Here is a 57,671-nt window from a genome sequence, read left to right as displayed (position 1 = left end):
GGCCGGGATGTTGATCGGGTCGCCGGTCTGCGGGTTACGAGCGGTGCGAGCGGCACGGTGGGTGCGCTCGAAGGTCAGGAAGCCGGGGATGGTGACCTTCTCGTCGCCCTTGGCGACGACCTCACCGACGGTCTCGGCGAGAGCGGCCAGCACGGCGTCGGCGTCCTTGCGGGTCACCTCGGCGCGGTCGGCCAGGGCGGCCACCAGCTCACTGCGGTTCATGTTGTTACTCCCGTGTTCTTCTTGCCTGTGAGGCGTGCCACGCGGCGGAAGCCGCGTGATTGGGTACAGCGAAGCCGATGCTGCCAGGGCCTTCGGACAGTCCCCGGACCCGGGTCTAATGACAGACCCTCGCGCCCAAACACGCATCCTGCCCCCACCAGCGGCGGGAACGCCAATCCGGCACCCCCTGGGGTCACACGAAAAGCGCCAGAGCCCCGTGGTGGTGACGTTCTGTCGACTCCGCGAAAACCATGCGGAGCCGAAAAGCCACCCTAAAGGCGGGTTTACGCCTCCGCGAATCGCGACGCGCCGTCAGCGCCCGGTCGCCGCAGGGCTTCCGGCCGCCGCCTTGGCCGCGTTGCGCACGGCTCCGGCGACCGCACCCGCAACCTTGTCGTTGAAGACCGACGGGATGATGTAGTTCGGGTTCAGCTCGTCCTCGGTGACGACGTCGGCGAGGGCCGTGGCGGCCGCCAGCATCATCTCCGTGTTGACGGTACGGGACTGGGCGTCGAGGAGACCGCGGAAGACACCCGGGAAGACCAGCACGTTGTTGATCTGGTTCGGGAAGTCCGAGCGGCCGGTGGCGACGACGGCGGCCGTCTGGCGCGCGGCGGCCGGATCGACCTCCGGGTCGGGGTTCGCGAGCGCGAAGACGATCGCTCCCTCCGCCATCGCGGCGACGTCGTCCGCGCCCAGCAGGTTCGGGGCCGAGACGCCGATGAAGACGTCCGCGCCGACCACGGCCTGCTTGAGAGTGCCGGTGACGCCCTCGGGGTTGGTGTTGTCGGCGATCCAGCGCAGCGGGGTGCCGGGCGCGGCGTCGACGAGGTCCTCGCGGCCCGCGTGCACCACGCCGTGGATGTCGGCGACGACGGCGTGCTTGACGCCCGCGGCGATGAGCAGCTTGAGGATGGCCGTACCGGCGGCGCCCGCACCGGACATGACGACCCGTACGTCGCCGATGCCCTTGTTGACCACGCGGAGCGCGTTGGTCAGGGCGGCGAGGACGACGATGGCGGTGCCGTGCTGGTCGTCGTGGAAGACGGGGATGTCGAGGGCCTCGCGCAGCCGGGCCTCGATCTCGAAGCAGCGGGGCGCGGAGATGTCCTCGAGGTTGATGCCCGCGAAGCCGGGGGCGATGGCCTTGACGATCGCGACGATCTCGTCGGTGTCCTGCGTGTCGAGGCAGATCGGCCAGGCGTCGATGCCGGCGAAGCGCTTGAAGAGGGCGGCCTTGCCCTCCATGACGGGCAGGGAGGCCATCGGGCCGATGTTGCCGAGGCCGAGGACGGCGGAGCCGTCGGTGACGACCGCGACGGAGTTGCGCTTGATGGTGAGGCGGCGGGCGTCCTCGGGGTTCTCGGCGATCGCCATGCACACACGGGCGACGCCCGGGGTGTAGATCATGGAGAGGTCGTCACGGTTGCGGATGGGGTGCTTGGACGCCATCTCGATCTTGCCGCCGAGGTGCATCAGGAACGTACGGTCGGAGACCTTGCCCAGGACGACGCCCTCGATGGTCCGCAGCTGCGCGACGATCTCGTCGGCGTGCGCCGTGGAGGTCGCGGCGATGGTGACGTCGATACGGAGCTTCTCGTGGCCGGAGGCGGTCACGTCGAGGCCGGTGACGGATCCGCCGTGGGACTCCACCGCCGTGGTGAGCTGGGAGACCGCGGTTCCGCTCGCGGGAACCTCCAGCCGGACCGTCATCGAGTACGAGACGCTGGGCGCCGTTGCCATGGCCGAGTTCCTCTGCTTTCCCTGAGCTTCGTTGCTACGCCGCCCCGGCTGGTTGCCCGGCGGCGCCCTCCGATGGTCGCACCTACCTGCCGGTAGCAGGTAATGCGGTCATTTTGTTTTCGGAAAGTAGTTTCCACCATACGAGAAGTGCCCGGGAAACAGAAGAGGTCCCCGTCACCAGGGGTGACAGGGACCTCAACTTCGTACGTACGTCTAAGTGGCACCGACCCGCCATGCTCGCCTCGCGGCAAGTGGTCCCTCTGAGGGACGAAGGTTGGGCCCGGGGGCTTGGATCGAGCCGGTGCCACGACAAGGCTAACAAACCACCCTGGTCGGTGATTCCAGCGCCACAGGTTGACCTGAAATCGGCGTCTCCCGCTCCGTGGAATCAGTCCCTCAGCAGCCGCCCATCAGTCCCTCAGCAGGTCCGGGACCCCCGCCTCGTCCGGCATGTCCGCCGCCGCCGCGACCACCGTGAGCTGCTGCGTCGCGCGGGTCAGGGCCACGTAGAGGACCCGCAGTCCGGCCGGGGACTCGTCCGCGATCTCCGCGGGCGAGACGACGACCGTGGCGTCGTACTCCAGGCCCTTCGCCTCGAGGGAGCCGAGCGCCACCACCCGGTCGCCGAGCTCGGCGAGCCAGCGGGCCGCCTCCTGGCGCCGGTTCATGGCGACGACGACACCGACGGTGCCCTCGACCCGCTCCAGGAGCAGCCGCGCCTCGGACCGAACAGTTTCAGCCAGATCGGGCTTCCCCGCCGTCTCCCCGACCCGTACGAAACGGGGCTCGACGCCCGTCGAGCGGACCGCGCGCGGCGAATCCTTGCCCGGCATGGCGAGGGCGAGCACCTTGGCCGCGAGCTCGGCGATCTCGGCCGGGTTCCGGTAGTTCACGGTCAGCTCGAAGCGGCGCCTCGGCCGGGACCCGAGGGCCTCGTCGCGGGCCGCCGCGGCCTCGTCCGGGTCCGACCAGGAGGACTGCGCCGGGTCGCCGACGACCGTCCAGGTGGCGTGCCGGCCGCGCCGCCCGACCATCCGCCACTGCATGGGCGTGAGGTCCTGCGCCTCGTCGACGATCACGTGCGCGTACTCGGTGCGCTCCGCGGCGAGCCGCTCGGCCCGCTCGCGCTGGGTCTCCTCCCGTACCGGCATGAGCTCCTCCAGGCCCGTGAGCTGGTCGAGCGGGTCGTACTCGCGCTTCTTCCGGGGCCGGGCCGGGGTCCCGACCAGGGTGTGCAGCTCGTCGAGGAGCGCCACGTCGTGCACGGACAGCTCCCTGCGGCGCAGCGAGCGGGCGAGCCGGCGCACCTCGCCCGGGTTGAGGATGCGGCGGGCCCAGCGGCCCAGCCTGCGCTCGTCGGCCATCGCGTCGAGGACCCGGCGCGGGGTGAGTTCGGGCCACCAGGCGTCGAGGAACCCGAGGAAGGAGTCCTCCGTCGACACGTCCTCGTCGAAGGAGGAGCGCAGTTCGGCGGCGAGCTCGGGGTCGCTGTGCCGGCCGACCGCGCCCGACTTGGCGTACAGCGCGTCCAGGAGCAGCCGGCGGGCGCGCGGGCGCAGCAGGTTGACGGGGGCGGTGCCGCCGAGGACGTTGTGCCGGATGCGCCGCAGCTCGTCGGCCTCCAGCTCCAGACGGCGGCCGAAGGCGACGACCCGCAGTCGCGTCGGCGTGCCCGCCGGGACGGGAGCGTCCTCCTCCCCCAGCTCGGGCTGGGTCCTGGGCGGCGGGGTCTCCAGGGCGCCGCGGGCGGCCTTGCGGAGCACGTGGAGCATCCGGGAGGAGCCCTTGATCCGGGCGACGGCCGGGTCGTCGTAGGCGGTGGCCTCGGCACCGTCGACGAGGCTGCCGACCGCGCGGATGGCGACCTGCCCCTCCTCGCCCAGGGAGGGCAGGACCCCCTCGGTGTACGAGACGAGGAGCGGGGTCGGCGAGACGATCAGGATGCCGCCCGCGTACCGCCTGCGGTCCTGGTAGAGCAGGTAGGCGGCCCGGTGCAGGGCCACGGCGGTCTTGCCGGTGCCCGGCCCGCCCTCCACGTACGTGACGGACGCGGCGGGCGCGCGGATGACGAGGTCCTGCTCGGCCTGGATGGAGGACACGATGTCCCGCATGGTGTGGCTGCGGGCCTGCCCGAGGGCGGCCATCAGGGCGCCGTCGCCGATGACGGGCAGCTCGCGCCCGTCCAGGGTGGCCCGGAGCTCGGGACGCATCAGGTCGTCCTCGACACCGAGGACCTGGCGGCCCTTGGAGCGGATGACCCTGCGCCGTACGACCCGGCCCGGATCGACCGGCGTGGACCGGTAGAAGGGCGCGGCGGCGGGTGCGCGCCAGTCGATGACCAGCGGCGCGTAGTCGGAGTCGAGGACGCCGATCCGGCCGATGTGGAGGGTCTCGCCGATCTCGGCGGTGTTGTCGGGCCGTACGGCGTCCTCGGCGGGCTCGACGGAGGTGTAGGCCCCGTCCGGCCCCTTCTTGCCGTCCTTGCCGTACAGCAGATCGATCCGGCCGAAGAGGAAGTCCTCGAACTCGTTGTTGAGCCGGTTGAGGTGGATGCCGGCCCGGAAGACCTGGGCATCGCGCTCGGCGAGCGCGCCGGGCGTGCCGACCTGGCCCCGCTGGGCGGCGTCGTTCATCAGGAACTCCGCCTCGTGGATCTTCTCCTCCAGTCGGCGGTAGACGTGATCCAGATGTTCCTGCTCGACACCGATCTCACGGTCTCTGACCGTGTCCACGGCTTCCTGCGCGGCCACCTAAGGCCCCCTTCTGACGTGCACTGGGCAGCCGTCGAGCGTACGCCACCGGAAGGCACCGTGTCAGGCGAGATCGAGTACGGGGCGGACGGGCCGCCCCGTGAGCGCCCCTCATCGGCAGGGGAGGCTCCCGTTCGCGAGGTCTCCCGCCGCACTGGTACGTGAAGCCTCCCGCCGCACTAGTACGTGAAGCTTCCCTCCGCAGACGACTCGCCGAGCGCGTTCGTCACGACGACGGGCACCGTCCCGAGGATCCCCAGGAGCGGCGGGATCACCACCAGCCTGTGGGGAGAGGCGGGGACGACGCTCAGCGCGTCGACGCCGTTGAAGGTGACCCTGGTCCCCGCGTCGAACCCGGCCCCGTCGATCTCGGCCTTGCCGCCCACCGCGAGCACGCCCAGCGCGGTGTCGGGACTGATCCGGGAGATCACCGGCGGACTCACCCCGATCTCGATGGACAGCTCGTCGAGGACCGGCGCGACGGGGAGGGCCATTCCGACGGCCGCGGTCGGGTTGCCGTTCGCGTCCGTCTGCATGTTGTCCGCCTGGACCAGCAGCCCCACGACCTCGTCGGAGAGGTTGACCACGACGGATCCCGAGTCACCGTGCCACACGAACAGCCCGCCGGGCGGGAAGGTGTCGATCCGGATCCGGGCCTCCCCGACCAGGCCGGGCGGGTCGGGGATGTGGGCCACCACGAAACCGAGGGTGAGACCCGTCGTACGGCCGCGCTTTCTGACGGGGGTCCCCACGGTCACGGGGGACGAGCCCCGGAGCGGTCCGACGTCCACCACCGAGCAGGCGGGAACGCCCCGTCCCGGGTCCGTGACGAGCAGGGCGGCGTCCCAGTCCGTCCCCTGGGACTCGACGGTGCCGAGGAGCGCGGTCTGCGCGGTCTGCGGGTGCGGCTGGAACATCTGGATTCCGGGGGCGGGGGTGACGTGGTTGGCCGTGAGCAGCCGTCTCGCCCCGTCGCCGCGCCGCTGCGCCACGCAGCCCAGCGTTCCGACGTGCACCTCGAAGGGGTCTTCCCAACCGATGTCGAGGCCGCCCCGCGGCGGGTCGACGAAGCTCGTGTCGTTGACGAGCGCCACCGGCTCGGGGCGGCTCTCGACCACGTCCGTCGCGTACCCCTCCCAGTGCGCCGGGACCACCGCGTCGGACGGGAGCCGGTCGGCCGGGAGCTTCTCGGGGAGATAGACGATCAGGGAGGGCTCGACGACGTAGCCGTCGCCGATCCTCTTCAGCCCGACACCGAAGGCCGCTTCGGCGGGGAGCAGTCGGGCGTAGGCGGCCCGCAGGGATTCGAGTGCGTCGTACGCGTCGGCCGGAATGGCAACGGGTTCTCCGGGATGGACCATCCGGATCCCTCCTCTGGTCGGTCCGGGAGGGTCACCACTCTCCAGTGTGATCCTCCCGTGTCCGCGGCGCGCCCCGGCCTCGCTCCGCCCCCGCCCTCCCGGGATCGGACACCGGATCGGACGTCCCCGGACACCGATCGCCGTACGCGCCGATGCCGATCGCCGTACCACCGGACGCCGATCGCCCCGCCCGACGCCAACCGCCCTACCCGTCGTCGTACTTGGCCTCGGCCACCGGGTCGAGCGCCAGCCGGTACCCGCGCTTGACGACGGTCTGGATCAGCTTCGGCGTGCCCAGGGCCGCCCGCAGGCGCGCCATCGCCGTCTCCACCGCGTGCTCGTCCCGGCCCGCGCCCGGCAGCGCGCGCAGCAGGTCCGCGCGGGAGACCACCCAGCCGGGCCGGCGGGCGAGGAGCCCGAGGAGGGCCATTCCGGCGGGCGGGACGGGCCGCAGGAGGCCGTCGACGAGGACGGCGTGCCCGCGGACCTCCACCCGGTGGCCCGCCACGGGCAGGACCCGCGAGCGGGCCGGCAGCTCCCTGCAGAGCAGCTGGACGAGCGGCCCGAGCCGGAACCGCTCCGGCGCGTACGTGTCGATGCCCTCGGCCTGGAGCGGGAGCGCCGTCACGGGCCCCACGCACACCGCGAGGACGTCGTGCCTGAGCGCGGCGACGAGTTCGGCCCGTACGCCCTTCTCCGCGGCCCTCGACAGCAGCGACACCGCGGCGGGCGCGCTGGTGAAGGTGACCGCGTCCAGGCCCCCGGACAGGACCCCGTCGAGGAGCCGGTCGAGCGGTCCGATGTCCTCCGGCGGCATCCAGCGGTAGACGGGGACGCCGACGACCTCCGCGCCGCCGGCCGTGAGCGCCTCCACGAAGCCGGGCAGCGGCTCCCCGTGCAGCTGGAGCGCGATCCGCCGGCCCGCCACCCCCTCGCCGAGGAGCCGGTCGAGGACCTCGGCCATGGACTCCGAGCCGGGCGACCAGGACTCGGTGAGCCCGGCGGCGCGTACGGCTCCCTTGACCTTGGGTCCCCGGGCGAGCAGCTCGACGTCGCGCAGCACGGCGAGGAGCTCCTCCCCGCATCCCCAGCCCTCCGCCGCCTCGACCCAGCCCCGGAAGCCGATCGCCGTCGTGGCGACGACGATGTCCGGGGCGTGGCCGATGAGTTCCTTGGTGGCGGCGAGGAGTTCGGTGTCGTCCGCGAGGGGCACGATCCGCAGGGCGGGTCCGTGGACGACGGCCGCGCCCCGCCGGCGCAGCAGCGCGATGAGTTCGTCCGCGCGCCGCGCCGCGGTGACGCCGACCGTGAAGCCGGCGAGGGGCCCGGCGGGGCCGTGTTCTTGCTGCTCGTCCATGGGGTCAGAGCCTGACGGGGACGCGTGACGGTCTCGGTTCGCCCGTATTTCCTGATCGTTACGGTCCGCGCCGGGCACCGGACATCACACCTTCGCGTAGCCGGGCCGGGGCTCCGGCTCGGTGACGTCCCCGGCGTCCTCCGGGACCGTGGAGGGGACCGCGGCCGGAGCGCGAAGGTATACCGCCCAGGTGACGACCATGCAGGCCCCGTAGAAGGCCAGGAAGGCGACGAAGGCCGCCGTGCCGGTGCCGGAGGTCTGGAAGGACTGGCGGAAGGCCAGGTTGATGGCGAGGCCGCCGAGCGCGCCGACGGCCCCGATGAGGCCCATCGCCGCACCGGAGAGCCGCCGCCCGTAGGCCTCGGCGACCTCTCCGGCGAGGCCCTTGCGGTGCCCCTGGGCGAGGAAGATCGCCGGGATCATCTTGTACGTGGAGCCGTTGCCGAGGCCGCTGAGGACGAAGAGTCCGATGAAGCCGACGAGGAAGACGGCGAGGGACTCGATCACCGAGGCGTAGATGACCACACCGGTCGCGAGGGCCATCGCCGCGAAGGTCCCCAGGGTGATGCGGGCGCCGCCGTGCCGGTCGGCGAGGGAGCCGCCGACCGGCCGGATGAGCGAACCGAGCAGCGGGCCGATGAAGGTGAGCGAGGCGGCCTGGAGCGGGGTGCGGCCGAACTGGGTCTGGAGGACCAGGCCGAAGGCGAAGCTGTAGCCGATGAAGGAACCGAAGGTGCCGATGTACAGGAAGGCCATGATCCAGGTGTGGCGGGCCCGGACGGCCTCCTTCGCGGCGCCGGTGTCGTTCTTCACGGGGGCGAGGTTGTCCATGAAGAGCGCGGCGCAGACGGCGGCGATGACGATCAGGGGCAGATAGACGCCGAGCACGATCCTCGGGTGCATCGCGCCCGCCGTACCGATGACGAGGAGGCCGACGAGCTGGACGACGGGGACGCCGATGTTGCCGCCGCCGGCGTTGAGCCCGAGCGCCCAGCCCTTCTTCCGCAGCGGGAAGAAGGCGTTGATGTTGGTCATCGAGGAGGCGAAGTTGCCGCCTCCGACGCCGGTGAGCGCCGCCACCAGGACGAAGGTGGTGTACGAGGTGCCGGGCTCCATCACCGCGAACGCGAAGCCGGTGGGCACCAGGAGCAACAGGGCGCTGAAGACCGTCCAGTTGCGGCCGCCGAAGCGGGCGACGGCGAAGGTGTACGGGATGCGGATCAGCGCGCCGACGAAGGTCGCGGTCCCGATCAGGAAGAACTTGCCGGCCGGGTCGACGCCGTACTGCGGCCCCATGAAGAGCACCATGACCGACCACAGGCTCCAGATGGAGAACCCGATGTGCTCGGAGATGACGGAGTAGAGCAGGTTCCGCCGCGCGATCCGCTCCCCCTTCTCGCGCCAGAAGGTCTCGTCCTCCGGCTCCCACTGCTCGATCCACCGGCCGCCCATGTCGTACCTCCGCGGGTGTCGGGTCCTGGGGCGTCCACAGCCCCGGTCCACCTGCCCCCGACGCTAGGGAGGCCGCGTTTCGGCGCGGTGCCGCGAGGTGACGTCAACGGAACCTTGCTCTCACCCGGAGCGCGTAGCCCCTGTGAGCGCCCCCCCTTTCTCCGGGCTCGGCTCGCCTCCGGGGCGCTGAAGCCGGGGGAACAGGGCCGCCCGTGCTCGCCTCCCTCGTTCCTCGGGAGGCTCCGCGCGCTCGGCCCTGTCCCCCCGGCGCGCCCCTTCGGCTCACTCGCCGGGTCCTACCAGTGGACCTGGCCGGGTCCCGATGCGTGCCGCCCCGGGCAGCCGCCCTCAGGCACCCGGCAGCCCCGGTTCCCCCTCCGGCAGCCAGGACCCGGCCGGGCGGGCGTGCCAGCCCTCCCTGGCGCCGATCTCGGCGGCCGCGGTCCGCAGGGCGTCGAGACCGGGATGGCGCAGCCCCTTGCGCCACACCAGGCTCACGGGTGACAGGGGTACGGGGTCGACGAGCGGTCGCAGCACACAGCCCGGCATGGGCGGGAAGTCGACGACGGCGAGCACCGGGTTGCGGTGCTTGGCCATGATGCGGCGGAACTCCTCCTTGCCGACGGCGAGCGGCGCGGGCGGGGCGATCTCGATGCCGCGTCCGGCGAAGAGCCGGGCGGCGAGGTCGGTCCACTCGGGCGTGCGGTCGTTCCCCGCGCCCGCGTAGATCCGTTCCCCGGCGAGAGCGGCGAGCGGCACCTCGGTCAGGTCGGCGAGCGGGTGGTCGTCGGGGAGGATCACGGCCATCCGCTCGTACCGCACGAACTGGGAGTCGAGCCGGGCCCGCAGTCCGGAGTCGAGCCCGCCGTACCGTCCGAAGGAGGTGTCGAGCCGACCGGCGAGCATCTCCCGTACGGCACCGGTGAGTCCGCTCTCGTAGCGGGCCATCAGTTCTTGGTCCGGGGCGAGTTCGCGGGCTCTGCGCAGCACGTCCTCGGGGGCGAGGCCGGGGCTGTTGAGGTCGACGAGGAGCGGCCGGGGCGCGGCCCGGAAGGCCTCGGTCAGCTCGTCGTGCGCGGCCAACACCCGGAGCGCGTACGGGAGGAGACGCTGGCCTTCCGGGGTGAGGGAGACCTGCCGGGTGGTCCGTACGAAGAGCTCGGCGCCCACTTCGCGCTCCAGGCGCCGGATGTCACGGCTGAGGGCCTGCTGGGCGACGTAGCGGCGGGCGGCGGCGCGGGTGAAGTGCAGTTCCTCGGCGACGGCGGTGAAGGCGCGCAGGAGGCGGGGATCGATGTCACGCGGCACGGCGGGCGCCGGGGACACCGGAGACGCCGACGCGGCGGACACCGACGCGGCGGGCACCGGCATGGGGGACGCCGGCATGGGGGAAGGCGCCGGGGAGGACATCGGGGAAGGCATCGCCGCATTTAACAACACAGCTGCGTGAATGGCCACCGAACAGGTGTTGGACCCGTCCGGCCCCCTCCCGCGAGCCTTGATCCATGCCGCAACCGGAGCTCACCCTCACGCCGGCGGGCCCGGCCCTCGCCCCCCGCTACCGCGACCAACCCACCGCCACCCTCAGCCGCCCCGCCGACACTCACAGCCCCGCCCACAGCCCCACCCCCATCCCCGCCCAAACCCAAACCCCCCGCAACTCCTACCTCCACCTCTTCACCGTCCCCGGTGCCCGCGGCTTCATCGTCGGCAATCTGATCGCCCGGCTGCCCATGGGCATGTTCGGCGTCAGCGCCGTGATCATGATCGCGGCGGCCTACGACTCGTACGCCCTCGCGGGCGGGGTGACCGCCACCGGCATGGCCGCCGGGGCCCTCACCGCCCCCTGGATCGCCCGGCTCGTCGACCGGTACGGCCAGGCGCGGATCGCGGTCCCCGCCACCGCCTACGCCGTCCTGGGCCATCTGACGCTGCTGCTCTGCGTCCACGAGAAGGCGCCCGTCTGGGCCCTGTTCGCCACCACCGCGCTCACCGCCACCTCACCCAACACGGGTGGCATGTCCCGGGCCCGCTGGGCCCACCTCCTCAAGGGCGACCGGGACGCCCTCCACACCGCCAACGCCTTCGAGCAGGCCACCGACGAGCTCTGCTTCATGCTCGGCCCGGTCGTCGCGGCGCTGCTCTGCTCCACGCTCTTCCCCGAGGCCGGCACCCTCGTCGGCGCCGCCCTGTTCCTCGGCGGCGTCCTGATCTTCGCCGCCCAGCGCTCCACCGAGCCGCCGGTCTCCCCCCGTACCGCCGCGGGCTCCCCGCTGCGGGTCCCCGGCATGGCCCCGCTCCTGGCGGTCTTCCTCGCCACCGGCGCGGTCTTCGGCTCCATGGAGGTGGTGACCGTGGCGTACGTGGACGGCCCCGTCGCCGGTCCGGTGCTGGCCCTCCAGGCGGCGGGCTCCTGCGCGGCGGGCCTCCTCTACGGCCGCGCCCACCGCACCGTCCGGCTCGGCACCTGCCTGGCCGCGATGGCCGTCCTGATGACGATGCCGCTGCTCGCCGCCTCGACCGGCTCGCTGCCCGCCCTCGCCGCCGGGCTCCTCGTGGCGGGCATGGCGACGGCACCGACGATGGTGACGGGCATGGGCCTGGTGCAGCGTCTGACGCCGGCGTCCCAGCTCAACGAGGGCATGACGCTGGCCGTGACCGCCCTGCTCGGCGGCATCGCGGCCGGCTCCGCCACCGGCGGCTGGGCGGCCGACCACGCCCCGTTCGCCTCGTTCGGCTTCCTGGTGCCGGCCACCGCGGCCGCCACGGCCCTGGCGCTCTGCGCGGCGACCAGAGTGGGCGGCCGGGCATGACGAAGGCCCGGCAGTCGGATGACTGCCGGGCCTTCGCCCACATGGGATGAGGTGTCCGAGGAGGCGAACCTCTCGGACGCTCGGTGGAGATGGCGGGAATCGAACCCGCGTCCAACGGTACGGAAACAGGGCTTCTCCGTGCGCAGTCCGCTACGAGTTTCTCAGCCCCGGAGATCACACGGACAAGTCTCCGACGGGCTCAGTCACTGTTTGATTTCCCCCTCACCCCCGTGACCGGGGTGAGAGGTTTAGATCCCTAAATGACGCCAGGATCCGGGTCGGGACCACCCCCGGGCTGACGCTCCTCACAGAGGCTTCTTGTCGTTACCTAAAATTAGGCAGCGAGGGCGAAGCGGGAGTTATCGCTCTTGGAGTTGGCGATTATTGGTTGCGACATATGGTTTACGAGATCATTGCCGCTTCCTCGACACGCTTCCCCTGCATCGGTATCCGCTGTCGAAACCGATCATCCCCATGTTCATTTTTCAATGTGCGCACCCTTGCGGGGTGTGCACGGCCCATCGTACGTGACCGACGGGCGCTGTCGCCAGCGTATTAACCGTGGCCGCGCCGCTCCGCAGAACCGCGCCGCGCCGCTACGCGATCTTGGCCGCCCGCTGCCTGCGCTTGGCCGCCGCGATGGCCCGGTTCGTCTCGCGGGTGTCCTGCTGCTCGCGCAGGGTCTGGCGCTTGTCGAACTCCTTCTTGCCCTTGGCGAGCGCGATCTCGACCTTGACCCGGCCGTTCAGGAAGTACAGCGCGAGGGGCACGATCGTGTGACCCGTCTCCTGCGACTTCGCCTCCAGCTTGTCGATCTCCTCGCGGTGCAGCAGCAGCTTGCGCTTCCGCTTCGCCGAGTGGTTGGTCCAGCTGCCCTGCATGTACTCGGGCACATGGATGTTGTGCAACCACGCCTCGTGCCGGTCGATCTGCACGAAGCCGTCGACCAGCGAGGCGCGGCCCATCCGCAGCGACTTCACCTCGGTGCCCATGAGCACCAGACCGCACTCGTAGGTGTCGACGATGTGGTAGTCGTGGCGCGCCTTCTTGTTCTGCGCGATGATCTTGCGCTCGGGCGCCTTGTCCTGGTTCTTCTTCGCAGGCTTGCCCTGCACGTTCACGAGTCCCTTTGCCATAGTGCGGCCATTTTCGCACTACGAGCCCCCTCCGAGGCCACTCAATACCGTCTTCGCCCGTTCCTCCGCCCGTTCCCCCGCGGACAGGTCGGGGGTGATGCCCCGGCCGTCGACGGCGTGACCGGCCGGGGTGCGGTAGTGACCGACGGTCAGCTCGGCCACGGAGCCGTCCGGCAGGGCGCTCGGCATCTGGACCGAACCCTTGCCGAAGGTGCGCGAGCCGACCGTCACGGCCCGGCCCCGGTCCTGGAGGGCGCCGGTGAGCAGCTCGGCCGCGCTCATCGTGCCGCCGTCGATCAGGGCCACCAGGGGCCTCCCGGTGTCGCCGCCGCCCTCCGCGTACACGGCGCGCTGCTCGCCCTCCACGTCGTACGTGGCGACCAGACCGCCGTCGAGGAACGCGGAGGCAGCCACGGCGGCCTCGGCGACCAGGCCGCCGGAGTTGCCCCGCAGGTCCAGGAGGACGCCGGCGCCGGCCGGGGCGGCCCGTACCGCGTCCCGCACGCGCGTGCCCGCGCCCTTGGTGAAGGCGGCGACCCGGATCAGCAGGGTCCCGTCGTCGAGGCGGCGGACGGTGACCGGGTCCGTGGCGAGCCTGGCCCGGTGCAGGGTCTGGGTCCAGGCCGCGCGGCCGCGCGCGACCCGGAGGGCGACGGTGGAGCCGGGTACGCCCTCGCCGCGCAGGAGCGCGACGACCTCGGAGACCGAGAGCCCGTCGACCGGGCGGCCGTCGACGGAGACGAGCCGGTCGCCGGTGCGGAGCCCGGCCCGCTCGGCGGGGCCGCCGCGCTGCACCCGGGTCACCCGGACCCCGCCCTCGCCTGCCCGGCCGGCGGAGAGCCCCACGCCGGTGTAGGTGCCGTCCAGGGCCTGCTCGAACTCGGCGTACTCCCTCTTGTCGTACACCGCGCCCCAGCGGTCTCCGCTGCGGCTGACGAACTCCTCGGCCGCCTGCTTGCCCGACTTGCCGTCCGCCATCGCGTCGGCCGCGGCCCGGTTCAGGGCGGCGCTGTCGACCGTCGCGGAGTCCCGGGACCCCTCACCCGCGCGCAGGGTCGCCCCCGTGCGCCCGGCGGCGGTCTCCTGCCGGGGCAGCGAGCCGGTGGCGGCGGCGGTGGCCAGGACCCCGGTGAAGACCAACGTCAGAACGGCCCCACGGAGCACTCCGCGGGGCCGGATACAGAGATGGTCGGTGCCGGCCGGCATGGCGCCCACTCTAGGACAAGGCAAGGGCGCCGCACGGGCTTTGCCCGTACGACGCCCTTCACCGTCAGTGGTGTCTTCTCACACCTTCAGGTACTTGCGCAGCGCGATGAAGGCGGCCACGGCGGGCATCAGGAGCCCGATGGCGATCACCAGCGGCAGCTTGGCGAGGACGGCGTCCCAGCCGATGAAGTTGACGAGCTGCATCTTCTCCGCGAGCGCGATGCCGTGGTCGATGAGGAAGTACCGGCCGACCAGCAGCAGGACACAGGCGACCGCGCCGCCGAGGAGTCCGGCGAACGCCGCCTCCATGATGAACGGCATCTGGATGTAGAAGCTGGACGCGCCGACGAGCCGCATGATCCCGGTCTCGCGGCGGCGGCTGAAGGCCGAGACGCGGACCGTGTTGACGATCAGCATCAGCGCGATGACCAGCATCAGCCCCATGACGCCGAGGGCGGCGATGTTCATGCCGTTCATCAGGTCGAAGAGGTTCTGCAGGATGCCCCGCTGGTCCGCGACCGACTCGACGCCGTCCCGTCCGGCGAAGGCGGTGGCGACCACCTTGTACTTCTCCGGGTCCTTGAGCTTGACCCGGAACGACTCCTGCATCTGGTCCGGCGTCACGACGGAGGCGATGGCGGTGTCGCCGTACTGCTCCTTGTACCGCTTGAACGCCTCGTCGGCCGTCTCGTGCATGACGGTGTCGACGATGGTCATCTTCTTCAGATCGGCCTCGATCTGCTCCTTCTGCTGCGCCGTGACCGCACCCTTGGCGCACTTGGCCGCCGAGGCCGCGTCGGCCTTGTTGCAGAGGAAGATGGAGACGTTGACCTTGTCGTACCAGTAGTCCTTCATCGTGCTGACCTGCTCACGCATGAGCAGCGCACCGCCGAACAGGGCGAGCGAGAGGGCCACGGAGACGATGACGGCGAACGTCATCGTGAGATTGCGCCGGAGACCGACGCCGATCTCGGAGAGCACGAACTGAGCGCGCATGGTGTGTTGAGTCCCCTACCTGCTCAGTGCTGGTAACCGTAGACGCCGCGGGCCTGGTCGCGGACGAGGCGGCCCTTCTCCAGCTCGATGACGCGCTTGCGCATCTGGTCGACGATGTTCTGGTCGTGGGTCGCCATGACGACGGTGGTCCCTGTCCTGTTGATGCGGTCGAGCAGCTTCATGATGCCGACCGAGGTCTGCGGGTCGAGGTTGCCGGTGGGCTCGTCGGCGATCAGCAGCATCGGGCGGTTGACGAAGGCCCGGGCGATGGCGACGCGCTGCTGCTCACCGCCGGAGAGCTCGCCCGGCATCCGGTCCTCCTTGCCGCCGAGCCCGACCAGGTCGAGCACCTGCGGCACGGCCTTGCGGATCTCGCCGCGCGGCTTGCCGATGACCTCCTGGGCGAAGGCCACGTTCTCGGCGACGGTCTTGTTGGGAAGGAGGCGGAAGTCCTGGAAGACGGTGCCGAGCTGACGCCGCATGTGCGGCACCTTCCAGTTGGAGAGCCGGGCCAGGTCCTTGCCGAGGACGTGCACCTGGCCTTGACTGGCGCGCTCCTCACGGAGGAGCAGCCGCAGGAAAGTCGACTTTCCGGAGCCGGACGAACCGACGAGGAAGACGAACTCCCCCTTCTCGATCTCCAGGGATACATCCCGGAGCGCGGGGCGGTTCTGCTTCGGATAGGACTTGGAGACGTTGTCGAATCGGATCACGGATGCACCACGGTCGGCCGGGAGTAGGTGTGCGTGACCTTACGCGACCGGGGAAGACCCGCGCAGTCGCGGTTCCGGCTTGCGACGTTTATCCTTTTCGCCCTCGCGGACGAATCGGTCGCGATCCGGTGGGGCGCGCCGAAACGCCGTCGAGCTGGCAGAGTGGTAGGGGGAACGTCCGGACACCGTCGGACGTTGTCCCGGTGAAGCCCGGTGCGGGAGGAGGAGAGCGTATGACCTACGACCGACTGGTGTGCGCCAACTGCGCGGCCCCGGTCGCCGAGGGCCGCTGCCCCGTCTGCCGCGCGAACCGGGAGCGACTGACCCCGCAGGGTGGTCTCTCGCCCGCGATGCTGCTGACACTGGCGATCGCCCTGCTGGCTGCGATCGCCCTGCTCGCGGCGGTCCGTACGGTCTAGCGGGACCGTGCGGCGTCCACACGAGCCGGAGCCATGAGGAAGGGCCGGGGAGCATCTCCCCGGCCCTTCCTCATGCTCTGTACGTCATACGCCGTACGGATCCACACACACGGTGGGATCAGACGGCGGCGCGGCCACCGCCGACGAGACGCGGCAGCATGCGGAAGCCGATGCCACCGGCGATCATGGTCGCGGCGCCGATGATCAGGAACGAGGTCTCGGCCGCACCGGTCTCGGCGAGCTCCTCCTTCGCCTGACCCTGCTGCACGGGCTGCGAGCCGGCGTTGTTGGTGTCGGTGTTGCTGTTGCCGCTGTCCACGCACTCGGCGCCGTCGAGGTCGACGGTGCAGGTGCCGGCGTCACCGTTGTCGGTGTTGTCGTCACCCGGGGTGGTCGGCGCCTCGGTCTGGCCCGGACCGTCCGTGTCGCCCGGCTCCGGCTCGGTCGGCGGCTCGGTGACCGGCGGCTCCGTCGTCGGCGGCTCGGTGACCGGCGGCTTGGTGGTGGGCGGCTCCGTGGTCGGGGGCTCCGTGGTCGGAGGCTCCGTCGTGGGCGGCTCGGTGGTCGGAGGCTCCGTGGTCGGAGGCTCGGTGGTGGGCGGCTCCGTGGTCGGAGGCTCCGTGGTCGGAGGCTCCGTCGTGGGCGGCTCGGTGGTCGGAGGAGTCGTCACCTCGCACCCGGCAGTTCCCGGGATGCAGGTGGGCGTCGGGTCCGGCTCACCGAACATGTCCACGGCCTGCGCCGCACCCGCCGCCGTCAGCGACGCACCGGCCGCGATCACCGCACCGGCGGCGATGCGCGCGATACGGACGCGTATCTGCTTGGTCATCTGGCTGCTACCCCCAGTAGCTCATCTCGTCATGGGGCAGCGCTCGGGGCACGCGACAGAGGCGGCTCACTGCTGGGCCCGCCCCCGTTCGCACGCGCCCCAGAAATGCGCATGCCAGTACGCCACCCTTCCGAGTTTCCGATGAAGCGTCAAGGTCGTTGCGCGTGCGATGCCCGAAAGATCACCACGTGTCCCACATACGACGATGCAACTGTGACGTAAACCCAGAACTCCAGGCCCCACGCGGCCAGTTCCCTTGTCGACAAAGCTCCCCGAAGGCCCTGTTTCCGCTTGCGTCAGCGAATCCGCTGACCGGACGGAGGCCACCGCCCACAACGACGACGGGCCCCGCACCATGACGGTGCGGGGCCCGAACGTGCCGTGTTCCGGGGTTACTTCTCCTGCTGCTTGCGCCAGCGGATGCCCGCCTCGAGGAAGCCGTCGATCTCGCCGTCCAGGACGGACTGCGGGTTGCCGACCTCGAACTCCGTACGGAGGTCCTTGACCATCTGGTACGGGTGCAGGACGTACGAGCGCATCTGGTTGCCCCAGGAGCTGCCGCTGTCCTTCAGGGCGTCCATCTTGGCCCGCTCCTCCTGGCGCTGACGCTCGAGGAGCTTGGCCTGGAGGACGTTCATGGCGCTCGCCTTGTTCTGGATCTGCGAGCGCTCGTTCTGGCAGGAGACGACGATGCCGGTCGGGAGGTGCGTGATGCGCACCGCCGAGTCGGTCGTGTTGACGCCCTGACCGCCGGGGCCCGAGGCGCGGTAGACGTCGACGCGCAGCTCGGACTCGTCGATCTCGACGTGGTCCGAGGACTCGACGACCGGCAGGATCTCGACACCGGCGAAGGAGGTCTGACGGCGCCCCTGGTTGTCGAAGGGCGAGATGCGGACCAGACGGTGGGTGCCCTGCTCGACGGAGAGCGTGCCGTAGGCGTACGGCGCCTTCACCACGAAGGTGGTCGACTTGATGCCGGCCTCCTCCGCGTACGAGGTCTCGTAGATCTCGGTCGAGTAGCCGTGGCGCTCCGCCCAGCGCAGGTACATGCGCTGGAGCCGCTCGGCGAAGTCGGAGGCGTCGACGCCACCGGCCTCGGCGCGGATGTTGACCAGGGCCTCGCGCTCGTCGTACTCGCCGGAGAGGAGGGTGCGGACCTCCATCTCGTCGAGGGCCTTGCGGACGGAGGTGAGCTCCGTCTCGGCCTCGGCGAGGGTGTCCGGGTCGTCCATCTCCTCGGCGAGCTCGAAGAGCACCGCGAGGTCGTCGATGCGCCCGCGCAGGGTCTCGGCCTTGCGGACCTCGGCCTGCAGGTGCGAAAGCTTGCTCGTGATCTTCTGCGCCGCCTCCGGGTCGTCCCACAGGGACGGGGCCGCGGCCTGCTCTTCGAGCACGGCGATGTCGGCCCTCAGCTTCTCGAGGTCCAGGACGGCCTCGATCGACCCCATGGTCGAGGAGAGGGACTTCAGCTCTTCGGATACATCGACGACTGCCACGCGTCCAGCGTAACGGCTCGCCGCCGGTGTTACGGCAGTGAGGACTGCTTGGAGTCCTGCGGCGGGGTGTCGGCGTCCCCTGATGCCGCCAGGTAGCCGCCCGCGCCGAGGGCTCCGGCGACCACCACCGCCGCGATGGTCAGGGTGATCCGGCGCTTGCGGACCGCCTCGGCCTTGTGCCGGGCCGAGCCGGGTCTGCGGGCCCCCGCGGGGCGCGGGGCGCGGGCCGTGCCCAGGGGACCGCCGGAGAGCTCGTCGGGGGCCGGGACCCGCATGGAGGTATGGGTGTCGCGGTTGGAGTCGGCGGAGGCGCCGGGGACGAGCGGGACGGCGGCCCGGCGCGGGCCGGGCTCCCCCGCGCCCGTACCGGCCGGGTACGTGTCCTCCTCGTACGGCTCCGGCGCCGGCTCCGCGTCCGGCTCGTCCACGTCGAGCGGCGGGATGCCCTTGAGCAGCGGGAGGACGTCCTTGAGGCGGCTGGCGAGCTCGGAGGCGCGCAGCCGGGAGGCCGGGGCCTTGGCCAGGCACTGCACGATCAGCTGCCACAGCTCCTCGGGGATGCCGGGCAGCGGGACGACGGTCTCGGTGACGTGGCGGCGCAGCACGGCGCCGGGGTGGCCGCCGCCGAAGGGGGTGAAGCCGGCGAGCAGCTCGTACAGGACGGTCGCGAGGGCGTAGATGTCGACGGCGGCGCGCGGCGGGAGGCCCTCGACGATCTCGGGGGCGAGGTAGTCGGGGGTGCCGATGATCCGGGTGGCCTTGGTGCGGCCCGGAGTATCGATCAGCTTGGCCACGCCGAAGTCGGTGAGCAGGGCGGGGTGCGCGCCGCCGGGCCCGAGCGGTCCCTCCATGTCGAGCAGGATGTTCTCCGGCTTGACGTCCCGGTGGACGATCCCGGCGGCGTGCGCGGCCGCGAGGGCGTCGGCGACGTCGGCGACGATCGCGACGGCGGCCTCGGGGGCGAGCCTGCGTTCCCGGTCGAGCCGGGTGCGCAGGTCGGTGCCGCGCACGAGGTCCATGACGAGGGCCAGGTCGTTGCCGTCGACGACGAGGTCGCGGACCTTGACCACGCGGGGGTGGTCGAGCCCGAGCAGGGCGGTCCGCTCCTGGACGAAGCGGCCGACGAGCTCCTGGTCGGAGGCCAGGTCCTCGCGCAGCAGTTTGACGGCGACGGGACCCTCGGGCCCCTCGCCGAGCCACACCGTCCCTGCACTGCCCCGCCCCAGGATCTGGTGGGTGGTGTAGCGGCTGCCGATGTTCCGTGCCAAGACTGCTCCCTCAGCGGCTGCGGTTCGCGTGCAAAGTTACGCGTCCGCAGCCGCCGGACGTCACTTCCGAGGGGAAATCACCCCTCGGAAGTCGATAAATCGGCAGTATTACGTGGTCCCGGGCCGTCACTGCCCGGTCGTACCGCCGGTAGCACCGGTGGAGTCGGTGGCCTCGCCGATCTTGGAGAACCAGTCGGTCACCTTCGAGATGCCGTCACCGATGGCCTCCCAGTAGCCCTTGCCCTCGGCGATCCAGTCCTGGAGCGGGGTCAGCTCCCAGACGAGCCAGCCGGCGACCACGAACAGCACGATCATGACCAGGCAGCCCTTGAGGCAGCCGAGGCCGGGGATCCGCACCGGGTTGGCACTGCGCTGACGCGGCGGACGCGGCTCGCGCGGGGCCGGGGCCTGGGGCGGCGGCTGCGGCGGGGTGTACTGCTGCTGGGGCGGCGCGTACTGCTGCGGGGCGGGCGGCGGCGCGTACTGCTGCGGCTGGTGCTGCTGCTGATGCTGCGGCGGGTACGGCTGCTGCGGCCGCTGCTGCGCGGGACGCTGCTGCTGGTACGGCTGAGGCGGCTGCTGCCCGTACCGGCCCTGCTGCCCCGGCTGGCCCTGCTGCCCGTACTGGCCGGGCCGCTGGTCCTGCGGGGGCTGCTGCCGCTGCGGACGGCGGCGCAGCGGGTCCTGGCTCGGGTCCAGGTACTGCACCTGCGTCTGCTCGTTGCGGTCGCGGGCCGCGCGGAGCTGGCTCTGCCAGGGGTGCGGCTCCTCGGACTGCGCGCCCTGCCCGGACTGCGGCGGCTGCGGCGGTACGGGGGGCATGACGGCCGTCGGGTCGGCGGCGCCCGCCGTGCCGCTGGTCGGCATGACGCTGGTCGCGCCGGCGGGGTCGTACTGCGGCGGCATCCCGGCACCGCTGGGCAGCACCTGGGTGGGGTCGGCGGCCCCCGCGTCGGGGGTCTGCGGGACCGGCGCGGGCGCCGGGTCCGGGGCGAGCAGCGCGCCGACGCCCTCGGCCGCCTCGATCTGGGCGGGCGTGGAGTGCACGCCGATGCCGGCGGCGACCGCGCGCAGACCGCGCGCGAGGTTCACCGCGCTCGGCCGCCGCTCCGGGTCCTTGCTGAGGCAGCGCTCTATGACCGTCCACAGCGGCCCGGGCACGGTCGAGGGCCTGCGGGGCTCCTCGCTGAGATGCCGGTGGAGGACCTCCAGGGCGGTGCCGCCCGCGAACGGGGGACGGCCGGTGACCAGCTCGTAGAGCAGGATGCCCGCGCCGTAGATGTCGACGGCGGAGGTCTGCGGACGGCCCTCGGCGGACTCCGGCGCCACGTACGCGGGGGTGCCGACGAATTCGTGGGTGCGGGTCAGGCCCGGGGAGTCCGCGAGGCGCGCGATGCCGAAGTCGGTGAGCATCGGGTGCATCTGGCCGCCCTGCTCGGCGAGCAGGACGTTGGCCGGCTTCAGGTCGCGGTGGACGACGCCGTCGGCGTGGCTGGCGGCGAGCGCGTCGGCGATCTGGGCGGTCAGGAGGGCGGCGGCGACCGGGGTGAGCGGGCCGCTGTCCCGGATGTACCGGTGCAAGTCGGGGCCCTCGACGAGGTCCATGACGAGCGCGAGGACATCGCCCTCGACGACCAGGTCGCGGGTGCGCACGATGTTGGGGTGGGTGAGCCGGAGCAGCACGGACCGCTCGCGCAGGAAGCGCATCACGATGTCCGCGTCGTTGGCCAGTTCCTCCTTGAGGACCTTGATCGCGACGGTCTCGCCGGGCTGGCCGGGCACGGCCGCCTCGGCGCCCGCCGTCTCCCGCTGGCGGGCTCGCCAGACGGTGCCCGTGGCGCCGCGGCCGAGCGGCTCCTCGAGCAGGTACTTGCTGCCGATAGGCCGCACGTCACGCGCTCCCTGCTGATCGTGGTCCTGGGGTGATCCGGTGATGCTCCCGGGGTCCCTGTTCTCTGTTGTGACCCGTCCGGGTGTCCGACCCACTTTAGTGCCGCCGAACGGGGTACCGACCGGTCGTCCACAGCCCGATTCCGATTCCGGTGACCCGCCGGCGGACCGCCGGGGGCGGGCCGGTGCCGTGCCGGCGCCGGCGCCGACGTGCGCCGTCGCCGGGCCGGGCCCCGGTGGGTCCGGTCTGTCCGAAAGAAGACGCTTCCGGAGGCGAGACGGTTGCCGGGCATGTTCCGAAGGCATGCTCAACCAGGCACTTTTGCGTCCACAGCCGACCATTCAAGATCACTTCCGGCCGCCCCGGGGGCGGGTTGTCGGTGGCAGGTGCGAGGATGCCTCCAGCACGTCGCATCGGTGGGGTCGGGAGCCCCCGCGCCGTGCCGACCTGTACCGGGCGACGCGTCCGTGCCGGGTGGGGGGAGTCACAGGGCGGTTCCCCTGCCGGGCATCACGCAGAAGGGACCGCTGACGGCGATGCAGATCCGGCTGACCGTCCTCGCGCCGTACGCCGGCCACGGCGCCGGACGTACCTGCGACGTGCTCGTCACGGCCCCCGCCGGGACGGCCCTGGCCGCCGTGGCCTCGAACCTCGCCGCCGCCGTCACCGGCCCCGACACCTCCGCCTCGGGCACCACCGTGCTCTACGCGGGCGCGGAGCGGCTCGACGGCCGCCGCTGCGTGCTCGGCGAACCCCCGCTGGTCGACGGCGCGGTCCTCTCCCTCCAGGTCCCCGGCCCCGAAGACCGCGTCGGCGAGGCCGCCGCGGCCCGGCTGCACGTGGTGGCGGGCCCGGACGCGGGCGGAGTGCACCTGCTGCACGGCGGAGCGATCAGAATCGGCCGTTCCGTGGACGCCGACGTACCGCTCGACGACCCGGACGTCTCCCGCGCGCACTGCACGGTGACCGTCGGCGAGGACGGCCGGGTCACGGTCGCCGACCGGGGCTCGACGAACGGCACGACCCTCGACGGCGCACCGGTCGGCGACCGCCCGGTCGCCTTCCGGCCGGGCGCGCTGCTGCGCATCGGCGAGTCCGCCCTCCGGCTGACCGGCCCCGGCGACGACCTCGGCAGCACGGGGACGAGGGAGACGGCCCCGGACGGCGAGGGCCACCTGCGCGTGGCACCGCCCGGAGGCGAAGGACGGCCTCCGGCGGCGGGCGACCGGCCCGCCCACGCGGGCGTGCCCCGCCCCGCGGTCGGCGGCCCGGTGGACGACACCACCCACGGCGGGGCGCGCGGCGTCCCGCTCGGCGGAGCCCCCCGGAGCGCGTACGCCGACCCGTACGGCCCGGCCGGCGCCCATGATCGCGGTACGGACTCCCCCGGAGCGGGCCACGCCCGCGCGGGCGACCACCCCGGCGGCGTCGACGGACCGGACGGCGGTGGCGAGGCCCACAGCAGGAACCGCCCGTCCCGCGGCGACGCTCCCCCGGCCGGCTCCCCGCGCGCGGGTGGCGGCGGCAAGCGGGGCCTCGGCGCCTGGGCCCGGCGTCTGGCCGGCGGACGCGAGGAACTCCCGGCGCCCGCGGCCGACCCCCGTACGGCACCGGACACCCACGCGGGCGCCCGCCTCGGCGCCGCGGCCCGGGACGGCTCCCCCGCCCCCGCGCCGATGGCCGACACCTGGCCCGACCCGGCCACGGTCCTGCTCACCGCCCTCGGTCCCGGCCCCCGGCTCTGGGAGCGCGGCCAGGACCACCCCGAATCCCTGGTGGTCCGGCTGGGCACCACGGACCGCGCCGACCTCTCCGGCGTCCCGGTCACCGTGGCGCTGCGCGAGGCGGGTTCGCTGGGCCTCGCCGGCCCCGCCGACCGGCTCGCCGGTCTCGCCCGCTCGGTCGTCGCCCAGCTCGCCGCCCTGCACTCCCCCTCCGACCTGGAGATCGTGCTGATCAGCGCCGACCGGAACCGCTCCCTCGAGGAGCGGCGCAGGTCCTGGGGCTGGCTCGGCTGGCTCCCGCACGTCCGGTCGGCCCACGGCCAGGACTGCCGGCTGCTCCTGGCGTACGACCGCGAGCAGGCCCAGGCCCGTACGGCGGAACTGACCCGGCGGCTCGACGACGGCCCGCTCGGCCCCGGCTGGCCCAGCGCCGACCGCGCGTCCGTCGCCGAGGCGGCCGCCCGTCACGAAGGGCCGACGACGGTCGTGGTCGTCGACGGCGACCCCGGTTCGGCGGCCCTGCGCGAGACGGTCGCACGGCTGGCCGGAGCCGGAGCGGCGGCCGGGATCCACCTCCTGTGCCTCGCCGAGGCACCCTCGGCGTCCCCGGTCTCCCCGGTGGCCGCCACCTACGAGACGGCGTGCGCCGCGTCCCTCGCGTTCCGCGAGTGCGGGGCCGCGGCGCTCCTCAGCGGTGACGTGGCGACGGCCCTGCGGCTGCTCAGGACCTCCGGCGGACGGGCCGCCGGGCACGGCACGGTCGGTGTGGTCGACGCGGTCTCCGTCGCCTGGGCCGAGCGGTTCGGCCGCGCGCTCGCCCCCTTGCGCACGGACACGGCGGCGGCGCCCGGCGCCCGTGCCGCCGCGCTGCCCCCCTCGTCCCGCCTCCTCGACGAGCTCGGGCTCGCCCGTGCCACCCCCGCCTCCCTGATGGCCCGCTGGGCCTCCGCCGGGGACGGCACGGCCGTCCTGGGCGCGGGTCCGCGCGGACCGCTGGCCGTGGACCTCACCCGCGAGGGCCCGCACCTGCTGATCGAGGGACCCGCGGGAAGCGGGCGGACGGAGCTGCTCCGTTCGATCGCCGCCTCGCTCGCGGCCGGCGGCCGCCCCGACCGGCTCGGCCTGCTCCTGGTCGACGGGGCGGGCGGCGACCGCGGCGAAGGACTCGCGGTCTGTACGGAGCTGCCGCACGTCACGGAGCACCTGGTCGCCTCGGACCCGGTGCGGATGCGGGAGTTCGCGCAGGCCCTGGGCGCGGAGCTGAAGCGCCGGGCGGAGCTGCTCGGCGACGGCCACTTCGCCGACCGCCGGGGGACGCGCGCGGCGACCGCCGCCGACCGGCTGATCGGCCAGCGCGCCCCGAGCGCGGCGGAGTCCGTGCCCCAGGGCGCCCGCGCGACCGTCCGCCTCCAGGACTCCGGCGACCTCGCGGACCGCCCGAGCGGCCGCACCCTGCGCACGGGCGACGGCTCGATCGGCGCCCTGCCGAGCGCGCGGGGCGGCCGCACGGACGGCCCGTACCCCCCGTCGGACGACCTCGGCGGCCGCCCGAGCGGCCGGATCACCTACACGGGCGATCTCGACGGCCGGCCGAGCGGGCGGAGCGCGTACCCGGGCGATGTCGAGGGCCGGCCGAGCACGCGGAGCGCGTACCCCGGGGACCTCGACGGCCGGCCGAGCGGCCGGATGGCGTACCCCGGGTCAGAGGACCCTGCCGGGCGCCCCAGCAGCCGCACCCTGCGCACGGGCGACGACGACCTCACCGACCACCCGAGCGGCCGCGTGGCCCGCGCGGGTGCGGAGGACCTGGGCGGCCACGGCAGCGGTCGCGTGGCACGCGGCGGGGCCGAGGACCTCGGTGGTCACGGCAGCGGACGGGTGCCCCGTCCCGGGACGGACGACCGCGGCGGACCCGGCGGGCGTGCACCCCGCCCCGGCGACGGTTCGCTCGACGAGCGGTCCGGTGCCCGGACCCGGCCCGGCGCCGACTCCTTCCTGACCGATACGCCCAGCGGGCGGCTGCCGCGCCGGGACGGCGACGACCGCTCCGGCGGCCGCACCCTCCGCACCGGCGACGGCGACCTGACGGACCGCCCGAGCGGGCGGGTGTCCCGCACCGGGGCGGAGGACCTCGTCGGCCACGGCAGCGGGCGCGTGCCCCGGCCCGGGGACGGCGACCTCGGCGGATACCCGAGCGGCCGGGTGTCCCGGCCCGGCGAAGGCGATCTCGGCGACCGCTCCGGCGGCCGTGCGTCCCGCCCCTCCGGCGAGGAGACGGCCGGCCGGATCCCCCGGCCCGCCGGCGAGCAGGGGTCCGGGCGCGCCTCGGGCGGACCCGTCCACCTCCCCCGGCTGATCGTTCTCGTCGACGACTTCGACGCCCTCGTCGCGCCCGCGCTCGGCGCCTCCGGGCGGCCCGCCGCCGGGTCCGTCGTGCGGGCCCTGGAGGCCGTCGCGCGGAACGGCGAGCGGCTCGGCGTGCACCTCGTCGCGACCTCCGCGCGTCCCGACAGGACCGCCGACACGGAGCTGGCCCACGGGGCCCGGCTGCGGATCGTGCTCGACGCGCCCCCGGTGACGGCGGGACCGGACGTACCGGCGGCCGGGCGCGGCCGCCTCGGCCATCCGGACGGCCGGGTGACACCCTTCCAGGCGGGCCGCGTCACCGGCCGGATCCCCCGGACGGCGACGCTCCGCCCCACCGTCGTGCCACTGGAGTGGGAGCGGATGGGTGATCCGCCGACCCGCCGTCCGGTGCGCGAGCTGGGCAACGGGCCGACGGATCTGGCGCTCCTCGCGAGCGCCCTCGACCGTGCCGCGCGCTCGGTCGAGGCGACGCCCGTGGCTCCGCTGACCCCCGCGACCCACGGCTGACGGCAGGTCACGCGGACGTCAGGACCACCCGCCTGGCCTGTCGGCCGGGTGAGCGTTCGTCAGGACCGCCCGCTTGGCCGGCCGGCCGGGTGAGCGGACGTCAGGACCGCCCGCTTGGCCGGTCGGTCGGGCGCCGGGAGGGCCCGGACTGACCGGTGGGTCGATCGGGCGTCAGGACATCCCGCCCGACCGGTCGGCGGTGATCCCTCCGGCGGTCTTCCGCGCCCTCAGGCCTTGAGCGCCGCCACCGCCGACCGCGCCAGATCGTCCACGTACCCCGCGGGCAGGGGCGTACGGACCACGACGAGGCGCCAGTAGAGCGGCCCGACGACCAGGTCGAGGGCGCGGCCCGGGTCGGTGCCCTCGGGGAGTTCGCCGCGCGCGACCGCCTCGCGGACCACCTGGCTCACGACGCCGCGCTGGCCGTCGAGCAGCGCGGCCGTGACGGCCTCGGCGATCTCGGGCTGCCGGGCCGCCTCGACGAGCAGGTCCGGGATGACCTGCGAGGCGACGGGGTGGCGCAGTGCGTGCGAGGCCACCTGGAGGAGCGCGCGCACGTCCCCGAGGAGGGAGCCGGTGGCGGGCGCCGGCAGGCCCTGGGCGGCGAAGGCCCCGACGAGGTCGAGGACGAGGGCGAGCTTGGACTTCCAGCGCCGGTAGACGGCGGTCTTGCCGACTCCCGCGCGGCGCGCGATGCCCTCGATGGACATCCGGGCGAAGCCGACGGCCGCGAGCTCCTCGAAGACGGCGGCGCGGATGGCCTCGGTCACGTCCTCGCGGAGTACGGCTGCTCCGGCGGGCGCGCGGCGGGGGGTCGGATCGGTCATGAACCGCATCCTAACCAACTGCGACAACCCGATGCCGTCACGACGATACGGTTGCGTTCCGACGTCGGAGCACCCTAATCTCCCCGTAGCGACGATACGGACCCGTTCCATCGCCGAGGATGCCCGCACCCTTCGTCGAAAGCGCCCACCCGTGACCACTCAGACGCTCCCCCCGCCCCAGCAGAAGCCCCCTCCCCACGAGGCCCCTCTCCCCGGGGCCTCGCTCACCGGGGCCTCCGGCGAGGACCTGCGCGCGCTCGCCCTGCGCCACGGCCTCACCGTCTGCGGCGCGCGCCCCTCCCTGCCCGCCTACGCCCGGCAGATCTGGTCCCGCCGCGACTTCATCACCGCCTTCGCGACCGCCCGGCTGACCGCCCAGTACAGCCAGGCGCGGCTCGGCCAGGTCTGGCAGGTGATGACCCCGCTGCTCAACGCCGCCGTCTACTACCTGATCTTCGGCGTCCTCATGGACGCCAAGGACGGCGTCGCCGACTACGTGCCCTTCCTGATCACCGGCATCTTCGTGTGGACGTTCACCTCGAACACGATCCTGGCCGGCACCCGGGCGATCAGCGGCAACCTGGGCCTCGTCCGCGCCCTGCACTTCCCCCGTGCGAGCCTGCCGATCTCACTCTCGCTCCAGCAGCTCCAGCAGCTGCTGCTCTCGCTCGCCGCGCTGGCCATGATCCTGCTCGGGCTCGGCGAGTTCCCCACCTGGAGCTGGTTCCTCGCCGTCCCCGCACTGCTCTGCCAGGCGCTGTTCAACACGGGGGTGGCACTCGTCCTCGCCCGTCTCGCGGCCCGCACCCCGGACATCTCCCAGCTGATGCCGTTCGTGCTCCGCACCTGGATGTACGCCTCGGGCGCGATGTGGTCGATCCAGAACCTGGCGGCGAGCGGACGCTTCCCCGACGGCGTGGTGCTCGCCCTCCAGTGCAACCCGGCGGCGGTCTACATCGACCTGATGCGCTTCGCGCTCATCGAGAGCTACACCTCGGCGCAGCTGCCGCCGCACGTCTGGGCGCTCGCCGCCGGCTGGGCCCTGCTGGCCTTCGGCGGCGGTTTCATCTGGTTCTGGAAGGCAGAGGAGACGTACGGCCGTGGCTGACCCGCAGAACACCCCCACCCGCACCTCCCCCCTCCTCACCCCCACCGTCGTGGCCGACGGAGTCCACATCACCTACACGGTGAACGGCGGCGCCACCGGCGGCCGGGGCGCCGCGACGGCCGCGCTGAGCCGCATGCTCCGACGCGGCGAGAAGCGGCCGACCGGCCGCCGGGTGCACGCCGTGAAGGGCGTCAGCTTCGTCGCGTACCGGGGCGAGGCAATTGGCCTGATCGGTTCGAACGGATCTGGGAAATCCACCCTCCTGAAGGCCATCGCGGGCCTCCAGCCCGTCGAACGGGGTCAGGTGTACACCGACGGACAGCCCTCGCTCCTCGGCGTCAACGCGGCCCTCATGAACGACCTCACCGGCGAGCGGAACGTGATCCTGGGCGGTCTCGCGATGGGCATGAGCCGCACGGAGGTCCGCGAACGGTACGCCGAGATCGTGGACTTCTCGGGCATCAACGAGAAGGACGACGCCATCTCCCGCCCCATGGGGACGTACTCCTCCGGCATGGGGGCGCGGCTGCGCTTCTCCATCGCCGCCGCGAAGAGCCATGACGTCCTGCTCATCGACGAGGCCCTGTCCACCGGAGACGCGCGCTTCCGCCGCCGGAGCCAGCGGCGGATCGACGAACTGCGGGCGCAGGCCGGGACGGTCTTCCTGGTCAGCCACTCGAACTCGACGATCACGGAGACCTGCGAGCGGGCCCTGTGGCTGGAGGCGGGCACGCTGCGGATGGACGGCCCGGCGAAGGAGGTGGTGGCGGCATACGAGGAGTTCACCGCGACAGAAGCCGGAACAGGGGCCAAGGAAACCGGCAAATAAGACATTAAGGGCTACAGTGCGGAAGGATGACGAACGATCACCCCCAGCCGCCGGCAGGGACCCGCGCCGAGCCCCCCGGCCTCACCGGGTCCCCCTTCGACTCGGACACCTTCACCTCCGCCACCTTCGTCACGGTCGGCCGCGGCCCCTACCTCGCCGTCGCCGCCGTCTGGCTGGTCACCCGCGTCGGCATGGTGCTGCTGCTCCTCCGCGACACCCTCGGCATCGGCGGCGTCCGCCGCGAGGTGGACCTCTACCGGTACTGGTACGGGCAGTTCGCACAGGGCACCTTCCCGCCCGGCGACGTCACCTGGCAGTACCCGCCCGGCGCGGGGCTCGTCATCATGTCGCCGGGCATCCTGCCCTGGCTGACGTACGTCCAGGCGTTCGTCGCGCTCACCCTCATCGCCGACGCGGTCGTCACCGCCGCACTCGCCCGCGCCGACAGCGCCCGGCTCACCCACGGCACCTGGATCTGGGTCTGCGGACTGCCGTTGCTCCTGCACCTGCCGCTCGCCCGGTACGACGTCCAGACCACCGCCCTCGCCGTCCTCGCGCTGCTCGCGCTCACCGCCCGCTCGACCGCCGCCCACCAGCTCGGCGGGGCGCTCGCGGGCATCGGCGCGATGGTGAAGGTCTGGCCCGCGCTCGCCCTGATCGGCACCCCCCGGGGCCGTACCACCCGCGAGGCATGGACCGCCGCGGTCGTCGCGGCCCTCGCCCTGCTCGCCACCCTCGCGCTGTTCTTCTCCGACTCCCTCGGCTTCCTGCGCCAGCAGGGCAGCCGCGGCATCCAGATCGAGTCGCTCGGCGGCACGGCCCTCGCACTGGCCGAGGCCGGCGGCATCTGGCCGGGCCGGGTCGCATTCCGCTACGGGGCCTTCGAGTACGTCGGCCCGTACGTCTCCAGCCTCGGCCACCTCGCCCTGCTGCTCACCGTCATCGCCTTCGGCTGGCTGCTCCTGTGGCGCGTCCGGGCCCACCGCTGGACCGCCGCCACCCCGCTCGACGCGGCCCTCACCGCCGTCCTGCTGTTCACCGTCACCAGCCGGGTGATCAGCCCCCAGTACATGATCTGGCTGCTCGGCCTCGCCGCCGTCTGTCTGACCTCGCGCAGCACCGTGATGCGCCCGGTGGCGCTGCTGCTGCTCCCGGCGGCCGCCCTCAGCTCCCTCGCCTACCCCGTCCTGTACGACCACGTCGTCGCCGGCACCACCCAGGGGCTGACCGTCATGGTCCTCCGCAACGGCCTGCTGCTCGCCGCGACCCTGCTCGCCGCCCGCCGCCTGTGGACGTCGACGGTCACCGGACCGCCCGAGGAATCCGCGTAGCACGGACGACGGACAGGAGAAGGGCCCCACCGGAAGACCGGTGGGGCCCTTCTCACGCCACTGCCTCAGCGGCTAGCTGTGCGTACGCAGCAGCGTGCGCATCGTCCGCATCGCCACCGACAGGTTCGCCAGGTCGAAGGTGTCCGAGCCCTGGATCTCCTCCAGGGTCGTCCGCGCGCGGCCCAGGATCGCCGCGTTCTTCTCCTCCCAGTCCTTGAACCGCTGCTCCGGGCTCGACGCGCCGTCCCCGGCCGCCAGGACGTCCGCGGTCAGCGCCGAGTGCGCCGCGAACAGGTCCTCACGGATCGACGCACGGGCCATCGACTGCCACCGGTCGTCGCGCGGCAGCTCGATGATCCGGTCCATCAGGTCGGTGATCCGCAGCCGGTCGGCGAGGTCGTAGTAGACCTCGGCCACCGCCAGCGGGTCCTTGTCCGTGCGGTCCGCGATCGCCACGATGTCGAGGATCGGGAAGGCGGAGGAGAAGCCGGCCACCCGCAGCGCGAGCTCCTCCGGCACGCCGACCTCGGTCAGCTCCTCCACGATCGACTGGTACCATTCCAGGTCCGCGCCGCGCAGCAGGTTCGGCAGCTGCGCCCAGACCTGCTCGACGCGCTCGGCGAAGAACTCGATGGTCTCGGTGAGCTGGAGCGGCTGCGGCCGGTTGTTGAGCAGCCAGCGCGTGCCGCGCTCGACGAGCCGGCGGGAGTGCAGCCGCATCCGGGTCTGGACGTCGGCCGGCACCTGGTTGTCGAGGGCCTCGACGGCGTCCCAGACCTGGCCGAGGCGGAAGACGAACCGGGCCGCGGTCTGCGCCCGGACGATCTCCTCGATCGACGCGCCCGTCTCCTCGCGGAGGCGGTGCAGGAAGGTCGAGCCACCGGCGTTGACGGTGTCGTTGACCAGGACGGTGGTGATGATCTCGCGGCGCAGCGGGTGGCCGTCGACGGCCTCGGTGAACTTCTCGCGCAGCAGCGTCGGGAAGTACGCGTGGAGCAGCCCGCGCAGGTACGGGTCGTCCGGCAGCTCCGTACCGATGAGCTCGTCGGCCACCGTGATCTTGGTGTACGCGAGGAGGACGGCGAGCTCCGGCTGGCTCAGACCGCGGCCGTTGTTGAGCAGGTCGCGGATCTGGCGGTCGTTGGGCAGGAACTCCAGGGACCGGTCGAGGGCCCCGTCGCGGCCCAGTCGGCGCATGAAGCGCTGGTGGGCGTGGAGCAGGGACGGCGACTGGGCGACGGCGTTGGCCAGGGCCGTGTTCTGCGCGTAGTTGTTGCGCAGGACGAGCTTGCCGACCTCGTCCGTCATCTCCGCGAGGATCTTGTTGCGCTGCTTGACGGTCATGTCGCCCTCGGCGACGAGCCCGTTGAGCAGGATCTTGATGTTGACCTCGTGGTCGGAGGTGTCGACGCCTGCGCTGTTGTCGATGGCGTCGGTGTTGACCTTGCCGCCCTGGCCCTCGGGGCCGCCGGTGCGGGCGAACTCGATGCGGCCCAGCTGGGTCGCGCCGAGGTTGCCGCCCTCGCCGATGACCTGGGCGCGGACGTCCTGGCCGTCGACGCGGATGGCGTCGTTGGCCTTGTCGCCGACGTCGGCGTTCGACTCGGCCGAGGACTTGACGTACGTGCCGATGCCGCCGTTCCACAGCAGGTCGACGGGCGCGTGCAGCACGGCCTTCATCAGCTCGGCCGGGGTCATCTTGGTGATGCCGTCCTCGATGCCGAGGGCGGCCCTGACCTGCGCGTTGACCGGGATCGACTTGGCGCTGCGGGGGTGGATGCCACCGCCCGCGGAGAGCAGCGAGGTGTCGTAGTCGGCCCAGGACGAGCGGGGCAGCTCGAAGAGCCGGCGGCGCTCGGCGTACGAGACGGCCGCGTCCGGGTTCGGGTCGATGAAGATGTGCCGGTGGTCGAACGCGGCGACGAGCCTGATGTGCTCGCTCAGCAGCATGCCGTTGCCGAAGACGTCGCCGGACATGTCGCCGACGCCGACGACCGTGAAGTCCTCGGTCTGGGTGTCGTGGCCCAGTTCGCGGAAGTGCCGCTTGACGGACTCCCAGGCGCCGCGGGCGGTGATGCCCATGCCCTTGTGGTCGTATCCGGCGGAACCGCCGGAGGCGAACGCGTCACCGAGCCAGAAGCCGTACGACTCGGCGACCCCGTTGGCGATGTCGGAGAAGGTCGCGGTGCCCTTGTCGGCGGCGACCACCAGGTAGGTGTCGTCCTCGTCGTGGCGGACCACGTCGAGCGGCGGCACGACCTCGCCCGCGACCAGGTTGTCGGTGATGTCGAGCAGCGCCGAGATGAAGGTCTTGTACGAGGCGATGCCCTCGGCCAGCCAGGCGTCACGGTCCACGGACGGGTCCGGGAGCTGCTTGGCGACGAAGCCGCCCTTGGCGCCGACCGGCACGATGACGGTGTTCTTCACCATCTGCGCCTTGACCAGGCCGAGGATCTCCGTACGGAAGTCCTCACGGCGGTCGGACCAGCGCAGGCCGCCTCGGGCGACCTTGCCGAAGCGCAGGTGGACGCCCTCGACGCGCGGGGAGTACACCCAGATCTCGAAGGCCGGGCGGGGCGCCGGCAGGTCCGGGATGGCCTGCGGGTCGAACTTCATCGACACGTACGAGTGCGGCGCGCCGTCCGCCGTCAGCTGGAAGAAGTTCGTCCGCAGCGTGGCCTTGATGACGGTCAGGAAGGACCGCAGGATCCGGTCCTCGTCCAGGCTCGCGACCTGGTCGAGGGCGGCGTCCAGCTCCTCCAGGAGCGCGTCGATCAGCTCCGTGCCGGCGCGCTGGCGCTCCGGGGCCATCCGGGCCTCGAAGAGGTTCACGAGCAGCCGGGTGGTGTGGACGTTGTTCCGGAGGGTGTCCTCCATGTAGTCCTGGCTGAACGTCGCACCGGCCTGGCGCAGGTACTTGGCGTAGGCGCGCAGCACCATCGCCTCGCGCCAGTTGAGCCCGGCGGAGAGGACGAGCGAGTTGAAGTTGTCGTTCTCGGCCTCGCCGGTCCAGGTGGCGGCGAAGGCCTCCTGGAAGCGCTCGCGGGCGTCGTCGCCGAGGTAGTCGCCGCCGTTGCCGGTCGCGAGGGGCATCCGCAGACCGAAGTCGTACACCCAGGCGTGCGTACGGTCGGCGCAGCGCAGCTCGTACGGCCGCTCGTCGGTCACCTCGACGCCGAGCCGGTTGAGCACCGGGAGCACGGCGGAGAGGGAGATCGGGTCGCCCGTCTTGTAGATCTTGAAGCGGCGCTCGCCGGGGCCCGCGCCGACCGGCTCGTAGAGGGAGAGCGCGAAGTCCTTGCCGCCGCCGGCCCGGGCGAGGGCCTCCAGGTGCACCAGGTCGGCCACGGCCGCGCGCGGCGAGTGGTCGGCCTTGTAGCCCTCGGGGAAGGCGTTGCCGTAGCGGCGGAGCAGCTCCGCCGCGCGCTCCTCGCCGCACTCGGCGTTGAGCGCCTCGGCGAAGCCGTCGGACCAGGAGCGGGCGGCCTCGACGAGCCGGGCCTCGATGCGGTCGACGTCGGCGTCGGTGAGCTTCGCCAGCTCGGTGCCGGGCTGGACGCGGACGACGAAGTGCAGCCGGGACAGGATCGACTCGGTGTTCCAGGCGGTGAAGTCGACGCTGGTGCCGTCGAGCTCCTCCTTGAGGATGTCGATGATCCGCAGCCGGACACGGGTCGTGTAGCGGTCGCGCGGCAGGTACACGAGGGCCGAGTAGTAGCGGCCGTACTCGTCCTGGCGCAGGTACAGGCGCAGCCGGCGCCGCTCCTGCAGGTACAGGACGCTGGTGACGACGGACCGGAGCTGGTCGGCGGGGGTCTGGAAGAGCTCGTCGCGCGGGTACGTCTCCAGGATCTGGAGCAGGTCGCGGCCGTCGTGGCTGTTCGGCGAGAAGCCTGCGCCCTCCAGGACCTCCTGGACCTTGCGCTTGACGACGGGAACGCGGCGCACGGACTCGGTGTAGGCGGCCGAGGAGAACAGGCCGAGGAAGCGGCGCTCACCGATGACGTTGCCGTCGGCGTCGAACTTCTTCACACCGACGTAGTCGAGGTACGAGGGGCGGTGCACGGTCGAGCGGCTGTTGGCCTTCGTCAGGATCAGCAGCTTGTGCTCGCGCGCCTTGGCGCGGACGTCCTCGGGCAGCCGGCTGAAGGACGGCGAGACGGGGTGGGCGTGGTGGCCCTCGTCGTCGCCCGCGTGCTGCGGGTCGGAGCGCAGGATGCCGAGTCCTGTGCCGGGCACGGCGGACAGGGCGTCACCGTTGACCAGCTGGTACTCGCGGTAGCCGAGGAAGGTGAAGTGGTCGTCGGCGAGCCAGCGCAGCAGCTCGCGGGCCTCCTCCACCTCGGTCGGGCGCAGGTCGGAGGCGGTGGGCTCGTCCGGGAGGCCCTCGGCGATCCGCAGAGCGGCGTCGCGCATCTTCTCCCAGTCCTCGACCGTCTCACGGACGTCGGACAGGACGCGCAGCAGATCGGCGGTGATCTGCTTGAGGTCGGCGCGGTCGGTCTCCCGGTCGATCTCGACGTGGATCCAGGACTCGGTGAGCGCGTCGTGCGGCAGCTCGCCCTGGATCTGCGCCGACAGGACCTCGATGAGCTTGCCCGTGAGGTCGCGGCGGACGAGGACCTGCGGGTGGATCACGACATGGATGCCGCGGCCCTGGCGCGAGAGCTCGTTGGTGACCGAGTCCACCAGGAAGGGCATGTCGTCGGTGACGACCTCGACGACCGAGTGGCTGCTGGTCCAGCCGTTCTCCTCGACCGTCGGCGTGTGGACGCGCACGTTCGCCGTGCCCTGCGGACGGTTCTCCGCGAGGCGGTAGTGAGAGAGCGCCGCACCGAACACGTCGACCGGGTCCCGGTCGCCGAGGTCCTCCGGCGCGGTGTGCAGGTAGTAGCGCTGGAGGTACTCGAGCACGGTGTCCCGGTCCGGGCGCTCCCCGGCACCCTCCGGGCCCGTCGGAAGTCGCCCCCCGACCGGGCTGTGCTCAGCTACCCGAGCGGCCCTTTCGAGCAGCTCGGCCTTGGCTTCGTCCAGCTTGGTCTGCATGTCCTCTGACTCCTGTCGCGCGCCGTTGCGTGACGTCGGTGGAAGAAAGGACACAACGACGCCTCGACGCGGTGATTCCGGTCGAAGACGACGTTATGCCCGAATGAGAGATGCCCGGGTCGTTATCGGCCACGGAGAGCGGCGCGCCCGGACGGAGAGGATCGGCGAACGCACTGTCGGCCCGGCCGCTGTCGCGGGTCGGGCGGCAGCCGGGGGCTTCACTGCCCCCACGGCGTATCGCGCTGATCACGGCAAAAGCCTATCGCCCTCGCCCCCCGAACCGTCATGGTCCGTATGTGTACAAAAGACGGGGTGGAAGTTTGACGTTCTGGACAGCGACACATGTCCTCTTGGCAAAGCGCCCCGACGCGGGCAGCGTGTACGCGAGCATGGGCGCAGCACGGCAGACCGACCATCTGTGATCTGGGAGAGCCATGGCGAAGATCCTGATCGTGACCGGGGACGCGGCGGAGTCGCTGGAGGTGATGTACCCCTACCAGCGGCTACTGGAAGAGGGCTACGAGGTCGACATCGCCGCCCCGGCCCGCAAGCAGCTGCGCTTCGTCGTCCATGACTTCGAGCCGGGCTTCGACACGTACACCGAGAAGCCGGGCTACACCTGGCCCGCCGACCTGGCCTTCTCGGAGGTCGACCCGGGCGCGTACGCGGCGGTGGTGATCCCGGGCGGACGGGCGCCGGAGTACCTGCGCAACGACCCGGAGCTCCGCAAGATCCTCAAGGCCTTCTTCGACGCGGACAAGCCGGTGGCCCAGATCTGTCACGGCCCGCTCCTGACGGCGGCCGTCGGCGGCCTGGAGGGCCGCCGGGTCACGGCCTACCCCGCCCTGGAACTGGACATGCAGGCGGCCGGCGCGACCTTCCAGGACAGCGCGGCGGTGGTGGACGGCCTCCTGGTCTCCTCCAGGGCCTGGCCGGACCACCCGACCTGGATGCGCGAATTCCTGAAGGTCCTCCGGGCGAAGGCCTGACCCGAAGGCCTGACCCGAGGGACCGCGTGCGTGACCGCGGGCGGCACCGCCGCCGGTGGTCGCGGGCATACGTTCGACGGGGCACCGGCCGGTGGGTGAGCGGTACCACGCACCCACCGGCAGGCCCCGAGCCCACCGCACGTCACCGGACGGACCCGTCAGACCAGCTCCTCCGCCACGGCGACCGCTTCCGCGAGCGAGTCCACGACAGGGACGCCCACCCGCTCCAGCGAGGCCCGGCTGTGGGACCCGCCGGTGTACAGCACCGCCTTCGCCCCCACGTGCCGCGCGGCGATCGCGTCGTCCGCCGCGTCGCCGATGACGACGACCCGCTCGGCGAGCACCCCTTCCAGCGCGGCCAGATGCCGCACCATGTGCCCGGACTTCCCGTCCGTGGAGGCGTCGACCCGCCCGTCCATCCGTACGAACCGCTCGGCGATCCCGTGCCTCCGCACCAGCGGTATCAGCTCGGCATGCGGCGCGAGCGACAGCAGTGACTGCGTGAACCCGGACGCCTGCCGCGCCGCGAGCAGCTCCGCGGCCCCCGAGGTCAGCCCGCAGGCCTCGGCCCGCTCCCAGTAGTGCCGGTGGAAGGCGCCGTCCATGACGGACCACTCGGCGTCGGTGGGCAACCGCCCCATGAGCCGCTCGTAGAACTTGGGCACGGGCACCGTGTAGAGCTCCCGGTACCGCTCCAGAGTGATCGCTTCGAGCCCCAGCTCGGCGAACGCCGCGTTGGTCGCCCCGATGACCGCGCTGATGTCGTCGAGCAGTGTGCCGTTCCAGTCCCAGACCAGATGCTTGCCGCGCAAGCCGTCGTGCTTCCCCATGGAAAGACGGTACCCGGCCCCACCGACAGACATCCAAGCCGGGCGACCCGGCCCCGGGACCCGGCGGTGTCAGCCCAGCAGCCCGGGAATCTCCTGCACCCCGAACCACAGCAGCTCGTGGTCCTCGGCCCCGTCGACGACGAACTGCGCGTCGTCGTCGCCCTGGTCCGCCGCGCCCAGCGCGTCCGCCGCCGCCGTCACGTCCGCCTCCGCGTCGTCCGCGTCCGCGTGCACGGCCGCCGCCTTCGCGAGCCGTACGGGCCCGGCGATCCGGACCTCGCCGATGGAGCTCACGGTCAGCGCCCCGTCGGGGTCCGTGGCCGCGTCCTCGTCGGCGACGTCGACGGCGAGGACGATCCGGCGCCGGGGCGCCTCGGGGTCCCCGGCGAGCAGCCGCAGGGAGGCGGACGCGGCCCGGTTGAGCGCCGCGTACTCCAGCTCCTCGATGTCGTCGGAGACGTACCACTCGCGCAGGGCGGGGGTGACGGCGTAGGCGGTCAGCGGACCGGGACCCAGCTCGCCCGCCTTGTGCGCCTGTGCGAGACCGGGGAGGGTCAGGGGGACGTACACGCGCATGGCTGGCCGCTTTCGTAGACGGAGAGGCCCTCAGGATACGTGCGGAGTCCCCCTTCGGGGTGGCCGGCCGGAGTCGGCGTACGTCCACTCCGGGAGGCCCCTCGCAGGACCCGCGGGAGCCGATTTTCTTCCGCGTCACCCGGATAGGTGATTCGGTTTTCGAGCCGTCGAGCGGCGGTGGACTCCTTGCGGCCCCTCCGAGCCCACCCGTACAAGATCCCCAACGGAAAGTTACCGATCGGTATCTCTCGGTGACACGACGGCAGGGGCAGGCCACCATGACCACCACCACCCTCACCTCGACCGGCACCCCGCGCCCCCGCAGGGCGCCCGGCGGCCCCGCGGGCACCCGGCCCCGCGGCCCGGCGGGCACCCACCCCCGCGTCGGCCACCCGCGCACGAGCCGGCCCCGCGCCCTCCCCCCGCACACCGTCTTCGCCGAACGCCTCCTCGCCGTGCTCAGCGGCGAACGCCCGGTCCACTGGATGCTCGGCCACACCGTCGGCGAGGCGTACGAACAGCTCGTCCGGATCGCCCCGGCGACGCCCCTGCGCTCCCTCGGCCCCCGCCCGGTCCTGCGCCGCTGCTCGGTCCAGGTGGACGAGGACCGGACGGCCGTCGAGGCCTTCGCGACGATCGCCGTCGGCGCCCGCGTCCGGGCCATGGCGTTCCGCCTGGAGCGCGGCGAGGACCAGCGCTGGCGCTGCGCCGCGGTGGAGCTCGACGGCCTGAGCGCGGCGACCCGCCCCGTACCCCGCCCGGCATGACGGAGGGGCCGGCCGCCCACCCGGGCGACCGACCCCTCCGCGAAGGACCCGGCGCGACGAACTCACCGCGCCGGCGGCCTCACGTCACTTCTTGCGACGACGCCCGCCGCCACCCGCGTTCTTCTGCGCCTTGCGGCGCTCCGCCCGCGTCATCCCGTCACCGGCGTCGACGTCGTCCGAGGCGAAGTCGCCCTCGACGACACCGCCGTCGCCGTCCACCGTCGGCGCGGAGAAGTGCAGCCGGTCCGGCCGCTGCGGGGCGTCGAGCCCCTTGGCGCGGATCTCCGGACGCCCGGCACCGGCCGGCACCGCGTCCTCCTTGTCGAGCGACGGACCGCTCGCCTGCACCGGGACCTCCTCGACCTGCTGCTCGACCTGGACCTCCAGGTTGAACAGGTAGCCGACGGACTCCTCCTTGATGCCCTCCATCATGGCGGTGAACATGTCGAAGCCCTCGCGCTGGTACTCGACCAGCGGGTCCTTCTGCGCCATGGCGCGCAGGCCGATGCCCTCCTGGAGGTAGTCCATCTCGTAGAGGTGCTCGCGCCACTTGCGGTCCAGGACGGACAGGACCACGCGGCGCTCCAGCTCACGCATGATCTCCGAGCCGAGCTGCTTCTCCCGCGTCTCGTACTGCTCGTGGATGTCGTCCTTGATGGACTCGGCGATGAACTCGGCGGTGATGCCCGCCCGGTCCCCGGCCGCGTCCTCCAGCTCTTCCACGGTCACCTTCACCGGGTAGAGCTGCTTGAAGGCGTTCCACAGACGGTCGAGGTCCCACTCCTCCGCGAAGCCCTCGGCGGTCTCCTGGCGGATGTAGTCGTCGATCGTGTCGTCCATGAAGTGCTGGATCTGCTCGTGCAGGTCCTCGCCCTCCAGGACGCGGCGGCGCTCGCCGTAGATGACCTGACGCTGCCGGTTGAGGACGTCGTCGTACTTCAGGACGTTCTTGCGCGTCTCGAAGTTCTGGGTCTCGACCTGCGACTGGGCGGAGGCGATCGCCCGGGTGACCATCTTGTTCTCGATCGGCACGTCGTCCGGCACGTTGGCCATGGCCATCACGCGCTCGACCATCTGCGCCTTGAACAGACGCATCAGGTCGTCGCCGAGCGAGAGGTAGAACCGGGACTCGCCCGGGTCGCCCTGACGGCCGGAACGACCGCGGAGCTGGTTGTCGATACGACGGGACTCGTGGCGCTCGGTACCGAGCACGTACAGCCCGCCGAGGTCCTTGACCTCCTCGAACTCCGCCTTCACGGCCTTCGCGGCACGCTCCAGGGCGGCGGGGAGGGCCGCGGCCCACTCCTCGACGTGGTCGACCGGGTCGAGACCCGCCTGGCGCAGCTCGGCCTCGGCGAGGTCGTCCGGGTTGCCGCCGAGCTTGATGTCCGTACCGCGACCGGCCATGTTCGTGGCGACGGTGACGGCGCCGCGGCGACCGGCCTGCGCGACGATGCTCGCCTCGCGGTCGTGGTGCTTGGCGTTGAGGACCTCGTGCTGGACACCGCGCTTGGAGAGCTGCTGCGAGAGGTACTCGGACTTCTCGACGGAGGTCGTGCCGACGAGGATCGGCTGACCCTTCTCGTGCTTCTCCGCGATGTCGTCGACGACGGCGGCGAACTTGGCGACCTCGGTCCGGTAGATCAGGTCGGACTGGTCCTTGCGGATCATCGGCCTGTTCGTCGGGATCGGGACGACGCCCAGCTTGTAGATCTGGTGGAACTCGGCGGCCTCGGTCATGGCCGTACCGGTCATGCCGGAGAGCTTCGAGTACAGGAGGAAGAAGTTCTGCAGGGTGATCGTGGCGAGGGTCTGGTTCTCGTCCTTGATCGCCACCCCTTCCTTCGCCTCGATCGCCTGGTGCATGCCCTCGTTGTAACGGCGGCCGGCGAGGATACGGCCGGTGTGCTCGTCGACGATCATGACTTCGCCGTCCATGACGACGTAGTCCTTGTCCTTCTTGAACAGTTCCTTCGCCTTGATGGCGTTGTTCAAGTAGCCCACGAGCGGGGTGTTCACCGACTCGTAGAGGTTGTCGATGCCGAGCCAGTCCTCGACCTTGGCGACACCGGCCTCGTGGATGGCGACGGTGCGCTTCTTCTCGTCGACCTCGTAGTCGCCGGTCTCCTCGATGCCCTTGAGCTGGTTGCCGGGCTCGCCCTTGGAGAGGCGGGTGACGAGCTTGGCGAAGTCGCCGTACCACTTCGTCGCCTGGTCGGCCGGACCGGAGATGATCAGCGGCGTACGGGCCTCGTCGACGAGGATGGAGTCGACCTCGTCGACACAGGCGAAGTTGTGGCCGCGCTGGACGAGCTCGTCCTGGGACCACGCCATGTTGTCGCGGAGGTAGTCGAAGCCGAACTCGTTGTTCGTGCCGTACGTGATGTCGCAGTTGTACTGCTCACGGCGCTGGGCCGGCGTCATGTTGGCGAGGATGCACCCGATGGACAGACCCAGGAAGCGGTGCACCCGGCCCATGAGCTCGGAGTCTCGCTCGGCCAGGTAGTCGTTGACCGTGATCAGGTGCACGCCCTTGCCGGAGAGCGCGTTGAGGTACGCCGGGAGGGTACCCACGAGGGTCTTGCCCTCACCGGTCTTCATCTCGGCGACATAGCCGAGGTGGAGCGCGGCGCCACCCATCAGCTGGACGTCGTAGTGGCGCTGACCGAGAACGCGCTTGGCGGCCTCACGGACCGTCGCGAAGGCTTCGGGCATCAGGTCGTCGAGGCTCTCGCCGTCGGCGTACCGCTGCTTGTACTCATCGGTGAGCGCCCGCAACTCGGCGTCGGAGAGGTTGACGAAGTCCTCTTCGATGGAGTTGACCTGGTCCGCGATGCGGTGCAGTTTGCGCAGGATCTTTCCTTCGCCTGCACGCATGAGCTTGTTGAAGACGGACACTGAGGCTGGTCTCCTTGCCGGTCGGGCCTGGCACTGGGTCTTGTCATGGACGCGAGCGCGGGCACGGCAGGTGGTCCCCACCGCAACGGCCATCGTAAGCGAGACCGCCCTCGCGAAGGGAGGCCCACAGTGCCGGAGCCGTACGTCCGCCCGGAAAGAGAACGCACGAGGTGGGCGGAAGGTGCCGCCCCACCCGAAAAGTGTTCGCTTCCGGCCCGGCGGCTCACCACAATCCCGGCATGGATCCGATCACCCTCACCACCGACCGCCTGCGCCTGCGGAACTTCGTCCCCGAGGACTCCGACGCGGTGTACGCCATCTGTCAGGACCCGGACATCCGTCGCTGGACCGTCGTCCCCGACCCCTATACGCGGCAGGACGCCGAACTCTTCCTGAACCGCCTCGTGCCCGACGGCTGGCGCGAGGACACCGAGTACGCCTTCGCCGTCGAGCCGCTGGCCGGCGGCCCGCTGCTCGCCGCCGTCTCCCTGACCAGTCGCGGCATGGGCGTCTGGGAGGTCGGCTACTGGCTGGCCGGCGAGCACCGCGGCAGCGGCTACATGACGGAGACCGTCCGGGCCGTCGCCCACTGGGCCTTCACCGGCCTCGGCTGCACCCGCCTGGTCTGGCGCGCCGAGGTCGGGAACACCGGCTCGCGCGCGGTGGCCGAGCGGGTCGGCTTCGTCGTCGAGGGAGCCCAACGCGCCGGACTCACCAACAAGGGCACGCTCCGGGACAGCTGGATCGCCGCCCTGCTCCCCTCCGACTTCGGCCTTCCGAGCCCGCTGCCCTACCTCCCGGCCCGCGACCTGCCGGCCCCCTCCTGAGCCCCGGCCCCCCGCGTCCACCGGGGGAGAGTGTCAGTGCCGGGGCCTAGGGTGCGGTCCATGACGACTGTGCCGCGCCCCGCCGCCGAACTGTCCGCCGACGACGCCCGCCGGATCGCGCTGCGAGCCCAGGGCTTCCTGGGTGCGCCCGACCGCCGCGCCGGGGTGCGCGGCGTGCTGCGCGGGCTCGGCCAGGTCCAGCTCGACACGATCTCCGTCCTCGCCCGCTCGCACGAGCTCATTCCGTACGCGCGCCTGGGCGCCGTCGGCCGTACGGCGGTCGAGGACGCCTACTGGACCGCGCGGCCCGACGGCGGGGCTCCGGCACGACCCCACGCCTTCGAGTACTGGTCGCACGCGGCCTGCGTGCTGCCCATCGAGGAGTGGCCGCACTTCGCCTTCCGCAGGCGCTCCTACCGCGACCGTCCGCACTGGGGCCACGAGCTGTCCGCCGGGGCGTACGGCAAGGTGATCGACCAGCTGCGCGCCGAGGGGCCGCGGACGGCGACCGAGCTGGGCGGCGCGAAGAACAAGGGCGAGTGGTGGGACTGGTCGGACGGCAAGATCGCCGTCGAGCGGGCGCTGATGTACGGCGAGGTGGTGGTGGTCGAGCGGCGCGGCTGGAAGCGGGTGTACGACCTGGCGGAGCGGGCGATCCCGCAGACGCTGCTCCACGACGACCTGGACGACACCGAGTGCGTGCGGCGGCTCGTCCGGCAGGCCGGTGAGGCGCTGGGCGTGGGCACGCGCGCGGACATCGCCGACTACCACCGGCTCAAGGGGGAGCAGTTCGACGCGGTGGTCGAGGCGGCGGGCCTGGTGCCGGTGACGGTGGCGGGCTGGGGGAAGCCCGCCTGGGCGGACCCGGCGGCGCTGGCCACGGAGCCGCGCGGTCGCCACCGTACGACCCTGCTGTCGCCGTTCGACTCGTTGATCTGGGAGCGGCCCCGCACGGAGCGGATCTTCGGCTTCACACACCGCCTGGAGGCGTACGTGCCGAAGCAGAAGCGGATCCACGGCTACTTCGCGATGCCGGTCCTGGCCGGCGGCCGTCTGGTCGGCCGGGTGGACCCCGCGCGCGAGGGCGGGACGCTCGTCGCCCGCCAGGTGACGCTCGACGGCCCGAAGGCCGTGCCCGCGGTGGCGCGGGCGCTGCGCGAGGCGGCGGAATGGGTCGGCTGCGACGCGGTGAGGGTGGAGCGGGTGGACACCCCGGGCCTGGCGAAGGACCTGGTGGCGGCGCTGGGCTAGCCGGCCGGCGAGCGGAGCGGAACCCCTGCGCCCGGCCGGCTAGCGGATCTCGAGGATCTTCTCCCGCATCGCGTAGACCACGGCCTCCATCCGGGAGTGCAGCTGCAGCTTCTCCAGGATGTTCCGGACGTGGTTCTTCACCGTGTTCTCCGAGATGAACAACTCCTTGGCGATGTCCCGGTTGTTCATCCCGGTCGCGACGAGCTTGAGGACCTCCAGCTCGCGGTCGGTCAGCCGGGGCGCGGGCACGAGCCTGCGCTCGTCGGTGCGCTGGATCATCGACTTGAACTCGGTGAGGAGCTTCGACGCCATCGAGGGGCTGATCTGCGACTGCCCGTCGGCGACCGCGCGGATCGCCGTCGCGACCTCGTCGGTGGAGATCTCCTTGAGGAGGTAGCCGGTGGCCCCCGCCTTGATCGCGTCGTAGAGGTCGGCCTCCTCGTCGCTGATCGTCAGCATGATGATCTTCGCGCTGGGGGCCACCTCCTTGATGGAGGTGCACGCCTCGATGCCGCCGCGCCGGGGCATCCGTACGTCCATCAGGACGATGTCCGGCAGCAGATCGGCCGCCTTGTCGACGGCCTCCGCCCCGTCACCGGCCTCCCCGACGACCTGGATGTCCTCCTCCTGCGCGAGGACGATCTCGAGTCCGCGGCGGAAGAGGGCATGGTCGTCCACGACGAGGACTCGGATCGGCTCCTTGCGGAATGAGCCGCTGTCCGATTCCGATCCCTCGGGGACCGCACCACCGTGCTCGCGCCCGCTGAGCACCGGCCCGAAGCTGTCCGCCATCGTTCCTCCCCCTGAAGGCCGTGGCCTGAATTCGTTTCCGGTCCTCCAACCGCTACTCAGGGAGCACCGGTTGGCGTGCACGCCATGCTTTCATGCTCCGGCGGCAACGGGGTGATCCGCGGGCGCACGGGGGTGCCCCTGGGGGCGCGAAGGGCGCTCCAGGGGCACCGTGAGGGGCAATTGGGGTGTGGGGGGCGCGAGACGGCGGTCAGCCGCCGAGCGCACCACCGGCGCCGCCACCCTCGGCGAGCGGGTCGCTCTCCACATGGATGACGCCGTAGTCGTACGCGTGCCGGCGGTAGACGACACTCGGCTGCTTCGTGTCGGAGTCGACGAAGAGGTAGAAGTCGTGTCCGACCAGCTCCATCTCGTAGAGAGCCTGGTCGAGCGTCATCGGTGCGGCCCGGTGGGTCTTCTCGCGGACCACCAGCGGGCCTTCGCCCTGGACTTCGATCGAGCCCATCATCGTGGTGGGCACCTTGTCGGACTCGTCGGCGACGAGCTGGCCGTCTCCGTTGAGCTGGGCGGCGCCGGGCACCACGTCCCCGACCTCCGCCGCCGAAAGCCTGCCGTTTCCACGGCGGGTGTACCGCTTGTCGTGCTGCTTGCGCAGTCGTGCCTCGAGCTTGTCGCTGGCGAGGTCGAGGGCCGCGTACGGGTCCGCCGCCGCGGCTTCCGCCCGGATCACCGGGCCTCGGGAGTGGAGGGTGATCTCCACGCGGTCCGACCTGTCGGCCTGCCGCGGGTTGTGTTCCTTGGACACCTCGACGTCGAGGCTGATCACCTTGCCGTCGAGCTTCTGGATCTTCTCCAGCTTCAGCTTCTCGGCCACGTGCTTGCGGAACCGCTCGGGCACCTCGGTCTTGCGGCCCTTGACGACGATGTCCACGCAGAACTCCGTTCCCGGATCGCCCTGGTCGGCTCTCTCGGCCGCAGGGCTTCTCCCTTTGCACCAGACTCCGGTGGTTACCGGAGCTCGGACTTGGCGAGTTTCACCTCTCCTCCCCAGTCGACAAGATCCCCACCCCATCGACAAGAGGTTAATTCGCCCTGAACTCCTGTCCTGTAGGCGCAACCATGTATTCGGCTAGGCGATGGCTTTCGCCATTCCTCACAACCGAACATAGCCCCTTCGGACGGGTGTCGGCACCCGCTACCGCGACATACCTCCGTTCGGGTGCCTTCACCGCTCACCACCTGCAACGTTCCAAGTTCCTTGCGAGTTCCGGTTTATTTCGAACGAAGCGGGAGAGGATGCGATCACAGCCGCCGCCCGCTGTTCTAATCCGCGCTGCGCCGAACCGACCGGTAAGCCGTGCGGTATTCCAGGAATGAACGGAAGGTGTACGCCTCCGAGGGCGCGCGCCGCCTCCGCCAGTGAGGCGCCCGTGGTCATCAGATCGTCGACGAGCACCACCTCTCCCGCCCGGAGCAGCCGCCCGCCGCCGGGCACCACCTCCAGCGCGCCGGACAGGTTCGCGAGCCGACCGCGCGCCCCGAGACCCGCCTGGTCCGCCACGTACCGCCGCTGCCGCAGCACCGGCACGACCCGCGCCTGCCGTCCGGCGCCCCGCAGCCGGGCCGCGGCGGCCAGCGCGATCCGGCGCGTCGGATCGTGGCCACGTGCCCGCACGGAGCGCCGCGAGGAGGGCACCGGTACGAGGAGCAGCGGTCGCGCCGCCAGGCCCTCGGTGCCCCCGGCAGCGGCCTCCACGGCGACGGCGAGGGCGCCGCCCAGGGGACGGGCCAGGGCGAGCGCCCCGCGTTCCTTGTGGGCGATGAGCAGTTCGCGTACGGCGTCGGCGTACGGCGCGACGGCATGGACGACCGGCAGCCCGGCAGGCTCGGGCGACGGCCGCACCCTGCGCGGCCCCTCCCCCGCCCCGGTCAGCGCCGCCGCGCACGACGGGCACAGCTCGGTGCGCTGCCTGCCGCAGCCTCCGCAGGCGACCGGCAGCACCAGCCCGGCGATCTCGCGCCACCACCCCCGCATGGCTCCACTGTGCGCCTTCCCGGGCACCTCGGCCACCCCTGTGGAAAACCCGCCGCGGGTGCCCCCGGAGTACGTCAGGTACCCGGACACGGACGGCGTCGGCCGTCACCCGTCCGAGGTCCCGGGGAGCCCGCTACCCGGGATAGACGGGCGAGGTCCCGGTCTTGACCACGGGCTGCCAGTTCGTGCCCGGCAGGAGCCGCACGATCCCGTCGTTGCCGGAGTCCGCGACCAGCGGCACGGAGCCCTTGTACGGCGCCGCCACCGAGGTCACCCCGTTCAGACCGGGGAGCACCGAGGTCGCCGAGGTCGAGCCGTCGGTCTGGAGGTAGCGGATCTGCTGGACGCCGCCCGCCTCCTTGCCGACCACGACGAGCCGGCTCGGCCCGGCCCAGGAGACGGCCGTGACCGACTCCATCCGGGGCGCGGCGGGCTGGAGGTCGTCCACGGAGACGACCGGCTCGTCGCCCGACGTCTGCCGCTGGACCCGGCCGATCTGCAGGGTCGTGTCCCCGCCCCGGGTGACCACGAGCGCGATCCGGACCCCGTCGGCGGAGAGCCGCAGCGACTCGATCCTCGCGTCGTCCGCCAGCCACGGCGTCCGCACCTTGACGGGCTCACCGGTGCCGCCGGGCACCATCCACAGCTGGGGCGCGGCGGGGTCGCGGTCGGCGATCCACAGATTGCCCCGGCCGTCCCAGCTGGGCGCGGACAGCCGGTCGGTGGGCTTGGCGGCCTTGCTGCGCAGGATCGCCGGGGCCGCCTCCTCCTCGGTGGTGATGGAGGAGACGAACAGCTCGCGGCCGCTCTCCCCGACCCCGGCGGCCCGCGTCTCGCCCCGGTCGACGGCGACCGACCCGAGCCGCAGCGTGCCCTTGCCGAGCGGGCCGGGCACCTCGAGGGGAGTGTTGGACTCCTTGCCCGCGCCGACCAGCATCATCAGCTTGCGGTGCTCGTCGACGAAGTACGGGTTCTCTTCCCGGTCCGTGTTCCGCACGGGGGCGAACTCGTCGGTCGCCTGTCCCTTGCCCAGACGGCACAGCGCCTGGCCCCTCGACCCCTGGAGCTCCACCTGCTCGGCGTTCACGGAGGTCAGGTCGCGCAGCGTGAACAGCAGCTGCGCCGCCATCCGCCGGCACGGCTCGCCGCCCACCAGGTCCGCCTTCCCGTTCAGCGGCACCTTGAGGGTGGACTGGTCGTCGGGCGTGAGCGTGGTGACGCCCTTCCGCAGCTCCGTACCGGAGGGGAAGCTGGAGTCGACGGCCGGCTTCAGCCAGTCCGTGGGGCCTTCGAGAAGCGCCCTGACCGTCTGCGTCACCGGGTCCATCCGGGTGACGGGGTCCTGGCGCTGCCGGATGTAGACCGGGTCGGCGACGACCCAGTCCTCCCCCGAGGCGAAGTAGTACTTGTTGACCGACCGGTAGTTGCGCAGGAAATCGGCCTCGCCGAGCACCAGGCCCGGCGGCAGGCTGTCGATGCGCCACTCCTTGCCCTTGCCGCCGGCCGAGGGCTGCTGCACGACGTGGATCGACTGGAGGTACGCGGCGGGGCTGTACGGCTGGTAGGCGTGCCGGTCGTCCACGGTCGCGATCCTGCGGCCGGAGAGCGGGTAGGAACGGCCCTGGTTGTCGGGGTCGGCGTTGCGGTCGGCCAGATCGCGGTTCGGCGCGGTGGTGAGCACGGTGATGCTCTCCTCCGGCTTCCAGCTCCGCGCCGCCTGGTTCGTCAGGTACTTCCGGGCCGTGGCGAAGCCGGGGTCGTCACTGGTCATGGCCTCGAGGAAGCCGTCGACGATCTCGTCCGGGTCCGCGTTCTCCCGGGGCGCCACCGCGTAGACCCGCACCTGCGAGTCGCCCTGGTTGGCCCCCTTGACCGGCTGGACGTCGCCGCTGTCGGGCATGGTCGCGCAGCCGGTCACCAGAAGCCCGCCGCACGCGGCGAGCACCACCGCCCGCGCACCGCGGCCCTGCCCCAGGACCTGGTCAGGGCCCTGTCCCGGCTGGAGGTCCGGACCGGCGTGGCCCGTGCGGAAGCCCGGGAAGCCCCACACCAGGTGCCCCCTTCGGAAGCCCCGCCCCGCGTGCCCCTGTGAGGAGTCAGCGCCCACGTGTCCCGTCCTCCCGCTCCGCGTTCCCTTGTGCGTCGGCCGTGGCCGACCCCGCCCCGGCACCGTCGTTCTCCGCCGCCGCACGCGCCACGACCCGGGCGCCGTTGCCGGGCAGGGCCGTCGGGTCGACGGTCGCCCGCGACGGCGCGGGCAGCCTCGGCGGTACGGGGAGCTTCGGCCGGTCGCCGGCGGGCTGCACCGGCACCGCCGTGAGGCGGGCGTTGTCCTGGGCGCGGCCGGCGGCCGCCTGCTCGCGGTTGCGCCGCGAGTCCTCGGGCTCCAGGGGTATCGGGGAGCCCCGCAGCGGCTCGTCCGCGGTCCGCGGCAGGGTGAGCCGGAACTGCGAACCTCCGCCGGGCTCGCCCCAGGCCTGGAGCCAGCCGCCGTGCAGCCGGGCGTCCTCCACCGCGATCGACAGGCCGAGGCCGGTGCCGCCGGTGGTCCGCGCGCGGGCCGGGTCGGCGCGCCAGAAGCGGTTGAAGACCCGGGTCGCCTCGCCCGGCTTGAGTCCGACGCCGTAGTCGCGGACCGCGACGGCGACGGCCCCGCCCGCGGCGGCCAGCTTCACCACCACGTCCCGGCCCTCGCCGTGCTCGACGGCGTTGACGACGAGGTTGCGCAGCACCCGCTCGACCCGGCGGGCGTCCGCCTCGGCCACCACGGGCTGCTTGTCGCCGACGACCACGATCCGGGTGCCCTTGCGTTCGGCGAGGGGCTCGGCACCGCCGATGACCCGGCGCACGACCTGCCGCAGGTCTATCGGCTCGGCCTCCAGGGCGGCCGCTCCCGCGTCGAAGCGGCTGATCTCCAGAAGGTCGGAGAGCAGCGACTCGAAGCGGTCGAGCTGGTCGCCGAGGAGTTCGGCGGAACGGGCGGTGATCGGGTCGAAGTCCACCCGGGCCTCGTGGATGACGTCGGCGGCCATCCGGACCGTGGTGAGCGGCGTACGCAGCTCGTGCGAGACGTCGGAGACGAACCGCCGCTGCATCCGCGACAGCTCCTCCAGCTGCTGGATCTTGAGCTGGAGGTTCTGGGCCATCTTGTTGAAGGCCTCGCCCAACCGGGCGATGTCGTCCTCGCCGGTGACCTTCATGCGTTCCTGGAGGCGGCCGGCCGAGAGCCGCTCGGCGATCCCGGCGGCCATCCGCACGGGGGTGACGACCTGGCGCACCATGAGCCAGGCGATGGCACCGAGCAGCACCATCACGAAGAGCCCGGCGGTCGCGAGGGTGCCCTTGACCAGGGTGAGGGAGTCCTCCTCCTGGGTGAGCGGGAAGAGGTAGTACAGCTCGTACTGGGTGCCCTCGGCGTCGTTCAGCCGCTGGCCGATCACCAGACCCGCCTCGGACGGCTTCCCGCTGGTGTAGTGGATGCGGGTGAACTTCTGGAAGGTGTCCGTGCCCTGGGCCACCGAGTGCCGCAGTTCCGCGGGGATGCTGGTGGTCGGGTCGACCTCCCCGGAGGCACGGGCGCCGCGGCTCGCGGCATCACCGGTGTCGAGGGAGAGCGCGACGACGTTGAAGGCGCTCTGCCCACCACTGGCGAGCTGCTCGACCAGGGTGGAGCGCCAGTTCACGGAGGCACCGGCCCGTGCACCGTCCTGCTGCCCGGGCGCCGAAGCGGTCGTCGCCGCCCGGTCCTGTGCGGCGGAGAACCCGCCGGCGGCCTGGCTCTGGGCGGCCCTCTCCTTGGCGTCGAGCAGTCCGTTGCGGACCTGGCCGATCACGACCAGGCCGAGCAGCAGCACCACGCCGAGCGACATCAGCAGAGTGCCCGCGACGATCCGCAGCTGGATGTTGCGCCGCCACAGCCGCACAGCGGGCAGCAACGGCCGGCGCACCCAGCGCGCGAAGAGCCGGAGGACGGGTCCGCCCGGCGTCCCGTCCCGGAACAGCCGTCCGCCCCGCGGCGGACGGCCGGAACGCGAGCCCCCCCGCCCCGGTCCGGCAGCCCGCCCCGTACGGTCTCCCGGGTCCCCGGGCTTCGGAGCAGCACTGCCTGTACTCATGTCAGCTCGGTCCCGCCTTGTATCCGACGCCTCGTACGGTCACCACGATCTCCGGCCGCTCGGGGTCCTTCTCGACCTTCGAGCGCAGCCGCTGGACATGCACGTTCACCAGCCGGGTGTCGGCCGCGTGGCGGTAGCCCCAGACCTGCTCGAGGAGCACCTCACGGGTGAACACCTGCCACGGCTTGCGCGCCAGCGCGACGAGCAGGTCGAACTCCAGCGGCGTCAGGGCGATGGACTGCCCGTCCCGCTTCACGGAGTGCCCTGCCACGTCGATGACCAGGTCACCGATGGTGAGCTGCTCGGGTGCCGGCTCCTCGGACCTCCGCAGCCGCGCCCGGATACGGGCCACGAGCTCCTTCGGCTTGAACGGCTTGACGATGTAGTCGTCGGCCCCGGACTCCAGACCCACGACCACGTCGACCGTGTCGCTCTTCGCGGTGAGCATGACGATCGGCACACCCGACTCGGCCCTGATCAGGCGGCACACCTCGATGCCGTCCCTCCCGGGCAGCATCAGGTCGAGCAGCACCAGGTCAGGCTTGGCCTCCCTGAATGCGGCAAGCGCCTTGTCACCGTCCGCGACGAACGACGGCTCGAACCCTTCACCCCGCAGCACGATGCCGAGCATCTCGGCCAGTGCGGTGTCGTCGTCGACGACAAGAACGCGTCCCTTCATATCGACATCATCCCATTAGCCAATCGTTACCTGCCGTGACCTGCCCCACAGCGCCTCCCCCAGCCCGGACCCGCGATCCCGTCGATCGCGCCCCGCTCGGCCCGCCACCGCACGGTTCGCGCGAGATGATCGGGTATCCGCACAGTGTGCCGTCTGCCGCTCGCACAATGAAGGTCCGGACGAAGGTACGAAGGTCACGGCCGCTCCGGCCCACGGGCGGGTCCCGCGTGGCACGATGGCACCCGGCCCGCCGCCGTGTCAGGTGTCGGCCGCCGTGACCGAGCCGGTTCGCCGATCCGGCACCGCGACCATTCCTCCGAGGTGGACGACCGTGAACGACACTCCGGGCTGGACCTCGCCCGGATCCGCCCCCTCCGACGACCAGAACGGCTCCGGGGTCCCCCGGCCCGCCGCTCCGGCCGACGCGAACGGCTCCGCCCCTCAGTGGTCCAAGGACCAGCCGCCCGCCGGCCAGTGGTCCCCGCCGACCGGCCAGACCCCGCCCCCTGCTCCCCAGCAGGGCCAGGGCTGGGGAGCTCCTCCCCCGAACGCCCACTGGGGCAGGCCGCCGGCCGCCAAGCCCGGAGTGATCCCGCTGCGCCCCCTGGGCATGGGCGAGATCCTCGACGGCGCGGTGAAGACCCTCCGCACCTACTGGCGCACCGTGCTGGCCATCACGGTCACCGTCGCGGTGATCTCCCAGGTCGCCGACATACTGGCCCAGCGGTATCTCGCCCCGGACGTTCCGGCCGCGAGCCCGGACGCCACCCCCGCCGAAGCGCTCGAGCAGTCCCTCGACGCGGCGCAGTCCTCCCTGATCGGCCTGGGCCCCGCCCTCCTCGTGACGCTGATGGCCTCCCTGGTCAGCGCCGCCCTGCTGACCGTCGTCATCAGCCGCGCCGTCCTCGGCCGCCCGGTCTCGCTCGCCGCCGCCTGGCAGGAGGCCCGGCCGCGGCTCCTCCAGCTCGTCGGCCTGACCCTGCTGCTCGCGGCGATGAGCGTCGCCATCGTCATGGTCGGCCTGCTCCCCGGTCTGCTGATCGGCGGCGCCGCAGGCGTGGCCCTGACCCTCCTCGGCGGACTCGGCGCCCTGGTGGCGGCCGTCTGGCTGATGATCCGCTTCAGCCTGGCCTCCCCCGCCCTGATGCTGGAGCGCGGCGGCGTGATCCCGTCGCTGAAGCGCTCGGCGAAGCTGGTCCGGGGGGTGTGGTGGCGCATCTTCGGCATCACGCTCCTCACCCAGCTGCTGATCTTCATCTTCTCCATGATCATCGCGATCCCGTTCACCATCATCGGCATCGCGGTCGACGGAGACGGCTTCTCCGACATGCTCTCCGGCACGTCCACCACCTTCGGCTGGCCGTTCCTGATCATCACGGGCATCGGCGGTGTGATCACCAGCGCGATCACCTACCCGATCTCGGCCGGTGTCACGGTCCTCCTCTACGTGGACCAGCGCATCCGCCGCGAAGCCCTGGACCTCGAGCTGGCACGGGCCGCGGGCATCCCCGGCTACGGCCCCACGCCGGGCACCCAGACCGTCGGAGGCTGATGCCGTGACGGTCACGGGGGGAACGACCACGGCACTGGCGCGGCTCCGCGCCGACGACGACATCCCGGTGGACATCTCCCGCGTCCCCGCCCAGGAGGCGGCGGAACGGGAGCTGTCCAAGCCGATGTACCACGAGAACGACCCGAACCTCCTCCAGCGCGTCCTCGACCGCTTCTGGGAGTGGGTCGGCGACCTCTTCGACGCCGCCTCGGGTGCCACGCCCGGAGGCGTGATCGGCCTCGTCGCGGTCGTCCTGTTCGTGATCGCCGCGGCCGCCTCCCTCTGGTGGCGCCTCGGCACCCCCCGCCGCGCACCGGGCACCACCGGCGACTCCCTCTTCGCGGACGGCCCCCGCACCGCCCGCGACCACCGCACGGCCGCCGCCCGGCACGCCTCCGCCGGCCGCTGGAACCAGGCCGTCCAGGAACGCACCCGGGCCATCGTCCGCTCCCTCGAGGAACGCGCCCTGCTCGACCCCCGCCCCGGCCGCACCGCGGACGAGGCCGCCGCCGAAGCGAGCCGCTCCCTCCCCGCCCACGCGGACGACCTGCGCCTCGCCGTCCGCGTCTTCGACGACGTCACATACGGCGGCCGCACCGCCGACGAGCCCGCGTACCGCCGCATCGAGGAACTGGACACCGCCCTAGAGCGCACCCGTCCCACCCTCGACACCGCCTCCACGGGGACGCCCGCATGAGCCGCCCGGCCACCAGCACCACGTCGACCGCCGCCTCCCCTCGCCAGCTCTGGACCCGAGCCCGCGGCGCGGCCCTCGTCCTCGCCCTGGTCCTCATCGGCGGCCTGGCCCTCGCGACGCTGCGGTCCTCCGACGCCCACGGCTCCCTCGACCCCCGCTCCGCCGACCCGAACGGCAGCCGGGCCGTCGCCGAACTCCTCAAGAGCCGTGGCATCGGCCTCACCGTCGTCACCACCCTCGACGAGGCCGCCGCCGCGACCACCCCCGACGCGACGCTCCTGGTCACCACACCCGACCTGCTGACACAGTCCCAGCAGTCCACGCTCCGCCGGGCCATGACGAGCTCCACCGGCCGCACGGTCCTCGTGGGCGCCGGCCGGCCCTCCCTCGACACGCTCGCCCCGGGAGTCACCAGCTCCACCAGCACCCCCGTGGAGAACCGCGCCCCGTCCTGCACCCTGGCGGAGGCCACCCGCGCCGGCAGCGCCGACCTCGGCGGCGAGCGCTACCTCACCGCTCCCGGCGCCACCGCAGACTCCTGCTACCCCTCCGACGGCCTGCCGACCCTGCTCCGCCTCCCCGGGCGGGACACCACCGACACCGTCCTCCTCGGCTCGCCCGACATCCTCTACAACAAGCGTCTCGACCAGCAGGGCAACGCCTCGCTCGCCCTGCAACTCCTCGGCTCCCGGCCCCATCTCGTCTGGTACCTCCCCTCCCTGACCGATGCCTCCGCCACCGCCGACGCACCCGACGACGGCACCACGGGCGACTTCCTCTCCCTCATCCCCTCCGGCTGGCTGTGGGGCACCCTCCAGCTCGCGATCGCGGCCCTGCTCGCCGCCATCTGGCGCGCCCGCCGCCTCGGCCCCCTGGTGACCGAACGCCTCCCCGTCGCCCTCCGCGCCTCCGAGGCCACCGAGGGCCGAGCCCGCCTCTACCGCAAGGCGAACGCCCGCGACCGCGCCGCCTCGGTGCTGCGCACCGCGACCCGCACCCGGATCGCCCCGCTGCTCGGCGTCCCCGTCCAGGAGGCCCACTCCTCCGACCGTCTCCTCCCCGCACTCTCCGCCCGTCTCCCCGAGACCACCGCGGACCCCCTCTCTCTCCTCTTCGGCCCGGCTCCCGCCGACGACGCCGCTCTCATCCGCCTGGCGGACCAACTCGACGCCCTCGAAAGAGAGGTACGCACCTCATGAGCGCCCCGACCCCCGAGACCGCTACGAACTCGGACAGCGCCCGCGCCTCCCTGGAGGCCCTGCGCACCGAGATCGGAAAGGCCGTGGTCGGCCAGGACCCCGCCGTCACCGGTCTCGTCGTCGCCCTGCTCTGCCGCGGACACGTCCTCCTCGAAGGCGTGCCCGGCGTCGCGAAGACCCTGCTGGTCCGCTCGCTCGCCGCCGCACTCGAACTCGACACCAAGCGCGTCCAGTTCACCCCCGACCTGATGCCGAGCGACGTGACCGGCTCTCTGGTCTACGACACCCGGAACTCCGAGTTCTCCTTCCAGCCCGGCCCGGTCTTCACGAATCTCCTCCTCGCCGACGAGATCAACCGCACGCCCCCGAAGACCCAGGCCTCCCTCCTGGAGGCGATGGAGGAGCGTCAGGTCACGGTCGACGGCACCCCGCGCGCCCTGCCCGAACCCTTCCTGGTGGCCGCGACCCAGAACCCCGTCGAGTACGAGGGCACCTACCCCCTCCCCGAGGCACAACTGGACCGCTTCCTGTTGAAGCTGACGGTCCCTCTGCCCTCCCGCGCGGACGAGATCCAGGTCCTCACCCGTCACGCGGAGGGCTTCGACCCCCGCGACCTGAAGGCCGCCGGTGTCCGCCCCGTCGCAGGCCCCGCCGAGCTCGAAGCCGCCCGGGCCGCCGTCGCCAAGGTCTCGGTCTCCGCCGAGATCGCCGGCTATGTCGTCGATATCTGTCGTGCCACGCGTGAATCCCCCTCACTCACGCTCGGGGTCTCCCCCCGAGGCGCCACCGCCCTGCTCTCCACCGCCCGCGCCTGGGCCTGGCTCACCGGCCGGGACTACGTCACCCCGGACGATGTGAAGGCCCTCGCTCTCCCCACCCTGCGTCATCGCATCCACCTGCGGCCCGAGGCCGAGATGGAAGGAGTCACCCCCGACTCCGTCATCAACTCGATCCTCGCCCACGTCCCCGTCCCCCGCTGAGAACGGCGCCCCATGGCCCTCACCGGACGAACAGCGCTGCTCGCCGCACTCGGTTCGATCCCCGTCGGCCTCCTCGCCCCCAGCTGGGCGGGGATGCTCGCGGTGAACGCGCCCCTCTCCCTCGCAATTCTGTGCGACTACCTCCTGGCAGCACCAGTACGAACGCTCCAATTCACCCGAAGTGGTGATACATCCGTTCGACTCGGTGACGCGGCCGACGTCCAGCTCACCGTCACCAACCGGTCCCGCCGCCCCCTCCGCGCCCAGCTCCGCGACGCCTGGCCGCCCAGCAGCTGGCTTCCCGGCACCGAACACGCCTCCTCACGCCACCGCCTGACGGTCCCCGCCGGCGAACGCCGTCGCCTCACCACGAGCCTGCGCCCGACCCGCCGCGGCGACCGCCGGGCCGAGCGGATCACGGTCCGCTCCTACGGCCCCCTGGGCCTGGCAGCCCGTCAGGGCAACCACGACGTCCCTTGGGCCGTCCGCATCCTGCCCCCCTTCACCAGCCGCAAGCACCTGCCGTCCCGTCTCGCCCGGCTCCGTGAACTCGACGGCCGCACCAGCGTCCTGACACGCGGTGAGGGCACGGAGTTCGACAGCCTCCGCGAGTACGTCCCGGGCGACGACACCCGCTCGATCGACTGGCGGGCCACCGCCCGCCAGACCACGGTCGCCGTACGCACCTGGCGCCCCGAGCGCGACCGCCACATCCTGATCGTCCTGGACACCGGCCGCACCTCGGCCGGCCGCGTCGGCGACATCCCCCGCCTCGACGCCTCGATGGACGCGGCACTCCTGCTCACGGCGCTCGCGTCCCGCGCCGGTGACCGCGTGGACCTCCTGGCCTACGACCGGCGCCTCCGCGCCCAGGTCCAGGGCCGCTCCGCCGGCGACGTCCTGCCCGCCGTGGTCAACGCCCTCGCCCCGCTCGAACCCGAACTCGTCGAGACCGACGCCCGCGGCCTGGCCGCGACAGCCCTCGCACGCGCTCCCCGCCGCTCACTGATCGTCCTTCTGACGAGCCTCGACACCGCCCCGATCGAGGAGGGTCTCCTCCCGGTCCTGCCGCAGCTCGCCCAGCGCCACACGGTCCTGCTCGCCTCGGTCGCCGACCCCCACATCGCCCGCATGGCGACGACGCGCGGCACCATCGAGGGTGTCTACGAGGCCGCGGCGGCCACTCAGACGCAGTCGCAGCGCTCCCGCACCGCGGACCAGCTCCGCCGTCACGGGGTCACGGTCGTCGACGCCTCCCCCGACACCCTCGCCCCCGCCCTGGCCGACGCGTACCTCGCCCTGAAGGCTGCCGGCCGCCTGTAGAGCCCCACACACCGATGGCCGGCACGGCGAACACGCCGTGCCGGCCATCGACCACGGGTGGCGCCCCGAATCAACGGAACACGACGGAGGCCTCCCCGGCCGCGGCGCTGAAGGAACCCGGGCACAGGAACGAGCCCGAGACCTTGGTGGCCGTGAAGGGGGTGTTCACGTACTTCCTGGTGGCCCCGTCCCGATTCCAGACGATGTTCGTCACCTTGTAGCGGCAGGAGACGAACGACTGCTTCCCCGTGAGGTCGATGACGTCCGTCGTCGCCGTACCGGCGGCGTCGTCGAAGGTGAAGGCCGGGTTGTTGTTGAGCGAGGCGGTGATGCCGCCGGCGCAGGTCAGGTTCCCGCCCGGCTTGTTGATCGTGGACCGGTCGACGGTGAGCGCGCTCGGCGGAGTCGCACTGGCGTCGGCACCGGTCCAGCTACAGGTGTTCCCGGAGACGACGATCACGCCGTCGACCTCCGCGCCGGCGAGGGTGCCGCTCGCATGGGCCGATGTGGGAACAACACCGATGCCGACCGCCATTGCCAGCGCGGCCAAGCCGGTCAGGGTGGGGGTGTACTTCATGTCGCTCTCCTTGCCACAGCTTGTGGGTGGGGGGAACCCAAGCCGCTCACCGGAGCCGACCGGGTTCGGAGTGCGCCACGGAGCGTGTCACAGCCGGCATGAGATGTCATGCACGCATCAATCATTGGCTGAAAGTAGCCGAACGCAAAAATGCCTCAACCCCCGGACAAGGTCCGGGGGTTGAGGCTAAAAATTGTTCGGCGGCGTCCTACTCTCCCACAGGGTCCCCCCTGCA

43 protein-coding genes and 1 other RNA gene (1 of these 44 running past the window's edge) are annotated in these 57,671 nt (G+C 72.2%); 16 read left to right on the top strand and 28 right to left on the bottom strand.

Annotation, left to right across the window (positions count from 1 at the left end; genetic code table 11):
* From ACFQ79_RS08610 to ACFQ79_RS08580, 7 genes are all read right to left on the bottom strand, one after another.
* Positions 1–222 carry the 5' portion of an HU family DNA-binding protein gene (locus ACFQ79_RS08610; protein ID WP_017237029.1) on the bottom strand. Its footprint begins 60 nt before the window's first position, so only the first 222 of its 282 coding nucleotides appear in the window; the start codon lies at positions 220–222; the stop codon falls past the left edge of the window.
* 312 nt (positions 223–534) lie between these two features.
* On the bottom strand, positions 535–1,965 hold the full coding sequence (locus ACFQ79_RS08605) for an NAD-dependent malic enzyme (protein WP_383580344.1): 1,431 nt from the start codon (positions 1,963–1,965) through the stop codon (positions 535–537).
* A 410-nt stretch (positions 1,966–2,375) separates the two neighbouring features.
* Entirely contained in the window at positions 2,376–4,715 is a 2,340-nt protein-coding gene (locus ACFQ79_RS08600) for a HelD family protein (protein WP_383580342.1), read from the bottom strand.
* 179 nt (positions 4,716–4,894) lie between these two features.
* A complete protein-coding gene (locus ACFQ79_RS08595; protein ID WP_383580339.1) occupies positions 4,895–6,076 on the bottom strand; it encodes an IPT/TIG domain-containing protein in 1,182 nt (393 codons plus the stop codon).
* Between the two features lie 205 nt (positions 6,077–6,281).
* Positions 6,282–7,433 (bottom strand): uroporphyrinogen-III synthase, encoded by a 1,152-nt coding sequence (locus tag ACFQ79_RS08590; protein WP_383580337.1) that lies wholly within the window; start codon positions 7,431–7,433, stop codon positions 6,282–6,284.
* An 84-nt stretch (positions 7,434–7,517) separates the two neighbouring features.
* On the bottom strand, positions 7,518–8,885 hold the full coding sequence (locus tag ACFQ79_RS08585; RefSeq protein ID WP_383580335.1) for a nitrate/nitrite transporter: 1,368 nt from the start codon (positions 8,883–8,885) through the stop codon (positions 7,518–7,520).
* Positions 8,886–9,233: 348 nt separating this feature from the next.
* Entirely contained in the window at positions 9,234–10,193 is a 960-nt protein-coding gene (locus ACFQ79_RS08580; RefSeq protein WP_383580332.1) for a LysR family transcriptional regulator, read from the bottom strand.
* On the opposite strand from ACFQ79_RS08580, the gene ACFQ79_RS08575 reads away from it, so the two are divergent.
* Positions 10,180–10,335, top strand: coding sequence for a hypothetical protein (locus ACFQ79_RS08575; RefSeq protein WP_383580329.1), 156 nt, complete (start codon positions 10,180–10,182; stop codon positions 10,333–10,335). The genes ACFQ79_RS08580 and ACFQ79_RS08575 overlap by 14 nt on opposite strands.
* Before the next feature lie 55 nt (positions 10,336–10,390).
* Positions 10,391–11,698, top strand: coding sequence for an MFS transporter (locus ACFQ79_RS08570; protein WP_383580326.1), 1,308 nt, complete (start codon positions 10,391–10,393; stop codon positions 11,696–11,698).
* Positions 11,699–11,779: 81 nt separating this feature from the next.
* Here ACFQ79_RS08570 and ssrA read toward each other — a convergent pair.
* The 5 genes from ssrA to ftsE form a co-directional block, all read right to left on the bottom strand.
* Positions 11,780–12,172, bottom strand: a transfer-messenger RNA (tmRNA) gene (gene ssrA / locus ACFQ79_RS08565).
* Positions 12,173–12,294: 122 nt separating this feature from the next.
* The gene (gene smpB / locus ACFQ79_RS08560; RefSeq protein WP_383580323.1) at positions 12,295–12,834 is read right to left on the bottom strand and encodes an SsrA-binding protein SmpB; all 540 of its coding nucleotides are present in this window, start codon (positions 12,832–12,834) and stop codon (positions 12,295–12,297) included.
* Between the two features lie 18 nt (positions 12,835–12,852).
* Complete coding sequence (locus ACFQ79_RS08555; RefSeq protein WP_383580320.1) at positions 12,853–14,040, bottom strand: S41 family peptidase; 1,188 nt, start codon at positions 14,038–14,040, stop codon at positions 12,853–12,855.
* 78 nt (positions 14,041–14,118) lie between these two features.
* Entirely contained in the window at positions 14,119–15,036 is a 918-nt protein-coding gene (gene ftsX, locus ACFQ79_RS08550) for a permease-like cell division protein FtsX (protein WP_383580317.1), read from the bottom strand.
* A gap of 23 nt (positions 15,037–15,059) precedes the next feature.
* Positions 15,060–15,749: a cell division ATP-binding protein FtsE gene (gene ftsE / locus ACFQ79_RS08545; protein ID WP_030223113.1), complete on the bottom strand. Its 690-nt coding sequence runs from the start codon at positions 15,747–15,749 to the stop codon at positions 15,060–15,062.
* Positions 15,750–15,982: 233 nt separating this feature from the next.
* Between ftsE and ACFQ79_RS08540 the strand changes: the two genes are divergently transcribed.
* The gene (locus tag ACFQ79_RS08540; protein ID WP_030324454.1) at positions 15,983–16,168 is read left to right on the top strand and encodes a hypothetical protein; all 186 of its coding nucleotides are present in this window, start codon (positions 15,983–15,985) and stop codon (positions 16,166–16,168) included.
* Positions 16,169–16,286: 118 nt separating this feature from the next.
* Here the strand turns inward: ACFQ79_RS08540 and ACFQ79_RS08535 are convergent, their stop codons facing one another.
* From ACFQ79_RS08535 to ACFQ79_RS08520, 4 genes are all read right to left on the bottom strand, one after another.
* The gene (locus ACFQ79_RS08535) at positions 16,287–16,997 is read right to left on the bottom strand and encodes a hypothetical protein (RefSeq protein ID WP_383580314.1); all 711 of its coding nucleotides are present in this window, start codon (positions 16,995–16,997) and stop codon (positions 16,287–16,289) included.
* A gap of 392 nt (positions 16,998–17,389) precedes the next feature.
* Complete coding sequence (gene prfB, locus ACFQ79_RS08530) at positions 17,390–18,493, bottom strand: peptide chain release factor 2 (RefSeq protein ID WP_030324452.1); 1,104 nt, start codon at positions 18,491–18,493, stop codon at positions 17,390–17,392.
* 29 nt (positions 18,494–18,522) lie between these two features.
* Positions 18,523–19,761 (bottom strand): serine/threonine-protein kinase, encoded by a 1,239-nt coding sequence (locus ACFQ79_RS08525; protein WP_383580311.1) that lies wholly within the window; start codon positions 19,759–19,761, stop codon positions 18,523–18,525.
* A 126-nt stretch (positions 19,762–19,887) separates the two neighbouring features.
* A complete protein-coding gene (locus tag ACFQ79_RS08520; RefSeq protein ID WP_383580308.1) occupies positions 19,888–21,651 on the bottom strand; it encodes a serine/threonine-protein kinase in 1,764 nt (587 codons plus the stop codon).
* A 537-nt stretch (positions 21,652–22,188) separates the two neighbouring features.
* Here ACFQ79_RS08520 and ACFQ79_RS08515 point away from each other — a divergent pair.
* Positions 22,189–26,250, top strand: a complete 4,062-nt coding sequence (locus ACFQ79_RS08515) for an FtsK/SpoIIIE domain-containing protein (protein ID WP_383580305.1) — start codon at positions 22,189–22,191, stop codon at positions 26,248–26,250.
* A 227-nt stretch (positions 26,251–26,477) separates the two neighbouring features.
* Here ACFQ79_RS08515 and ACFQ79_RS08510 read toward each other — a convergent pair whose 3' ends face one another.
* Complete coding sequence (locus ACFQ79_RS08510) at positions 26,478–27,077, bottom strand: TetR/AcrR family transcriptional regulator (protein ID WP_383580302.1); 600 nt, start codon at positions 27,075–27,077, stop codon at positions 26,478–26,480.
* 151 nt (positions 27,078–27,228) lie between these two features.
* Here ACFQ79_RS08510 and ACFQ79_RS08505 point away from each other — a divergent pair, with 151 nt between their 5' ends.
* From ACFQ79_RS08505 to ACFQ79_RS08495, 3 genes are read left to right on the top strand one after another with little or no spacing between them, the layout of a single operon-like run.
* Positions 27,229–28,185: an ABC transporter permease gene (locus ACFQ79_RS08505; protein ID WP_383580299.1), complete on the top strand. Its 957-nt coding sequence runs from the start codon at positions 27,229–27,231 to the stop codon at positions 28,183–28,185.
* A complete protein-coding gene (locus tag ACFQ79_RS08500; protein WP_383580296.1) occupies positions 28,178–29,014 on the top strand; it encodes an ABC transporter ATP-binding protein in 837 nt (278 codons plus the stop codon). Before ACFQ79_RS08505 ends, ACFQ79_RS08500 begins: the two co-directional genes overlap by 8 nt.
* Before the next feature lie 26 nt (positions 29,015–29,040).
* Positions 29,041–30,345 (top strand): glycosyltransferase 87 family protein, encoded by a 1,305-nt coding sequence (locus ACFQ79_RS08495; protein ID WP_383580294.1) that lies wholly within the window; start codon positions 29,041–29,043, stop codon positions 30,343–30,345.
* A 72-nt stretch (positions 30,346–30,417) separates the two neighbouring features.
* Here ACFQ79_RS08495 and ACFQ79_RS08490 read toward each other — a convergent pair whose 3' ends face one another.
* Positions 30,418–35,391: an NAD-glutamate dehydrogenase gene (locus tag ACFQ79_RS08490; protein ID WP_383580291.1), complete on the bottom strand. Its 4,974-nt coding sequence runs from the start codon at positions 35,389–35,391 to the stop codon at positions 30,418–30,420.
* Positions 35,392–35,825: 434 nt separating this feature from the next.
* Between ACFQ79_RS08490 and ACFQ79_RS08485 the strand changes: the two genes are divergently transcribed.
* Positions 35,826–36,380, top strand: coding sequence for a DJ-1/PfpI family protein (locus ACFQ79_RS08485; RefSeq protein ID WP_030324431.1), 555 nt, complete (start codon positions 35,826–35,828; stop codon positions 36,378–36,380).
* 158 nt (positions 36,381–36,538) lie between these two features.
* On the opposite strand, the gene ACFQ79_RS08480 is transcribed toward ACFQ79_RS08485, so the two are convergent.
* Complete coding sequence (locus tag ACFQ79_RS08480) at positions 36,539–37,210, bottom strand: HAD family hydrolase (RefSeq protein WP_073913306.1); 672 nt, start codon at positions 37,208–37,210, stop codon at positions 36,539–36,541.
* A 69-nt stretch (positions 37,211–37,279) separates the two neighbouring features.
* Positions 37,280–37,786, bottom strand: a complete 507-nt coding sequence (locus ACFQ79_RS08475) for a DUF6912 family protein (RefSeq protein WP_383580288.1) — start codon at positions 37,784–37,786, stop codon at positions 37,280–37,282.
* Between the two features lie 278 nt (positions 37,787–38,064).
* Between ACFQ79_RS08475 and ACFQ79_RS08470 the strand changes: the two genes are divergently transcribed.
* Positions 38,065–38,553: an Rv3235 family protein gene (locus ACFQ79_RS08470; protein ID WP_383580285.1), complete on the top strand. Its 489-nt coding sequence runs from the start codon at positions 38,065–38,067 to the stop codon at positions 38,551–38,553.
* 84 nt (positions 38,554–38,637) lie between these two features.
* Here ACFQ79_RS08470 and secA read toward each other — a convergent pair whose 3' ends face one another.
* Positions 38,638–41,451: a preprotein translocase subunit SecA gene (gene secA, locus ACFQ79_RS08465; RefSeq protein ID WP_383580283.1), complete on the bottom strand. Its 2,814-nt coding sequence runs from the start codon at positions 41,449–41,451 to the stop codon at positions 38,638–38,640.
* A gap of 239 nt (positions 41,452–41,690) precedes the next feature.
* Here secA and ACFQ79_RS08460 point away from each other — a divergent pair, with 239 nt between their 5' ends.
* Together ACFQ79_RS08460 and ACFQ79_RS08455 are read left to right on the top strand one after the other, a co-directional pair.
* On the top strand, positions 41,691–42,278 hold the full coding sequence (locus ACFQ79_RS08460; protein ID WP_383580281.1) for a GNAT family N-acetyltransferase: 588 nt from the start codon (positions 41,691–41,693) through the stop codon (positions 42,276–42,278).
* Between the two features lie 60 nt (positions 42,279–42,338).
* On the top strand, positions 42,339–43,529 hold the full coding sequence (locus ACFQ79_RS08455) for a winged helix-turn-helix domain-containing protein (RefSeq protein WP_383580278.1): 1,191 nt from the start codon (positions 42,339–42,341) through the stop codon (positions 43,527–43,529).
* Between the two features lie 39 nt (positions 43,530–43,568).
* Here the strand turns inward: ACFQ79_RS08455 and ACFQ79_RS08450 are convergent, their stop codons facing one another.
* From ACFQ79_RS08450 to mtrA, 6 genes are all read right to left on the bottom strand, one after another.
* The gene (locus ACFQ79_RS08450; RefSeq protein WP_266966394.1) at positions 43,569–44,321 is read right to left on the bottom strand and encodes a response regulator transcription factor; all 753 of its coding nucleotides are present in this window, start codon (positions 44,319–44,321) and stop codon (positions 43,569–43,571) included.
* Between the two features lie 208 nt (positions 44,322–44,529).
* Positions 44,530–45,210 (bottom strand): ribosome hibernation-promoting factor, HPF/YfiA family, encoded by a 681-nt coding sequence (hpf, locus tag ACFQ79_RS08445; RefSeq protein WP_055603779.1) that lies wholly within the window; start codon positions 45,208–45,210, stop codon positions 44,530–44,532.
* A 294-nt stretch (positions 45,211–45,504) separates the two neighbouring features.
* The gene (locus ACFQ79_RS08440) at positions 45,505–46,314 is read right to left on the bottom strand and encodes a ComF family protein (RefSeq protein ID WP_383580276.1); all 810 of its coding nucleotides are present in this window, start codon (positions 46,312–46,314) and stop codon (positions 45,505–45,507) included.
* A gap of 133 nt (positions 46,315–46,447) precedes the next feature.
* Positions 46,448–48,214 (bottom strand): LpqB family beta-propeller domain-containing protein, encoded by a 1,767-nt coding sequence (locus tag ACFQ79_RS08435; RefSeq protein ID WP_383580442.1) that lies wholly within the window; start codon positions 48,212–48,214, stop codon positions 46,448–46,450.
* A gap of 196 nt (positions 48,215–48,410) precedes the next feature.
* Positions 48,411–50,429, bottom strand: coding sequence for an MtrAB system histidine kinase MtrB (gene mtrB / locus ACFQ79_RS08430; RefSeq protein ID WP_383580273.1), 2,019 nt, complete (start codon positions 50,427–50,429; stop codon positions 48,411–48,413).
* 1 nt (position 50,430) lies between these two features.
* Positions 50,431–51,108: a two-component system response regulator MtrA gene (gene mtrA, locus ACFQ79_RS08425; RefSeq protein ID WP_010356958.1), complete on the bottom strand. Its 678-nt coding sequence runs from the start codon at positions 51,106–51,108 to the stop codon at positions 50,431–50,433.
* A 331-nt stretch (positions 51,109–51,439) separates the two neighbouring features.
* Between mtrA and ACFQ79_RS08420 the strand changes: the two genes are divergently transcribed.
* From ACFQ79_RS08420 to ACFQ79_RS08400, 5 genes are read left to right on the top strand one after another with little or no spacing between them, the layout of a single operon-like run.
* Entirely contained in the window at positions 51,440–52,660 is a 1,221-nt protein-coding gene (locus ACFQ79_RS08420; RefSeq protein WP_383580271.1) for a hypothetical protein, read from the top strand.
* A gap of 4 nt (positions 52,661–52,664) precedes the next feature.
* Positions 52,665–53,357, top strand: a complete 693-nt coding sequence (locus ACFQ79_RS08415) for a DUF4129 domain-containing protein (protein ID WP_383580269.1) — start codon at positions 52,665–52,667, stop codon at positions 53,355–53,357.
* A complete protein-coding gene (locus ACFQ79_RS08410; protein ID WP_383580267.1) occupies positions 53,354–54,556 on the top strand; it encodes a DUF4350 domain-containing protein in 1,203 nt (400 codons plus the stop codon). Before ACFQ79_RS08415 ends, ACFQ79_RS08410 begins: the two co-directional genes overlap by 4 nt.
* Complete coding sequence (locus tag ACFQ79_RS08405) at positions 54,553–55,536, top strand: AAA family ATPase (RefSeq protein ID WP_383580265.1); 984 nt, start codon at positions 54,553–54,555, stop codon at positions 55,534–55,536. The genes ACFQ79_RS08410 and ACFQ79_RS08405 overlap by 4 nt, the downstream gene beginning before the upstream one ends.
* A gap of 12 nt (positions 55,537–55,548) precedes the next feature.
* Positions 55,549–56,859 (top strand): DUF58 domain-containing protein, encoded by a 1,311-nt coding sequence (locus tag ACFQ79_RS08400; protein WP_383580263.1) that lies wholly within the window; start codon positions 55,549–55,551, stop codon positions 56,857–56,859.
* A gap of 70 nt (positions 56,860–56,929) precedes the next feature.
* Here the strand turns inward: ACFQ79_RS08400 and ACFQ79_RS08395 are convergent, their stop codons facing one another.
* The gene (locus ACFQ79_RS08395) at positions 56,930–57,436 is read right to left on the bottom strand and encodes a hypothetical protein (protein WP_383580261.1); all 507 of its coding nucleotides are present in this window, start codon (positions 57,434–57,436) and stop codon (positions 56,930–56,932) included.
* Positions 57,437–57,671 lie beyond the last annotated feature (235 nt).

It is taken from the genome of Streptomyces sp. NPDC056480 (assembly GCF_042795405.1).
Classification (GTDB): domain Bacteria; phylum Actinomycetota; class Actinomycetes; order Streptomycetales; family Streptomycetaceae; genus Streptomyces.
Note: the sequence above shows the minus strand (reverse complement) of the source record. Positions and strands in the feature narration are given on the sequence as shown.

Bases quoted from the DNA above. Each gene is read 5' to 3' on its own strand.
- ACFQ79_RS08605 (WP_383580344.1), bottom strand. From the start codon at position 1,965: ATGGCAACGGCGCCCAGCGTCTCGTACTCGATGACGGTCCGGCTGGAG.
- ACFQ79_RS08595 (WP_383580339.1), bottom strand. From the start codon at position 6,076: ATGGTCCATCCCGGAGAACCCGTTGCCATTCCGGCCGACGCGTACGAC.
- ACFQ79_RS08590 (WP_383580337.1), bottom strand. From the start codon at position 7,433: ATGGACGAGCAGCAAGAACACGGCCCCGCCGGGCCCCTCGCCGGCTTC.
- ACFQ79_RS08585 (WP_383580335.1), bottom strand. From the start codon at position 8,885: ATGGGCGGCCGGTGGATCGAGCAGTGGGAGCCGGAGGACGAGACCTTC.
- ACFQ79_RS08575 (WP_383580329.1), top strand. From the start codon at position 10,180: ATGTCACGCGGCACGGCGGGCGCCGGGGACACCGGAGACGCCGACGCG.
- ACFQ79_RS08570 (WP_383580326.1), top strand. From the start codon at position 10,391: ATGCCGCAACCGGAGCTCACCCTCACGCCGGCGGGCCCGGCCCTCGCC.
- smpB (WP_383580323.1), bottom strand. From the start codon at position 12,834: ATGGCAAAGGGACTCGTGAACGTGCAGGGCAAGCCTGCGAAGAAGAAC.
- ACFQ79_RS08555 (WP_383580320.1), bottom strand. From the start codon at position 14,040: ATGCCGGCCGGCACCGACCATCTCTGTATCCGGCCCCGCGGAGTGCTC.
- ftsX (WP_383580317.1), bottom strand. From the start codon at position 15,036: ATGCGCGCTCAGTTCGTGCTCTCCGAGATCGGCGTCGGTCTCCGGCGC.
- ACFQ79_RS08540 (WP_030324454.1), top strand. From the start codon at position 15,983: ATGACCTACGACCGACTGGTGTGCGCCAACTGCGCGGCCCCGGTCGCC.
- ACFQ79_RS08535 (WP_383580314.1), bottom strand. From the start codon at position 16,997: ATGACCAAGCAGATACGCGTCCGTATCGCGCGCATCGCCGCCGGTGCG.
- ACFQ79_RS08515 (WP_383580305.1), top strand. From the start codon at position 22,189: ATGCAGATCCGGCTGACCGTCCTCGCGCCGTACGCCGGCCACGGCGCC.
- ACFQ79_RS08510 (WP_383580302.1), bottom strand. From the start codon at position 27,077: ATGACCGATCCGACCCCCCGCCGCGCGCCCGCCGGAGCAGCCGTACTC.
- ACFQ79_RS08495 (WP_383580294.1), top strand. From the start codon at position 29,041: ATGACGAACGATCACCCCCAGCCGCCGGCAGGGACCCGCGCCGAGCCC.
- ACFQ79_RS08490 (WP_383580291.1), bottom strand. From the start codon at position 35,391: ATGCAGACCAAGCTGGACGAAGCCAAGGCCGAGCTGCTCGAAAGGGCC.
- ACFQ79_RS08485 (WP_030324431.1), top strand. From the start codon at position 35,826: ATGGCGAAGATCCTGATCGTGACCGGGGACGCGGCGGAGTCGCTGGAG.
- ACFQ79_RS08480 (WP_073913306.1), bottom strand. From the start codon at position 37,210: ATGGGGAAGCACGACGGCTTGCGCGGCAAGCATCTGGTCTGGGACTGG.
- ACFQ79_RS08475 (WP_383580288.1), bottom strand. From the start codon at position 37,786: ATGCGCGTGTACGTCCCCCTGACCCTCCCCGGTCTCGCACAGGCGCAC.
- ACFQ79_RS08470 (WP_383580285.1), top strand. From the start codon at position 38,065: ATGACCACCACCACCCTCACCTCGACCGGCACCCCGCGCCCCCGCAGG.
- ACFQ79_RS08460 (WP_383580281.1), top strand. From the start codon at position 41,691: ATGGATCCGATCACCCTCACCACCGACCGCCTGCGCCTGCGGAACTTC.
- ACFQ79_RS08455 (WP_383580278.1), top strand. From the start codon at position 42,339: ATGACGACTGTGCCGCGCCCCGCCGCCGAACTGTCCGCCGACGACGCC.
- ACFQ79_RS08450 (WP_266966394.1), bottom strand. From the start codon at position 44,321: ATGGCGGACAGCTTCGGGCCGGTGCTCAGCGGGCGCGAGCACGGTGGT.
- ACFQ79_RS08440 (WP_383580276.1), bottom strand. From the start codon at position 46,314: ATGCGGGGGTGGTGGCGCGAGATCGCCGGGCTGGTGCTGCCGGTCGCC.
- ACFQ79_RS08435 (WP_383580442.1), bottom strand. From the start codon at position 48,214: ATGCCCGACAGCGGCGACGTCCAGCCGGTCAAGGGGGCCAACCAGGGC.
- mtrB (WP_383580273.1), bottom strand. From the start codon at position 50,429: ATGAGTACAGGCAGTGCTGCTCCGAAGCCCGGGGACCCGGGAGACCGT.
- mtrA (WP_010356958.1), bottom strand. From the start codon at position 51,108: ATGAAGGGACGCGTTCTTGTCGTCGACGACGACACCGCACTGGCCGAG.
- ACFQ79_RS08410 (WP_383580267.1), top strand. From the start codon at position 53,354: ATGAGCCGCCCGGCCACCAGCACCACGTCGACCGCCGCCTCCCCTCGC.
- ACFQ79_RS08405 (WP_383580265.1), top strand. From the start codon at position 54,553: ATGAGCGCCCCGACCCCCGAGACCGCTACGAACTCGGACAGCGCCCGC.
- ACFQ79_RS08400 (WP_383580263.1), top strand. From the start codon at position 55,549: ATGGCCCTCACCGGACGAACAGCGCTGCTCGCCGCACTCGGTTCGATC.
- ACFQ79_RS08395 (WP_383580261.1), bottom strand. From the start codon at position 57,436: ATGAAGTACACCCCCACCCTGACCGGCTTGGCCGCGCTGGCAATGGCG.